The following is a 55,779-nucleotide window of genomic DNA, read 5'->3' as shown; positions in this document are numbered from 1 at the left end:
CGAAGACCGGGCGGCCCGGCAGGCACTGGCGGACGCGGCGGAACGCCATCGTGCGGCCCAGGGCCGGCTGGCGACGGCGTACACCCCGGCGCAGTACGCGCTGGTCACCCAGACCGCCGTCGAAGGCCTGCACCACGTACGGGCGGCCCGCACCGCCCTGGGCCTCGATCCGGGTCCGGCGCTGCCGCCGACGGGCGTGGCCGCGGCGGGCCGGCAGGTGACGGTGGGCGGCCGGACGTACACGTCCTCGGACCGCCTCGGCACGGGGACTCCGTACTACTACCCCGGCGGTACGGTCGGCGGCCGTACCGTCCCCGGCGGCTGGTACAGCGCCTGGTGGAAGACGGCCCTGGTCGCGGGCGCGGCGGGGGTTGGCGGCATGCTCCTGGCCGACGCGATCCTCGACGGCTTCCACCACCACGGCCCGCCCATGGGCGGGCCGGGCGGACCTGGCGGGTTCGGGGGCTTCGGAGGGCCGGGGGTCTTCCAGGCCCTGTCGGTCGCGTCAGCCGATCGCGGCGAACGCCTTCGAGAAGGCGTACTTGTCCTGGGCGATCGAGCTGCACGTGGCGTCGGCGGTGGGCTTGGCGCCGCCGTCGCACTGCTTGTCGCGGGTGGCCGACCACATCGACAGCCGGCCGAGGCCCTTGGACTTGGCGAAGTCGACGAGCTGGGTGGCGTCGGCCACCTTGAAGACCTCGGCGGAGACGTCGTTGACGCCGATCATCGGGGTGACGGCCACCGTCTTCCAGGCGGCGGCGTCGGAGAGGCCGAGCACGCTCTTGATCTGGGCCTGGGTGGCGGTGGCGGCCTGGGTGGCGTAGGTGCCCATGTCGCCGTTGTACGAGGCGCCGTAGTCCATCGCCATGATGTTGACGGTGCTGATCTTCACACCGTTGGCCTTGGCGTTGGACAGCAGGTTCACGCCGTCCTGGGTGAGGCCCTCCGGCATGACCGGGAGGGTGAAGGAGACGTCCAGGTCCGGGTGGCTCGCCTGGAGCTTGGCGATGGCCTTCGCGCGGTTGGTGTTCGCCGTGGTGTTGGGCAGCGCGCCGCCCTCCACGTCGAAGTCGACCTTGGTCAGTTTGTAGGCGTCCACGGCCTTGCCGTACGCCGTCGCCAGCGCGTCCGCCGAGGAGCAGGTGGTCGCGAGCTCCGAGCCGGAGGCGCCGCCGAAGGAGACCCGGACGTCACCGCCCTTGGCGCGCAGGGCGCCGATCTGGGAGGCGACACCGTCACTGGCCAGGTCCGTCACCCCGCCCCACTTCGGCGTGCAGCCGCCGCCGTCGGTGATGAAGGCGAGGTTGTAGTTCTTCACACCGGTCGCGTCGGCGGCCGCGAGAAGGTCGAACGCCGGGTAGAGGGAGGTGTCGACGTACGGGGCGAAGCCGGCGGAGGCGGTGGTGCCGGTGCCGCTGCTCTGGGTGGGCGACGCGGTGGGGGTGGCCGTCGCGGTGGGGGTGGAGGTGGCGGAGGCAGTGGCGGTCGGGGTCGCGGTCGGCGTGGTGGACTGCGTCGGGCGGCCGCTGGGCTCCGGGATCGCCGTGCCGTCCGCCGAACAGCTCGCGTTGTCGATACGGCAACCGGTCGGGTCCCCACTGCCGTTGACCACGAAGCCGACGGTGACCGACTCGTCGGCCGCGAGGCCGTCCGTGTCCCACTTCGCCGGCTTCACGGTCACGTGCTGACCGCTGACCGTGGACTCGGCGTTCCACAGCGAGCTGAGCTTCGCGCCGGCCGGCAGGTCGAACTCCAGGGTCCAGTCCTTCTCCGTCGCGCCGCTGTTGTTCGTCACGACGTACTGCGCGGTGTACCCGGTCGACCAGTCGCTGGTCTTGGTGTACGCGGCGCCGACCCCGGCCGCCTGCGCGATCCCGGTGAACAGGATCGCCCCGCCACCGACCACGGCCGCGGCGACCAGACCGCCTATCGCCTTGTTCCTGCCACTGATGCTGCGCCGGTGCGTGCTCATGCGCGTGCCTGCCTTCGCCTGCCGAAATGGGGGGTGCGGCAGCACGCTAGCGACCGGGAAACGGACAAACATCCTGATAGGGACGGGCGTTGGGGATCTTAGGGTGCGCTTAAGGAAGGGATCGGGACCGATTAAAGGTCGAGACCAATTTTCTTGGTCTCCCCGGTTCCTCTCCTGCCCGCCTCCCCCGGCTGCCTGCGCGAACGGCGCCTGCGCACCGACCCCCGATGCCCCTTCCGCTCCGGCTTCCTGCCGTCCAGCTGGATCCAGATCCGCACCTCGGTCCCGCCGAGCACCGACGAGCCGATCCGCACATCCCCGCCGGTCGACTCGGCGAGCCGGCGCACGATGTCCAGGCCGAGCCCGGTCGACCCGGCCGACCCCGAGCCCCGCCCCCGGGCCATCGCCGCCTCCGGGTCCCGGATGCCCTGCCCGGCGTCGGAGACCAGCACGATGACGGCGTCCTCCCCGTTGTGCACGTCCACCGCGAAGGCGGTGCCCTCGGCGGTGTGCCGGAAGACATTGCCGAGCAGCGCGTCGAGCCCGGCGGCCAGGTCGGCGCGGGCCACGGGTATGCGCACCGGCCGGTCGACACCGGCCACCCGCCACTTGCGGCCCTCGTCCTCCGCGAGCGCCGACCAGAACTCCATTCGCTCCCGCACCACCTCTGCCGCGTCGCATCCGGCGCCCGGCCCGGCGGCCGCCGTCTGCGGCTTGGCCTCCCGTGCGGTCCGGATGATGGTGTCGACCTCACGCTCCAACTGGGCGACGGCGGCCCGGGTCTGCTCGGCGGCCGGCCCGTCCCCGAGCGAGGCGGTGTTGAGCCGCAGCACGGTGAGCGGGGTCCGCAGTCGATGCGACAGATCGGCTGCCAGCTCCCTCTCGTTCGCCAGGAGTTGTACGACCTGGTCGGCCATCGAGTTGAACGCGACCGCCGCCAGCCGCAGTTCGGTCGGTCCCTCCTCGGGCACCCGCGACCCCAGCTTGCCCTCCCCCAGTTCATGTGCGCCCTCGACCAGCCGCTGGGCCGGCTGCACCATCCGTACGCCCAGCCGGTCGGCGACGGCCACCGAGCCGACGATCAGCGCCAGGCCGACGGCGGCGAGCACAGCCCAGGCCGTGGAGACGCCGTTGGTCACCTCGGACTCGGGGACGTACACCTCGACGACCGCGATGGCACCGGAGCTGAGCGCGACGGGCTGCAACAGGGTCGAGCCGCCCGCCACCCCGGTCGTGGAGGCACGCCCCAGCTTCCGTACGGTCGCGATGTCCCCGTCGGCGGCGCGCTGCCGGCCTATGTCGACGGCGGCACCGTCTCCCGACGCGGGTATGTGCACGGCCATGCCCCGGTCGGCGCCGGCCGAGGCCACCACCCGCTCCAGCTTGTCCCGGTCGGTGGTGATGGACAGGGCGGGGGCGACGGCGGCCGCCTCCCGCTCGGCGTTGGAGAAGGCGCGGTCCCGGGCCATCTCCTTGACGACCAGACCGAGCGGGACCGCGAAGGCGACCACGACCATCGCGGTGACCGCCAGACAGACCTTGACCAGTGCCCATCTCATCCGACCGGCCTCGCTTCCCCGCCCGGTGGCTCCAGCTTCACACCGACTCCCCGAAGTGTGTGCAGATAACGCGGCCGGGCCGCCGTCTCCCCCAACTTCCGCCGCAGCCAGGACAAATGCACGTCGATGGTCTGATCGTCCCCGTAGGACTGCTGCCACACCTCAGCCAGCAGTTCCTTGCGCGGTACGACGACCCCGGGCCGCCCGGCCAGAAACGCCAGCAGATCGAACTCGCGCCGGGTGAGATCCAGCCGTACCCCGTCCAACTCGGCCTGCCGGCGCAGCGGATCGACGGTCAGCCCGCCGACCCGCAGCACACTGGACGGCGCCGCCTCTCCCCCGCCCGACCGCGCCCGGCGCAGCACGGCGGACATCCGCGCCGACAGGTGCTCCACGGAGAAGGGCTTGGTCAGATAGTCGTCCGCACCGGCGTTGAGCAGCCGGACGATCTCCGTCTCGTCGTCCCGGGCGGTGGCGATGATCACCGGTACATCGGTGATCCCGCGCAGCATCTTCAGGGCCTCGGAGCCGTCCAGGTCCGGCAGTCCGAGGTCCAGGACGACCACGTCGAAACGGAAATGGGCGACCTCGCGCAGCGCCTCCAGTGCCGTACCGACGCTGCGCACGGTGTGCGAGGCGTCGGTGAGATGCCGGATCAGCGCCGAGCGTACGAACTGGTCGTCCTCGACCACGAGCACACTTGCCATGCGCCGCACCGTACGCCATGCGGCATGCGCCGGTCGGAGCCTGTGGATAACTCGGGACGAGTGCGCACGGCGGTACCCCTGAGGCAGTATGGCCCGCGATGCGCAGAGGACTCGTACACGTACTGGCCTGGCTGCTCGCCACGGGCGCGGCGGTCACGCTGTCGTGGTGGGGGGTCCACACGGTGATGGCGGGCACGGCCTACGACCCGCCGCGCGCCCTGCCCGTCATGGCGGTGGACGACGACCCGACGACGCAGGGTTCCAAGCCGCCGGCGTCGGCCACGTCCCGCCCGCCGAGCCCCTCGCCCACCGTCTCCCCCCGCCCGTCGGCGACTCCCACCCCGACGCCCTCCCGCACTCCCGCGGCCACCCCGACCCCGTCCGCCACCGCGTCCGGGGAGGTCAAGGCCTACGACACGGACGGTGGCCGAGCGGTCTTCGATCTGGGGAAGACCAGCGCGACCCTCGTCTCGGCGACACCGGGGACGGGCTGGTCGATGCAGGTGTGGAAGACGGAGTCCTGGATCCGCATCGAGTTCGCCAAGACCACGGACCGGGTGTCGGTGTTCTGCACATGGCACGACGGCCCGCCGCAAGTGCAGGTCGAGACCTACTGACCGCTCACCGAAACACCGAAGGCGGCGGAGAGGGCGAAGCCACAGCCACTTCATCCGTCACGGCGACCGCCCCACCGGTGAAGTCCCTCAACCCCCGCCCGTGTTCGACGCGCCCGGGGTGAGAGTCGGAAGCACAGCGCCGGGTCAGCTCCCCCACAGGCAGCTGGACGTCGGCCGCGACCAGCACCGCGTTGCCGAACCGCTTCCCCCGCCACACCCCCGCATCCGCCACCACCGCGACCTCCGCGAACCGCGCCACCGCCGTGGCGATCTGCCCCCTGAGGTGCGAGAGCGGCGGCCCGTCCGCGAGGTTCGCCGCGTAAACGCCCCCCGGCCGCAGCACCCTCCGTACCTCGTCGAGGAACTCCGTGGACGTCAAGTGCGCGGGCGTGCGTGCCCCGCTGAACACATCAGCTATGACCAGGTCCGCCCATCCCTCCGGCACCTTGCCCAGCCCTTCCCGGGCGTCCACGGACCGCACCCGTATCCGCGCGGTCGGATCCACCGGCAGCTCCCGCCGCACCAGTTGGACGAGGGTCGCGTCCCGCTCCACGATCTGCTGCGTGGACCGGGGCCGGGTCACCGCGACATACCGCGCCAGCGTGAACGCCCCGCCGCCGAGGTGCAGGACCTGCACCGGCTTGCCCGGCGGTGCCACCAGGTCGATCACATGGCCGAGGCGGCGCTGGTACTCGAAGGAGAGGTACGCGGGATCGTCGAGGTCGACGTGCGACTGCGGGGCACCGTCGATGAGCAGGGTCCAGGCGCGGCTGCGCTCGGGGTCGGGTATGAGCTGGGCGAGGCCGCCGTCGACGGCCTCGACCACGGCCTCGGCAGCGGCGGCCGACCGGCGCCGTGAGTTCCTGGACTTGCCCATCCAACCATTTTCGCAGGCAGCGGCCGTACGGGAAATTCAGCAGCAGCTGTCCGCGGCCTTGATCAGCCGTGCCGCCTCCCCGAGCGCCCGGCGCAGCAGCGCCGGGTCCGTCGCGAGGTCGGCCTCGTCGGGGGGCAGCAGCCAGTCGGAGCCCTCGACCGGCGGCTCGGGGTTGAGCCGCAGTCCGCGCCCGTCGGTCCCGGTACAGGTGCTGCCGGGTACGTCCCAGCCCGCCGCCGTACCGGCCGGCACCACGAAGCCGAGCGTGTCCGCCCCGTCGTCGTGAAGCACGGGCCCCACCGCGTCCCCGGCCCCCCGGCGCAGGATGTCGACCGCCTCCAGGCCCTGCCGGGCCGGCACCGTCACAAGGTCGCATCCCGCATCGTCTGCCGCCGAAGTCCTCGACGGCGTACAAGGGTCGTTGCTCTGGCTGGTCTCCATCCCGGCCTCCACCGCGCAGCCCTCTTGTGGTCCATGACGTCCAACGCGCCACCGCGTCAACGGCTACGGCGGAAGTCAGCCGCAAAGGATGGCAGTTCATGGCAGATCGTGCATGAGATATCCGGTTTGTAGCCAAACGCAGCGTCATGGGTCCGACACAGCAGGTACGTTCTTGCCCGCCGGAATCAAGGGTCCACTCGGACAACTCACCATGAGCCCGGCATGGTTCGACGGTTCGCACGAGAGGACCCGGCCATGGCGTCGTCAACCACGACCCCGTCTCAGCCCGATCGGCCGGTACGGCCGAACCTCGCCTTCCGGCAACTGCGCGGCCGGCACTCGCCGGCCGAGTTCGCCGCGCTGGTTCGGCGTGCCGCCCGCGAGATCGGCGAGCGGGTGAGCTGTGACGCGCGCTACATCGGCCGGGTCGAGGCGGGTGAGATCCGCTGCCCGAACTACGCGTACGAACGGGTGTTCCTGCACATGTTCCCCGGTCGCACGCTCGCCGACCTCGGCTTCGCGCCCCGCTCGTCCGTCCGCGGACGCGGGGCCCGGCCGCCCGAGGACGCGCCCCTCTCCCTCGCGCTCGCGAGAGGTGAGGCACAGGGCGCCATCGAGCCGTATGACCAGCAGGACAGGTTTCAACCGCACGACACGTATCACCCGCAGGACACGTACGAGACGCACGACAACTACGAGGAGAGCGACGTGCTGCGTCGCCTATTCATGACCGGCGGGGGCGCCGCGGTGGCCGCCGCCACGCTGGCCCCCCTGGGGTCCACCATCGACGCCGTGGCGGCGGACCGGCCGGTACACCGGGCCGGGTCCTCGCATGCGGCCGCCCTGGAAGAGGCCGTACGCCGGATCCGGCTGCTCGACGACCGGCACGGCGCGGACGGACTGTACCGGCGCGCGGCGGCTCCGCTGCGCGCGGCGTACGCGCTGCTGGACGCGGGCGCGACCCGGCAGACGACCGCCGACCGGCTGCACTCGGGCGCCGGTGAACTGGCCATCTCGGTGGGCTGGCTGGCCCATGACTCCGGCCGCTTCGACGACGCCCGCTCGCACTACGCGGAGGCACTGGCGACGGCGCGGATGACCGGGGACCCGGGGCTGGAGGCGCACGCCTTCTGCAACACGGCGTTCCTCGCGCGGGACGCGGGGCGGCCGAGGGAAGCGGTGCGCGCGGCCCAGGCCGCGCAGCGGGTCGGCCGGCCCCTGGGCTCGGCCCGCCTGATGTCCCTGCTCGCGCTGCGCGAGGCGGGCGGCTGGGCGGGGCTCGCCGACCGCACGGGCTGCGAGCAGGCCCTGGCCCGTGCGCAGGCCCTCTTCGAGCGGGGCCACTCGGACGCCGACCCCGAGTGGATGAGCTTCTACGGAGAGGCCGAGCTGGAGGGCCTGGAGGCGCAGTGCTGGTCCACGCTGGGCGACTGGCGGCGGGCCTCACGGCATGCGCGCAGGGCCGCCGAGCTGCAGAATCCGCACTTCACGAGGAACATCGCGCTGTACACGGCGGAGCTCGCGGACGACCTCGCCCGCGGGGGGCGCCCCGACGAGGCGGCAATGGCGGGGCTGCGGGTCCTGGACCTGCTGGACCAGGTCCAGTCGTCCCGTATCCAGGGGATGCTGGCGGGCACGGCGCGGGTGCTGCTGCCGCATCGGCGGGCGAGCGGGGTCCAGGAGTTCCTGGACCGGCATGCGTCTACACCCAGGGGGGTGTAGGGCCGAGACCGGTGGTGGGGGTCGGTGGGCGACTGCGGGCCGGTGGGGGCTGGTCGCGCAGTTCCCCGCGCCCCCAAGGGGGCGCTGTAGTCGCGTCCGCTACACATCTGCGGGCAGTCGTGCCGCTTGGGCGATGGGGGTCCCCCCGCTCGAGCGAAGCCGAGAGCGGGGGAGGGTGGGCGCAGCGGCACCGGCCGGCGCCGGTAAGCGGCACCCCGCCGTTCAGCCGGCCAGGTGCCCCAGGTCGTTCCAGCTCTCGATCGCAGGCTCCCCGTAAGCCCACCCCAGCACCGACAGCGACGTCGGGTTCAGCCGGATCCGCGCCGCGAAGTCCAGCCCCAGCCCCAGCCACCGCGCCCCGATCGACCGCAGTATGTGCCCGTGGGCGAAGACCAGTACGTCCCGGTCGGCGGCGCGCGCCCACGCCACCACCTCGTCCGCGCGCGCGGTGACCTCCGCGATCGTCTCGCCCTCGGGGACACCGTCGCGCCAGATCAGCCAGCCCGGCCGGAACGCCTGGATCTCGGCCGGGGTCAGGCCTTCGTACGCGCCGTAGTCCCACTCCATCAGCGTGTCCCAGTGGGTCGCGCGATCGCCGAACCCCGCCAGCTCGCAGGTCTCACGCGCGCGTGCCAGCGGACTGGTGCGTATCTCGGCGTCCGCGAGGCCGTCGAGCGGCGGCCGGTGCAGGCGCTCACCCAGCAGCTTGGCCCCACGCCGGCCCTCCTCCAGAAGCGGTACGTCGGTCCTGCCGGTGTGCTTGCCGGACAGCGACCACTCCGTCTGTCCGTGCCGGGCCAGCAGGATGCGCGGTGCCATGGAGAGTGAACCTTTCGGGAGAAATTCGGAAGCGGGACACCTCCATCATCACCCACGCCGGGAAGACGCAGGGAACGGGCAACCCGGCGGGCGGTCTCCGCGTCTTTGAGGGCTGAGCGCCCCGCATGGGCGGGAATGCGCGCAACGTAAAGTGTCACGGTCGGCCAGCCGGGCGCCGCGCAGACAGGGACGAGAAGGGGGAGGCAGTCGGATGCCGCAGACCGAGAAACCGGGCACCGAGGTGACTGCGCGAACCCCGCTGCGCTGGTGGACCGAACTGCCGCTGATCCTGCTGGTGTACGGCTGCTACACGGCCGGCCGCCTGCTCGCCCGTGGCGACAACGCCACCGCCATCGACCACGGCCTGGCCATCCTGCGCATCGAGAAGGCCCTGCACCTCAACGCCGAGCACCCGCTCAACCGCCTGTTCACGCGCGAGGCATGGCTCGGCATACCGGCCGACTTCTGGTACGCCTCACTGCACTACCTGGTCACCCCGGTGATCCTGGTCTTCCTGTTCCGCATGCGCGCCGAGGCCTACCGGCGGGCCCGCACCTGGCTGATGACGTCCACGTTCATCGGTCTGATCGGCTTCACCCTGCTGCCCACCTGCCCGCCCCGGCTGCTGGACACGAAGTACGGCTTCGTCGACTCGATGGCGCAGTACAGCTCGCACGGCTGGTGGGGCGGCGACGCCAGCGCCCCGCGCGGTCTCGGCGGCATGACCAACCAGTACGCGGCGATGCCGAGTCTGCACTGCGGCTGGGCGCTGTGGTGCGGGGTGATGCTGTGGCGCTACGGCGGCAACCGGCTGACCAAGGTGCTCGGCGTGGCCTACCCGCTGCTCACCGCGATCGTCGTGATGGGCACCGCCAACCACTACTTCCTGGACGCGGTCGCGGGCGTGTTCGTGATGGGCGTCGGCTACCTGATCTCGCCGTACGTGATGCGGGTCGCGGACCTCGTCCGGGTCCGGGTGACCCGGGGCACCTCGCTGGTCGCAGCACGCTCCGGCGGCGCAGTTTCCCCGATTGTCAGTGGTGGATGCCAGACTTCGGCGGGTGAGCGAATTCCATCGCAGCGCGAGTCCCGGCTCGCCTCCGGAGCCGAACCGGACGTCTCCCCCACCGACGCGGGGGACGGCGCTCCGGCACCGGCTCGCTGAGCTGCGCGGCCCCGACGTCCCCGCCAAGGCCCTCGACGCGCGTGCCCTCGCGGCGCTCGCCGCGAACCCTGGGTGCAGGCGGCGGGCGATCCTGGACGGGGCCGGGGTGGACAAGACCGCGCTGGCGAGCGCCCTCGGCTCACCGTCGGGCTTCGGCCAGTCGCAGTTCGCGCTGACCCGGGGCAACGCCTTCGAGGCGAGGGTGAAGGCGGACGGCGGGGCGGAGTTGCTGCGGCTGGTGCGCAAGCACCTCGATCCGGGCGCCGAGCCGGCCGAGCGGGCCGCTGTGCCCGACCTGTCCGCGATCGGCCCCGAGGGGCGTACGGCCCGTACGGCACTGGCGCTGCGCGAGGCCGCCGGGACGAGCGAGACGGACGGCGAGGCGGACGGGACACGCGGCTGGGTTCTCCTCGACCATCCGATGCTGGCCCTCCAGGTGGCCGGCTCCCCGGCGTTCCTGGAGCCGGACGCGGTGGTCGTGCACCCCGACGGCAGCTGGACGGTCGTGGAGATCAAGTCCTTCCCGGTGCTGGACGGTTCGGCGGACCCGGCGAAGGTGGGGGCGGCCGCCCGGCAGGCGGCGGTGTACGTGCTGGCCCTCGAGGAGGTCGCGGCCCGGCTCGACCCCGCCCCGCGGGTGCGGCACGACGTGCTGCTGGTCTGCCCCAAGGACTTCTCCAACCTGCCCACCGCCTCCGCCGTCGACGTCCGCAAGCAGCGCGCGGTCACCGCCCGCCAACTGACCCGGCTCACCCGCGTCCAGGACATCGCCGACACCCTTCCGGAGGGCACCTGCTTCGCCCCCGGCCTGCCCGCCGAGCAGCTGACGGCGGCCGTCGACGCGGTCCCGGCGGCCTACGCGCCCGAGTGCCTGTCCGCCTGCGAACTGGCCTTCCACTGCCGGCAGCGCTCCCGCGCGGCCGACGAGGTCACCACGCTCGGCCGCGCGGTCCGGGCCGAGCTGGGCGGGCTGACCACCGTCGAGGACGTCCTGTCGGCGGCACGCGGCGAGAGCGGCGACCCCGGCGATCCGGCGGTCGCGGCCCTGCGCCGTGCGGCGGCCCTGCGCGCCGAGGCCCTCCAGGGGGCCGCGTGTCCCTGATCACCACCCTCGCCCGTCTCGAAGCCGTGAGCACGGGCACCGCCCAGCCCGCCGCGACCGTCCGCCACCGGCACCTGTCCGAGCGCCCCCTCGTCTTCGTGCCGCTCACCACCTCGGGTGAGGCGGGAGCACCCCTCGGCGCCCTGGTCGGCACCGACCGGGACACCCCGCGCCTGCTGGTCGTACCGCAGCCGCGCGACCGTGATCTGCGGTTCGCGTTCCTCGCCGAGCTGGCCGACATCGTCCTGCCGTACCTGGACTCCTACGCCGACTCCGTCGAGGCCGCCGAGCGCACCGAGACCGATCCCGAGACCGGAAAGCGGGTCAAGGTCGAGGTGGAACTGTGCGCGGACGCCCCCCAGCTGATCGTCCCTGGCCGCACGGGCATCGAGTACGTACGGCTGCTGGGGCGGTCGATGCGCTTCAGGCGCACGGCGGAGCAGGACCCGGAGGCGCCCTACCCGGCCCCGCCCCGGGTGCCGTTGCTCGGCCGCTGGCTCACCCACTTCGGCGAGCGCGCCCGCGTCCCCGGCTCCTCCCTCCTCCTCGCCATGACGGACCTGCTCTCCCGGCACTGGGCGACCGGGCAGTCCGGCGTCGAGGACCAGCACCTGGGCGCGCTGCTCGCGTGGATCAGCCCGCCGGCCGGCACCTCGGGCGCGGAGGCGGCGCGCCACGCCGAGCTGGCGCGGGACGGCGAAGGGCAGCTGCTGTGCCCGCCGGCCGGCCCGGCCACCGACCCGGCGTTCGACAACAAGCTGCTGGCCCCCGCCTTCGAGCGCTACGACCGCGCCCGCACCGCCCTGGCCGGCGCCGAGGACGGCCTCCAGGCCGACAACCGGCTGGCCATCCTCACCGCCGCCGAGCGGGAGATCCGCGACCTCGTCGCAAGCCGGACCCGGCCCACCTGGGACGCGGTCTGGCGTGGGCTGGATCTGCTGCACCGGCTGCCGGAGGGCGCCCGGGTCGAGGAGCGGTGGACCCGCGACCGCTGGTCGTTCACCGGCCACCGCGACCGGGTGCTCGCCGGTGAGCCGCCGCAGCCGCGCCGCGACGACGCGGTCACCGCCGCCAACAAGCTGGCCACCCGCGAGCGCGAACAGGCCCGGCTGGACGCCCAGGAGGCACTGGACGATCCGCTGGTGATGGCGGGGCGGCGGCTGGCGGGGGAGGCGTTCGCGGGGGAGGTCCTCGATGTCGTCATGGCGTACAGCGAGGGCAAGCGGCCCAGCCCGCGCCCGCTGGTGACCGTGCGCACGGAGGACCGGCCGCATCTCGGGGAGCGTGCGAAGGCGTACCGCTCGCTGGGCGGCAAGCCGCAGTCGATGGAGTTCGTCGGGTACGAGGCCGAGGGGGTCCTGGTGCTCCGGGTCCTGGACAAGATGGGCCGGGGCAGGGAGCCGGAGAAGGGGTCCGTCCCGGAGAAGGGCGACCGGCTCACCTTCACCCTGTTCGAACACGAGCAGCGCGGCGGGGCGAAGCTGCCCGACCCGGAGGCGACCCCGTGGACCCACGGCGGCCCGCCGGGCGAGGCCGCACCGGAGGCGGCCGACACGGTGACCGAGGAGGATGTGCTGTGACGGCCGACGTCGATCTCGACCCGGGTGCGGCCGCCACCCGCGCCACCACCGCGATCCTCCACGACACCCTGCACGGCACCGACCGGGGCGTGGTCGTGGACTCCCCGCCGGGCGCCGGCAAGTCCACGCTGGTGGTCCGCGCCGCGCTCGAACTCGCCGACGCGGGGCGCCCGCTGATGGTGGTCGCGCAGACGAACGCGCAGGTCGACGACCTGGTCCTCAGGCTCGCCGAGAAGAACCCGGAGCTGCCCGTGGGCCGGCTGCACAGCAGTGACGCCGACCCGTACGACAAGGCGCTGGACGACCTGCCGAACGTCCGCAAGTCGGCGAAGGCGGCCGACCTCAAGGAGGCGCCGGTCGTGCTGTCCACCGCCGCGAAGTGGGCGCATGTCACCGTGGACGAGCCCTGGCGGCACGCGATCGTCGACGAGGCGTACCAGATGCGCTCGGACTCGCTGCTCGCGGTGGCCGGTCTGTTCGAACGGGCGCTGTTCGTGGGCGACCCCGGTCAGCTGGACCCGTTCGCGACCGTGGGCAGCGAACAGTGGGCGGGCCTGTCGTACGACCCCTCCGCCTCGGCGGTCTCCACTCTCCTCGCCCACAACCCGGGCCTCCCCCAGCACCGGCTCCCGGTCTCCTGGCGGCTGCCCGCGTCGGCGGCCCCACTCGTCTCCGGCGCCTTCTACCCGTACACCCCGTTCCGCAGCGGCACCGACCACGGCGACCGGCGGCTGACCTTCGCCGTCCCCTCCGACGGCTCCGGACCCGACCGGGTGATCGACGAGGCGGCGGAGTCCGGCTGGGGCCTGCTGGAGCTGCCCGCCCGGCACACCCCGCGCACCGACCCGGAGGCGGTCCGCGCGGTGGCGACGGTGGTACGACGGCTCCGCGACCGCGGCGGGGCGGCCGTCTCCGAGCGCTCGCCCGACCCTTCGCCCCTCACCGCCGACCGGATCGCCGTCGGCACGGCCCACCGGGACCAGGCGGCGGCGGTCCGGGCGGCGCTGGCGGAGCTGGGCGTGACGGACATCACCGTCGACACGGCGAATCGCCTCCAGGGCCGCGAGTACGACGTCACAGTCGTCCTCCACCCCCTCTCCGGCCGCCCCGACGCCACCGCCTTCCACCTGGAGACGGGCCGCCTGTGCGTCCTCGCCTCTCGGCACCGCCAGGCCTGCATCGTCGTCTGCCGCGCCGGCGTGACCGACCTCCTGGACGACTACCCGTCGACGGAACCCGTCCAGCTGGGCACGATCGTGAAGTTCCCGGACGGCTGGGAGGCGAACCACGCGGTCATGGCCCACCTGACCGAGCACCGAGTAACTTGGCGACCCTGACGGACACCCGGCTCACCGGCCCATCCGCCGGACGGAGTCCGGCACGCCGCCGGAGGCGGCCGATCAATGCAGCCCGGACGGCTGGGAGGCCAACCACGCGGTCATGGCCCACCTGACCGAGCACCGAGTGACCTGGCGACCCTGACGGACACCCGGCTCACCGGCCCATCCGCCGGACGGAGTCCGGCACGCCGCCGGAGGCGGCCGATGAATACAGCCCGGACGGCTGGGAGGCGAACCACGCGGTCATGGCCCACCTGGCCGAGCGCCGAGTGACCTGGCGACCCTGACGGACACCGTGCACAGAGTGAGCCGGCGGCCTTGGGGTGGGCTTGCGCGGGCGCGAGAGAATGGACGGTGGCCATCGAAACGTAGGCATCGAACCGTACGAGGAGGACCAGACATGGCGGAGCCCACGCCGCGTCGGAACGAACCGCGGCTACGCCCCGCGCCCCTGCTCTTCGAGCCAGTGGAAGCGGTCGCCGACCCTGAGCACTTCTTCGGCCTGGAGTCGATCGACGACCCCGGGGCGCTGCTGGCCCGTGCGACCGAGCTGACCCAGGCGTTCCGCGTGGCCACCGACCGGGCGGTGGAGTTCCAGGCCATGGCCGCCGCCCAGCTCGCCGACCCGCGCCGCTTCGACCGTCTGACCCCGGCCGACATCGCCGAGCAGGCCGAGTGGACCGAGGACTACGCGAAGAAGATGGTCGAGTTCGGCCGGGACCTGCTGACGGGCAGCGAGGACGCGGAGCCGGCAGAGCCCGTCTAGCGGACTCCTCGGCGCGGGCGACAGCGCGCGGCATATGCCAGGCGGGCAAGATACCCCTCTCCGCTCCGCCCCGTCCCGGTTTTTCGCAACTCACGGCAAGTGGCAGCTCACGGTAGGTATCAATGTCCTATGAGCCGCACACCGCACGAGACGCCCCTCCCCGGCCCCGGCGCCCGTTCCGACGCCGCCGGGGTCACCTCCGACGGAGCCGCCTGGCTCGCCTCCGCAGGAACGTATCCGCGGAGCACGCTCGCTCTCTGGGAGGAGCGGCCGGACGCCCCGGTCGTCCTGCCCTGCGGCTCCGTCTTCGACGTGGTGAACGCCCCGGCGCTCTTCGGCCGCCGCATGCTGGACCGGTTATGGGACGAGGGGCCGGGCTCCGGGCCGGTCGCGGTGTTCCGGGGCCGGATGCTCCTGTTCGCCGCTCCCGGCACCGCCGCCCGGCTGCCGTCGCTGCTGGACTGGGAGGAGTGGGGCGGCCGTGGCGGGACCGTACCGCCGCTGCTGTGCCACGGCACCGGCGACGCGGTGACCGTCCCGGCGCTGAACGGCGACCGCTCCCCCGCCCCGACCGGCACGCGCTGGCTGGTGGCCCCGGACACCCGGCACCCCTGGCTCCCCGGGCCGGAAATCCTGCTCTGGGCGGCGGTGCGGGCGGCCCGCGCTGCCGTGCGGATATCGATTTTTCCTCCCGCCGATCAGGATGCTAAGGTCTACGACGTCAGCAGGCGCCGCTAGCTCAGTTGGTTAGAGCAGCTGACTCTTAATCAGCGGGTCCGGGGTTCGAGTCCCTGGCGGCGCACGCGAAGTAGGCGAAGAGCCAAGCTCCTGTGAGCTTGGCTCTTCGTTTTTCCGGCCCTCCGTGTCCTTGACGCCCTTCGCCTCAGTGCCGTCAGGGTTCAGCCCAGACCGCCCGGTGTGATCTTCACATTCCAGGCGCCGGACGGCGTCCGCCCCTCCACCTCCACCTTCACACCGTCCCCCGGCACCGTGAAGCTCTCACCGACGGCGACCGGGGCGTCGGCCAGCGGCGGGTAGACGGAGCTCTCCCAGCAGGCCTCGGTGCGCGGGTGGGCGTCGATCACCTCGACCGGGCCGCCCCCGGAGGCCGTCTCGTCGCGGACCCGGTAGACGAGGATGCCCTGCCGGCAGGCCGCGCTGTCGTTGCCGGACGCCCCTCGCGCCTCGAAGGCCAGCACGCTGTCGGGCCCGGTGCGCACCACCGCCAGCTTGGTGCCGTCGCCGAGCCCGAAGGCCGGCGCTCCCGCGGCGCCCTTCTCCGGCACCCCGGGCCCGGCGGACAGCGGCTCCAGGGTCAGCCGGGTCGGCCCGGTCCCCCGTACGCACACCACCTGGCGCGGATCCAGCCACCCGAGCTTCCACTTGTGCCAGGCGAAGAGATCCGGCGCCAGCCCGAACTGGCTGCCCATCAGGTCCCAGTCGCCGACGTAGGTGTCCCAGTCGCCCTTGCCGTCCACCGGGCGGTGGTAGAGGTCGGGGAGGTCGAAGACATGCCCGGTCTCATGGGCGAGAACCAGCCGGTCCGGCGGATGCTTCTCGAAGACGGTGACGACCCGGCGGACGTCCGTGCCGTCCACGTGCACCGGGGTGTCCAGGTTGACCACCTTCGTGGCGTCGGAGTCGACGCCGGGTGCGTCCGGGTCGGCCACGAAGTACACGATGTCGTAGCGCGAGAAGTCGACCTCGGGATCGGCCACCGCGAACGCGTCCCGCAGGTAGGCGGCCCGCAGCACCAGGCTCCAGTCCCGCTTCATGCCGTAGGCGACCGAGGGCCGGGGCATCCGCAGCCAGTGCGTCAGCGGGTGCGGCCGGATGGCGAACTTCCCGTAGGAGGCCTGTTCGAAGTAGCGGCTGGTGGCCGGGAAGTGGTCGGCGGCGAGCTCCGCGGGGGTGGTGCGCGGGAGCGCGTCCGGGAAGGAGAGGAACACCATCGCGGCCGCGAGCGGGTGGGTGGGACGGGTGTAGTCGGCGTTCCAGGTGTCGACGCCCTCGGAGTGGTGCGCGTCGGTGCGGTGCAGGGCACAGGGGGCCGTGGAGAACGGCTCGGCGGCCGACGGTCCGGTCAGGATCGTCGTTGCGACGAGCGCCGACATCGTGGTGAACACGGCGGCGGTGCTGCGCAGCAGGAGACGCGGCACGGAAGGACCTCCGGGGGCGGTTCGCGGGACACCGCACCCAGCCTGTGTGAGTCTGTCTACTTATGACCTGTTTATCTGCACCAGAAGGGTGAGAAACCCAAACGGCCGACACCCCGAGAAACTCACGGAACGTCACAAGTGGCCGTGCGACTCAAGAACCCGTCCAGGTGCGGGCAGAAACGATCTGTCAGAAACGGTGCTTCATCGTGGACACTGGACAGTGGCTGGAAGGCCCTCGGGCCAGCCTCTATGATCGGCACACTTTCCTGCACGGACAGAGATCGAGTGCACTGCGGGAGCGAGCGGTGAGCGGAACGTCCGAAGGGCCGACGCCCGCGGCAGACCTCGACCGGTCCGCCGTCACAGAGAGTGACAAGAGCTGTCGGAAGTCGTACGACGAGACAACCGACCCGAAGACAGGCGAGACGACAGACGAGACGACAGATCCGAAGACCTACGCGTACGCCTTCGCGGCCGCCACGCTGCCCATGGCCGTCGTCGACCGCGAAGGCCTGGTCAGCACCGCCAACGAGGCGTTCGGCACCCTGATCGGCGCCGACCCGTCCGGCCTGACCGGGCGGATCGCCGCGGACCTGGTGGACCTGGCCTCCGACGCCCGTACCTGGCACGCCTATCGCGAGGTACTGCGCGGCCGGCAGGCCAAGTTGCGCTGCACCCGCCGGCTGAAGCACCCCGACGGGCACTCGCTGTGGGTCCAGGTCACCGTCTCGCCGCTGGCGAAGGGCACCCCGGGCCTGCTGCTGTCGGTCTCCGACATCAGCGCGCGCCGCGAACTGCAGGCCCGGCTGCGGCACTTGCAGATGCACGACCCGGTGACCCGGCTGCCCAACCGGACGTTGTTCTTCGAGCGGCTCTCGGCCGCCCTGGAGGCGGAGTCCTACGAGCAGAGCGGTACGGGCCGAATCGGCCTGTGCTACCTGGACCTTGACGGTTTCAAGGCGGTCAACGACACCCTCGGCCACCGGGTGGGCGACCGGCTGCTGGCCGCCGTCGCCGAACGGCTGACCCGGGTCGCCGACGAGGCCGGCTGCGCGCGGGCCGGGGCGCCGCTGGTGGCCCGGCTCGGCGGTGACGAGTTCGCCCTGCTGGTCGAGGACTCGACGGGCACGGAGCAGCTGGCCGATCTGGCCGAGTCGGCGCTGGCCGCCCTCCAGACGCCGTTCGACCTGGCCGGCCAGCGGCTCTCCCTGTCGGCGTCGATCGGGGTGGTGGAGCGCCATGCGGCGGGTACGACGGCCACCGGGCTGATGCAGGCCGCCGACACGACCCTCTACTGGGCGAAGGCCGACGGCAAGTCCCGCTGGACGCTCTTCGATCCGGAGCGCAACGCCCACCTGGTCACCCGTCAGGCGCTCTCCTCCACCCTTCGTCCGGCCATCGACCGCGGCGAATTCGTGCTCGAATACCAGCCGCTGGTGGGCATGGAGGACGGGCGGCTGAGCGGGGTCGAGGCGCTGGTCCGATGGAACCACCCTCAGTTCGGCACACTAGCGCCGAATCGGTTCATCGGATTGGCGGAGGAGGACGGCTCGATCGTCCCGCTCGGCCGCTGGGCCCTGCGGACCGCCTGCCGTCAGGCCCGCCGGTGGCAGCTGGACCACCCCGGCGAGCCGCCGATCTTCGTGAGCGTGAACGTGGCCGTGCGCCAGGTCTGGGACTCCGACCTGGTGGCGGACGTGGCGGAGACCCTCGCCGAGACCGGCCTGGCGCCGCACCTGCTCCAACTGGAGCTCACCGAATCCGCCGTGATGGGCTCGGCGGGCCGCCCGCTGCAGGCCCTTCAGGCCCTCAGCGACATGGGCGTCCGTATCGCCATCGACGACTTCGGCACCGGCTACTCCAACCTCGCCTACCTCAGCCGGCTCCCGGTCTCGGTCCTCAAGCTGGACGGCTCCTTCGTCCGGGGCTTCCAGTACGACGACCCGGGTGACCGCCCGAACCCCGCCGACGAGGTCGTGGTGGAGGCGATGATCCAGCTGGCCCACCGGCTCGGCCTCACCGTCACCGCGGAGTGCGTCGAGACCTCGGCGCAGGCCTCCCGGCTGCGGCACATCGGCTGCGACACCGGCCAGGGGTGGCTGTACTCGCGGCCGGTGACGCCGGATCGTATCTCCGAGCTGCTGGGCACCCGGACCTACGCGGACACCCCGGTCGGCAAACCGTAGGCGTCGGCGATCAGTTCGTAGGAGCGCAGGCGCAGCTCGCCTCGGTGGGCGTGCGTGGTGAGCATCAACTCGTCGGCGCCCGTGCGCTTCTGGAGGTCGTCGAGACCGGCGCGGACCTCGTCGGCGGTGCCGTGCACGATGTTGGCGGTCCAGGAGTGCACGAACTCCTCCTCCATCGGGGAGAATTCGTGCTTCTCGACGTCGTCGGGGTCGGGGAACAGACCGGGCCGCCCGGTGCGCAGCCGCAGCATGTTCACCGCGCCGGCCCGCACCTGGCGCCGGGCCTCGCGCTCCTCGTCCACGGCGAGCGCGGAGACGCCGATGAGGGCGTATGGCTCGTCGAGGACGGCGGACGGGCTGAAGGACTCGCGGTAGAGGTCGAGGGCCGGGATGGTGTTCTGAGCGGAGAAGTGGTGCGCGAAGGCGAACGGCAGCCCGAGCATGCCGGCGAGCCGGGCGCTGAAACCGGAGGAGCCGAGCAGCCAGACGACCGGGCGGTGCGGGGACTGCACACCGCCGGGGCTGGTGCTCTGGACGGGTCCGGGGATGGCATGGATCCGGCGGTACGGGTGCCCGTCCGGGAAGTCGTCGTCCAGGAACCGGGTGAGTTCGGCGAGCTGCTGGGGGAAGTCGTCGGCGCCCTCGTTGAGGGTCTGGGTACGGCGGAGGGCGGCAGCGGTGGCCCCGTCCGTGCCCGGCGCCCGGCCGAGACCCAGGTCGACCCGGCCCGGGGCCATGGCCTCCAGCGTGCCGAACTGCTCCGCGATGACGAGCGGGGCGTGGTTGGGCAGCATGACGCCGCCCGAACCCAGCCGGATCCGCTCCGTGTGGGCGGCGAGATGGGCGAGGATCACGGCCGGCGAGGAGGAGGCCACACCGGGCATGGAGTGGTGCTCGGCGACCCAGTACCGCTGGAATCCGCGCGCCTCGGTGAGCCGCGCGAGCTCCACGCTGGTGCGCAGGGCGTCGGTGGCGGTACTGCCGGTGCCGACGGTCACCAGGTCCAGTACGGAGAGGGGGACGGGGGCGGTCCTGTGCGTGATGCCCCGGATCTCGTCTGCCGACACGGTGAGAGCCTCCTGTTTACGACCGTGAGCTGTACACGGGGCGACAACAGGAGGAGGGCTCCGGTTATTCCATCCTCGCGTCAGTCAGCCCGGCCGACCGTGTCCTCAGGCCTGGACGATCGGTTCGCGGACGAACAACGTGCCCAGCCCCGGCGCGTTCACCCGGCGGTCCGCCAGCCTCAGCCCTTCCCACACGGTCACCTGGTTCGCCGTGAGCACCGGCTTGGACAGCGCCTTCTCCAGCAGGGACAGGTGGGCCGCCGTATGCAGTGCCGTGTCGGGGAGCAGCACGGCCTCCGCGCCGGAGTCGTCCGCGGCCCGCGCCAGGGTCAGCACCTCCTCCTCACCCCACGTCCCCACCTCGGCCGCCGTAATGATCCCCGACGGGCGGACCCCGGTGACCTCCAGGCCCCCGGCCCGCAGGAAGTCCGCGAAGAGCTGGGCCACGTCGTCCGGGTAGGTCGCGCCGACCGCCACCCGCCGTACCCCGATCTCCCGCGCCGCGTGCACGAACGCGAAGGACGTGGACGACGCCGGCAGCCCGGCCGCCTGGGCGAGGTCACGGATCTGCTGGTGGGCGCCCTTCCAGCCGTACACGAAGCTGCCGCTGGTGCACGCCCACACCACCGCGTCGGCGCCCGCGAGCCGTAGGTCGTCCACCCCGGCCGCCAGCCGCTGGGCCGATCCCATCTCCAGCAGCGCGTCCACCCGGTGCGCATCCTCGCCGATGTCGGTGTGGACGACGTCCACCCGGATGTCGCTGCCGAGGAGCTGCTCGATACGCGGGTAGTCGTCCTCCGCGGAGTGCCCCGGATAGAGGATTCCGAGCGCTGTCATGTCCACCCTTCCTGCTGTTCTTCCGGCAGTACGGGCCACTCAGGCGCCGCCGATGCGTCCGGATGACCGATCAGCGCCTGATAGGGCCCAACGGCTCGGGTACCCAGCCTGCGCAGCGCCGCCCACATCGTTACCTGGTTGGCCGAGAGGACGGGGACGCGCAGTTCGGCCTCCAGCTGGGGGATGACGTCGTAGGTGGGCAGGTTGGTGCAGGAGATGAACAGGGCGTCGGCCGCCCCGGGCCGTGCCGCCTGCCGGGCCATGGCCACCACGTCCCGGTACGGCACCTGCCAGATGTGCCGGGTCAGCCCCATGAACGCACAGCCGGCCACCTCGACGCCCGCCTCCGCGACGTACTCCTCGAGGACCCGCGTCACCGAGGCCGTGTACGGCGTGACCAGCGCGAGCCGCCGTACGCCCAGCTCGGTCAGCGCGTCCAGCAGCGCACCGGAGGTGGTCAGCGCGGGCACCGCACCGGACCGGGTCATCGCCTCGCACATCGCGCGCTCCCCGGCGATCCCGCCGACGAAGCTGCCGGAGGTGCACGCGTAGGCGACGACCTCGGGCGCGACGGCGGTCAGCGCGCGCACCGCCACGCCGAGTGTCTCGTGCTCGCTGACCAGCCGGGCCAGGTCGAGGCTGACCTCGACCGGCACGAACGGCGTCCTGGTCAGGTGCAGGGACACGTCGTCCGGCACCCAGCGCCACAGCTCTCGGTCCAGGGCGAAGTCGAAGGGCGCCACGACTCCGACACCGCGCTGGGGACGAGGTCCGCCCAGAAAGGAGACGTCCATGGGAAGTCACCGGCCTCACGCTGGAAGTCGAGGGGCAACGGTCGATGGTCACGCCCGTGTTGACGAAGGTAGGTTCGGGTGCGAGCGTGGTCAATCCGTGCATCTCAGACGTTCGATCCGCCCATGTCAGACGCTGCCGGACACCGGGAGACCGCCCCGAATGACGCCGCCCGTCCCCACCCTGCTGGTCCTCGACGCCGACCCGCCGCCGCGGCTGGGCCGGCTCACCGGCCACGCACGGATCCTGCACACGGACGCGGCGGGCCTGGCGGCCCGGCTGCCTTCGGCCGATGTCCTCCTCGTCTGGGACTTCACCTCGCACGCCGTCCGTGCGGCCTGGCCGGGCGAGGGGCCGCGGCCGCGCTGGGTGCACACCGCGAGCGCGGGCGTCGACCATCTGATGTGCCCCGAACTGGCCGCGTCCGACACGGTCGTCACCAACGCCCGCGGGGTCTTCGACCGGCCCATCGCCGAGTACGTGGCCGCGCTGGTCCTCGCGATCGCCAAGGATCTCCCACAGACCCTCGGCCTCCAGCGGGAGCGGGCCTGGCGGCACCGCGAGGCACGCCGGGTCGGCGGCACCCGCGCGTGCGTGGTGGGCTCCGGCCCGATCGGCCGGGCGATCGTCCGTACCCTCAAGGCGCTCGACATCACCACCGCCCTGGTCGGCCGCGCCCCGCGGACCGGCATCCACGGCCCCGACGACCTCGACCGGCTGATGTCCCGCGCGGACTGGGTGATCGCGGCCGCCCCGCTGACCGAGCAGACGTACGGCATGTTCGACGCGCACCGCTTCGGCGTGATGCAGCCGTCGGCCTGCTTCATCAACGTCGGCCGGGGCCAGCTGGTCGACGAGGACGCGCTCGTGCGGGCCCTGACCCGGCGCTGGATCGCCGCCGCGGCCCTGGACGTCTTCACCACCGAACCGTTGCCCGCGGACAGCCCGTTGTGGGACGCGCCCGGCCTCATCGTCTCGCCGCACATGAGCGGGGACACGATCGGCTGGCGGGACGAACTGGGCACTCAGTTCCTGGAGTTGTACGAGCGGTGGGCCGCGGGCAGATCCCTGGTGAACGTGGTCGACAAGAAACGCGGATACGTGCCAGGTCACTGACGCCGGGAGGCCCCACCCATGCAGCTCACCGACCTCACCGCCCGAATGCTTCTCGACGGTTACCGCAAGGGCGAGTTCGGCCCGGTGGAGGCCGTCCGGGCGGCCCTGGAACGGGCGGCCCGGATCCAGCCGGAGGTCAACGCCTTCGTCCGCCTCACCGACGAGGACGCCCTGGCGCAGGCGAGGGCATCGGAGGAACGGTGGCGCCGGGGCGAGCCGAAGGGCCTGGTCGACGGCGTCCCGGTGACGGTCAAGGACATCCTGCTGATGCGCGGCCATCCGACTCTGCGCGGCTCCAAGGCGATTTCAGCGGCGGGAAGCTGGGACGAGGACGCCCCCTCCGTCGCCCGGCTGCGCGAACACGGCGCGGTGTTCATCGGCAAGACGACCACCCCCGAGTACGGCTGGAAGGGCGTGACCGACTCTCCGCTCTCCGGCATCACCCGCAACCCGTACGACCCCTCCCGCACCGCCGGCGGCTCGAGCGGCGGCAGTGCGGCGGCCGTCGCCCTGGGTGCCGGGCCCCTGTCCCTGGGCACGGACGGCGGCGGCAGCGTGCGCATCCCGGCGGCCTTCTGCGGGATCTTCGGCCTGAAACCGACGTACGGGAGGGTGCCGTTGTACCCCGCGAGCGCCTTCGGCACGCTGTCGCACGTGGGCCCGATGACCCGGGACGCGGCCGACGCGGCACTGATGCTGGACGTGATCGGCACCCCGGACGCCCGCGACTGGTCCGCCCTCGGCACCGCCCCCGGCTCCTTCACGACGGGTCTCACCGGCGGCGTACGGGGCCTGCGAGTCGCCTTCTCGCCGACGCTGGGCGGCCAGGTGGCGGTACGCCCGGCGGTCGCGGCGGCGGTACGGCGGGCGGTGGCGGCGCTGGCCGAACTGGGGGCGTACGTCGAGGAGACCGACCCGGACTTCAGCGACCCGGTGGAGGCGTTCCATGTGCTCTGGTTCGCGGGCGCCGCTCGGGTGACCCAGCGTCTCTCCTCCGAGCAGCGGGAGTCGCTCGACCCGGGGCTGCGGGAGATCTGCGAGCAGGGGGCCCGGCTGAGCGCGCTGGAGTATCTGGCAGCGGTGGACGTTCGGATGGACCTGGGCCGGCGGATGGGTCTCTTCCACGAACGGTACGACCTGCTGGTGACACCGACCCTGCCGATCACGGCGTTCGAGGCGGGGGCGGAGGTGCCGAAGGGGGCGGGACACCGGAGGTGGACGGGGTGGACGCCGTTCACCTATCCCTTCAACCTGACCCAGCAGCCGGCGGCGACCGTTCCGGTGGGGACGGACGGGGACGGCCTTCCGGTGGGGATGCAGCTCGTCGCCGCCCGGCACCGGGACGACCTGGTGCTACGGGCGGCGCACGCGTTGTTCGAGGCCGGTCCGGCCATGCCACCGCCGGACCCCGGCGCGGTCGCGTGACAGCATCGCCGGACCGCCTGCGACAGCCATACCCGGAGCTTCCGGCCCGGCCTGGTGAGCGCGCATCGCCCGATCCTGGTGATATCTGCCGGCCGGTCCTCAGGCTCGCCGGAAGCTGAGCGTCTCCCCCGCCGCCCCGTTGCGCCACAGGTCGTTGCAGGCCTCGGCCAGGTCCGTCAGGCCCTCCACCACCTGGCCCCACACGATGCCGGGCACCCACCCCACATCGCCGTTGAGCAGCAGGTTGTTGCGTTCGTAGAAGAGGGCCAGGTCGACGACCGTCGTACCGGGGCGCACCTCGCGGTCGTAGCCGTAGGCCTTGGTGCCCAACTCCGTGCCGGCGAAGGCGAAGTAACAGAGGTCGCCGGGGATGGGAGTGACGGTCGGGTTCTCCAGGGGTGGTTCCGTCGCCGCGAATGGCGGGAAAAGGGCGTAGATCTCGTTGCGGGCGTACTTCGCGTGGTAGACGTCGCCGGAGAGCGGCAGGGCGTCCCAGACGGCGGCGCAGGTCACCGGGGCCCGGTCGTCCAGGAGCCGGGCCGTGGCGCTGACCCCGCGCTTGACCAGCGAGACTTCGATGTGTCGATCGGCCATGTAATCCATGGTGCATAAGTCGGTTGCGCTCGGGTAGCCGCGCCGCCATGGCTCCACCACTTGGGAACGAGACAAACACATCTGGGTACGAATCAAGACACACCCGGCGTGCGGTGCTCGCGGGTGCCGCCGCCGTCGGCGCCCTCGCCGCCGTCGGCTGCACGCGCGTGGCCACCGCCTCCGGCACCAACGGCGGTGACCTGCTGCAGCGATTGCGCGCCCAGGGGGTCGTACGGCTCGGGATCGCCGGTGAGATCCCCTTCGGGTACATCGACAAGGACGGCCATCTCACCGGTGAGGCACCGGAGCTGGCGAAGGCGATCTTCAAGCGGCTCGGGGTCGACAAGGTGCAGCCGGTGCCGACCGAGTTCGGTTCGCTGATCCCGGGGCTGAACTCGCAGCAGTTCGATGTCGTGGCCGCCGGGATGTACGTCAATCCCGACCGCTGCGCGCAGGTGATCTTCGCCGACCCCGACTACCAGATGCTCGACTCCTTCGTCGTGCGGAAGGGGAATCCCAAGGGGCTGCTCGACTACAAGGACATCGTGGCCAAGAAGGCCAAGTTCGCCACCGGGACCGGGTACGCGCAGATCCAGCACGCCGTCGAGGCCGGGTACAAGGAGAGCGACATCCTGATCGTGCCGGATCAGGTCGCCGGGCTGAACGCCGTGGAGGCCGGGCGGGTCGACGTCTTCGCCGGAACCGCGGTCACCGTCCGTGACGTCGTGAAGAAGTCGGCCAAGGCCGAGGCGACCAAGCCCTTCGCCCCGCTCCTCGGCGGCAAACCGCATGTGGACGGCGGCGCGTTCGCGTTCCGGTCGGCCGAGACCGAACTGCGCGACGCCTTCAATGTGGAGCTGCACAAGCTGAAGAAGAGCGGCGAACTGCTCCGGATCCTGAGCCCGTTCGGTTTCACCAAGGCCGAGATGACCGACCTGACGGCGAAGGAGCTGTGCGCCGGATGACCTCGGGACTGTGGGAACTCGTACTCAAGGGTGTGTGGACCACCCTCCAACTGCTGTTCTTCAGCGGGTTGCTGGCGACCGCCGCGTCCTTCGTGGCGGGTACGGCGCGCACGCATCGCAATGTGTTCGTCCGGTTCCTCGCCGGCCTGTACACCGAGGTGTTCCGTGGCACCTCGGCACTGGTGATGATCTTCTGGGTGTTCTTCGTGCTGCCGGTCGCCTTCGGCTGGCAGCTGGTGCCGCTGTGGGCGGGCACCCTCGCGCTCGGGCTGACGTACGGCGCGTACGGCGCGGAGATCGTGCGCGGGGCGCTGAACGCGGTCGACCCGGCGCAGAAGGAGGGCGGCATCGCGCTCAGCTTCACGCCCTGGCAGCGGCTGCGGCTGATCCTGCTGCCGCAGGCGGTGCCGGAGATGATCCCGTCCTTCTGCAACCTGCTCGTCGAGCTGCTCAAGGGCACCGCGCTGGTGTCGATCACCGGCATGGGTGACCTGGCGTTCAGCGGGAACCTGGTGCGGCTCGCGTTGCAGGAGAGCGCGCACATCTACACGTATCTGCTGCTGATCTACTTCGTGATCGCGTTCGTCATCACCCGGCTGATGCGCGGTCTGGAGAAGCGGCTGAAGGCAGGGATCGGCAAGGACCCGGGGACCGAGCGCCAGGCGCGTGAGCTCAAGCGCGCCGAGACGACCGGGGTCGGAGCGGCGGGCGGTGGTGTCGCGTGAAGTGGGACTGGAGTGCCGTCAGCGAGTTCATGCCGCACTTCTGGGACGGCCTGCTGGTCACCCTGCAGGCGCTGGTCCTCGGTTCGCTGATCTCGTTCTCGCTGGGGCTGGTGTGGACGCTGCTGCTGCGGACACCGACCAGGTGGGTGCGCTGGCCGGTGGGCGTGGTGACCGAGTTCGTACGGAACACCCCGCTGCTGGTGCAGCTGTTCTTCCTGTTCTACGTGCTGCCCGAGTGGGGGCTGACGTTCTCCGCGCTGACCACCGGTGTCTTCGCGATCGGCCTGCACTACTCGACGTACACCATGCAGGTCTACCGGGCCGGTATCGAGGCCGTGCCCGTCGGCCAGTGGGAGGCGGCGACGGCGCTCAGCCTGTCGGCGCGGCGGACCTGGTTCGCGGTCATCCTGCCGCAGGCGCTGCGCCGGGTCGTGCCGCCGCTGGGCAACTACGTGATCTCGATGCTCAAGGACACGCCGATCCTGATGTCGATCACCGTGCTGGAGATGCTCGGGCAGGCGCGGCTCTTCTCCCAGCAGCACTTCCAGTTCACCGAGCCGGTGACGGTGATCGGCGTCGCCTTCATCGTCATCTCCTACCTCGCCTCCCTTCTTCTGCGCACCCTGGAGCGTCGCCTTGTCCGTTGACACCAGCAAGCAGCCGAGTACCACCGGTACGACGTCCGACGAGCTGATCCGCATCGAGGGGGTGACCAAGCGGTTCGGGGACAACACCGTCCTCGACGGCCTCGACCTCACCGTGCAGGCGGGCCGGCACGTCACCCTGATCGGGCCCTCCGGCTCCGGCAAGACCACGATCCTGCGGCTGCTGATGACCCTCACCAAGCCGGACGCGGGCACCATCACCGTCGACGGGCAGCGGCTCTTCCCTGCGCCGGAGAAGGAGCTGCGGGAGGTCCGCAAGCAGATCGGGATGGTGTTCCAGCAGTTCAACCTGTTCCCGAACATGACGGTACTGCGCAACCTCACCGAGGCCCCGGTGACCGTGCTCGGCCTGTCGAAGGACGAGGCGGAGGCGCGGGCCCGGGAGCTGCTCGACCTGGTGGGCCTCGCCGACAAGTGCGACGCCCGGCCGACCCAGCTCTCCGGCGGCCAGCAGCAGCGGGTGGCCATCGCGCGGGCGCTGGCCATGCGGCCGAAGGTGCTGCTCCTCGACGAGGTGACCTCGGCGCTCGACCCCGAGCTGGTCGCGGGCGTCCTCGACCTGCTCAGGGACATCGCCCGCACCACCGACATCACGATGCTCTGTGTGACCCACGAGATGAACTTCGCCCGGGACATCTCCGACCAGGTCCTGATGTTCGACGCGGGCCGGATCATCGAGGCCGGCCCGCCGGAGCGGATCTTCAGCGAGCCCGAGCAGGAGCGGACCCGGGAGTTCCTCAGCGCGGTGCTGTAAGCGTCTCCCCATGAACCGTCGTAAAAGATTCCCTGTGCGGTGTCATGATTACGGGAAGTGAACGCTCGAACACCCGAGGTCCGGCGGTCAGCTCATTCCGCTGACATATGCCAACGGGTCTTTGCCGCAGCTGGGAGGGCCGGAAACTCGCCAACACCCCCTCCGTTTGCGGCTGCTGCCCGTTATCGTGGAGGGGATCCGCTGTCCGGATCGCGGCCCAAGCAGTGCTGCCGAGGCAGCATCGCCGAGCGAGCGCAGGGGGACCCACCGTGGCGCTGAAGCACGAGCCGACCGCCCCGTACCACTCCGCCCAGGACGCGCTGCGCGTCCTGGAGACGGTGGCAGGGCACGCCGACGGCGTCACCGACACCGAGCTGGCCCGCCGGACCGGCCTCGACCCCGAGCGGCTGGCCGCGCTGCTGCGCATGCTGCGTCGCGAGGGCTATGTCGAGCAGGTCGCCGACGGTACCTATGTCACCGGTGAGACCCTGCGCCGCCTCGGCTCCGCGCACGACCGGGAGCGCGCGCTCGGCGAGCAGCTCCAGCTGATCCTCGACCGGCTGCGCGACTCGGTCGGCGCCGCGGTCTATCTCAGCCGGTACGTCGACGGCGAGGTGCGGATCGGTCCGTACGCGGCCGGCCCGGCCACCCCCGCGGTCAACGAGTGGGTGGACTTCCGCTCCTCCGCGCACGCCACCGCGATCGGCAAGAGCCTGCTCACCCAGCTCGACCACAACGGCCGCCGCGACCACCTCTCCCGGCACAAGATGGCCCGCCTCACCTCACGCACGATCACCAGCGACAAGCTGCTGCTCTCCCGTCTGGAGGCACAGCCGCCGACGGTGCCGGTCCTGGACCTCCAGGAGTACGCGATCGGCACGGTGTGCGCGGCGGTGCCGATCACGGCCGGCTCGTCCGTGGGCTGCCTGGCCCTGTCCCTGCCGGTCGAACACGCCCACCGGCTCCGCCAGGCCGCCGACGCCCTGAACCGCAGCGCGGCCCCGGTGCTGCTGTCCCTCGCGATCTGACGCCGGTCACAAGCACCCCTGCGGACCAGGTAGTATTTTCTTCGTCGCCAGCCGCGAGACTCAGATCGGACGGTTCGGCGGGAGTCATGCGCCGCTAGCTCAGTTGGTTAGAGCAGCTGACTCTTAATCAGCGGGTCCGGGGTTCGAGTCCCTGGCGGCGCACGATGACGAGGGCGAGCTTTGTCCGCAGAAGACGCGGACCTGGCTCGCCCTCTCTGTTATTGCGCGGCTGCGCCGCGCGCGGTGGGGCCTCCGCCACCCACACCCCCCTCCGAAGGGCCTCTCGTGGATACGAGGGGCCCTTCGGTGTCCTCGGAGGTCAGTCTGCGGTAGGTCTGCTCGCCCGGTGGCCGCCACCACACGGGGTCGGCGCATCGCACCCCTTCCCTCCGCAGTGCGGCCCGCTGGATCTTGTTGGTCGCCGTCACCGGCATCCGCTCCACCACCCGCACGAACCGGGGCGCCATCTTCGTCCCCAGATCGGGCTGGGCCAGCAGAAACTCGGCGAAGTCCAGGGGCTCGAACCGCCCGGCGACGGTCGCCATCACCTGGTCCCCGGTCACCGGATCCGGCACCCCGTACACGGCGACCGCATCCGCGCCCTCGTACCGCGCCACGATGTTCTCGATCATCGCGGCGGCCAGGTTCTCCCCGTCCACCCGTATCCGGTCATCGGTACGCCCCGCGAAGTACAGAAAGCCGTCCCCGTCCCGGTAGAAGAGATCCCCGGTCCAGTACCACCCTCCCCGCCGCCGCTCGGCCTCCGCCTCGGGGTTGCGCCAGTAGCCCTCGAAGGGGTTCGGCGCCCGGTTGACCAGCTCTCCTATCGCCTGCTCCCCGTTGAGCAGCCGGCCACCCGAGTCGAAGACGGCGGCCGGACACTCCTCCCCCGTCTCCTCGTCCAGAACGACGAGACCGGGCGCCGCCCGCCCCACCGCACCGTCGGGTGTCCCCGGCGACCACTGGATCGCGGCCCCGCCCTCCGACGACCCGTACCCCTCGACCAGCCGCACCCCGAACCGCTCCTCGAAGGCGGCCGCGTCCACGGCCCCGGCCTCCGTACCGAAGCCGAGCCGCAGCGGATTGTCCCGGTCGTCGGCGCGCGGCTCGGTGGCGAGGATGTACTGCACCGCACGGCCGACGTAGGTGAAGTAGGTGGCGCGATACCGCCGTACGTCGGCCAGGAACCCCGACGCCGAGAACCGCCGCCGTAACGCCACCCCGGCGCCCGCCGTCAGCGCGGGTGCCCAGTCGGCGATCACGGCGTTGCCGTGGAACATCGGCATGCAGATGTAGTGCACGTCGTCGGGCCCGACCCCGAACTGCCCGGCGAGCGACCGTCCGGCCGCCGCGAGCCTGCCCTGGGAGCAGAGGGCGGCCTTGGGGGCGCCGGTGGAACCGGAGGTGAAGTAGAGCAGGATCCGGTCGCCGGGGGTGGCCCGCGAGGCGTCCGGGAAGGCGCCGAGATAGGGCGCGAGGAGTGCGCCGTAGGCCGGATCGTCGGTGACGAGGAGACGGATGCCGGGCAGTTCGAGCCCGCTGAGCAGCGGGAGACGGGCCCGCTCGGTGACCAGCACCGGGCACTCGGTGTGCAGGATGTCCCGCGCGAGTTCGGCCCCACGCCGGGTGGGATTGACCCCGGCGACAGCCGCCCCGGTGAGAGCGGCGGCTCCCAGCCAGAGCGGGAACTCAGGGGTGTTGTCGAGCAGCACACCCACGTGGGGGACGGCACCGGGCGGCAGCAGATCCCTCAGCAGGGCCGCGCGGGCGGCGGCACCGCCTGCCACCTCGTGATGCGTCAGCACCTGCTCCTCGAACCACAGCCCCGGCCGGTGGTCGCCCCACCGCGCGGCCACCGCCTCAGCGATCGTGCGCCCTTGGAAGGCCATGGAGAAGCAGCGTAATTGACGCTCCGTCAGATCAACACCCCGCGGCCTGATCCGTCACGCACGGAGGCCAATCGTCGGTCCCCGTCCCCGTCCCCATCTGCGAGAAGCCCCAATGCACACTGATCATGAAGGCCAGCGCAAACCCGATGAACACCGCGAAGAACACCACCGCGCACCCGGTACTCGCGGCCAGCCTCCCCCGCGCGGGCGGCTGCGCCGTGGCCTTCTCCGGGCTCTCCGGCAGGTAGTACACCGTCACGAAGTCACCCTCGACGACGGTCGACAGCCCACCCCTCTCGTCGATGCGGACAGCCCGCCCCTCGGCCGTGGTGAACTCGAGCACGTGATGCAGCGTGGTGCTCACGGCCGTCTCCCCGCCACCGCTGGTCGTCGTGTACGCCCGCAGGCAGCGCGCCTCGGCCGTACGGCCGTGCCGCCACGTCCGGCTGATCCGGCGCGACCGCCTCAGCGTCTTGACCATCCCCAAAACCCCGAGGACGACGAAGATGCCGGGAAGGACGTAGAAGAACGCTTGCAGCAGGCCCATGGCAGTCCCCCGATTCCGAACACCGGTCCGACTGACCGTGTGGCGGGAACGTACCCCTGCGACCTGCGGCAGGTCCTCAAGCGAAGCTCAGATCAGCCGGATGTTACCCAGTCGTCGAACGACACCGGTCAGAACGTGACGTCCGAGCAGGCGTAGAACGCGTTGCCCGTGTCGGCGATCGTCCAGACCGCAAGGATCACGTGGTGGCCGCTCAGCCCCGACGGCAGGGTGCCGCTGTGGCTGATGGTGCTCGGCGGACGCTGGCCGTTGTAGGGGACGGTGAGGAACGGGGTGGTGTTGAGGTCCGAACGGGCGAGGGCGTGGTTCTGGTTCCAGCCCTGCTTGGTGACGTAGTACTTGAAGTCGGTCGTGGCGTGCATCGCCGTGAACTGCCAGCGGAAGGTGTACGACTGACTGCCCGTCACCTTGGTCGTGGGCCAGGCGCCACCCGACGGTGTGGTGGGCGAGCTGAGCTGGGCGAACCGGCTCAGCCCGCCGTTGCAGAGCTGGCCGTCGGCGGGGCCGGCCGCCGGGAAGCCCTTGGGGCCCTCGACGCTCTGCGGCTCCCACTGGATGTCACCGCAGTTGGTCACGGTGCCGTTGGCGCAGAGCTTCTGCCTGCTGATGGGGAGGTCGGTGTAGCCGTGCCCGCTGGCGCCGCCGGTGGAGAGCGCGAAGGCTCCGGCGGTCGCCACACCGAGCACGACGGCCGAGATCTTGGTCCGTTTACGCATGCTGCCGCTCCTGAAGAACGTGGGGGAGGTTCCTTGAGCCGTGCAGGTCTAGACCAAGTCTCAGATTATTGCCATCAGTTGACCGTGTCCATATCAAATACATCTCCTCTCAGGGCGCGGAGTCGGAGCGCCCCGAGCAGAACGCCACCGTCAGGTCCCGCACCAGCACCTTGCGCTCGTAGTCGTCGAGTTCGACCAGACCGCGCACGGTCAGCCGGGTCACCGTGTCCTCCACGGAGTCCACGACGGAGGCGAGCATCCCCGCCCGCTGCTGGGCGTCCAGCGCGGCGATCCGGCGGCGGTGCATGGCGGCGGCGACCTCCGGGGCGTACTCCATCCGGACCGGCTGCACGGAGAACACCTCCAGGCCGATCCCGGCCGCGTCCGTCGCCACCAGCCGGGTCAGCGCGTCCGCGGCCATCTCCACCGAACCCCGCATCCGGCCCGGCATCTCCACCGGAACCCGGGCCAGCGCGGCCTCCACGCACTCGCGCAGATACGTCTCGTGGTCGTCGACGCCGAGGACCGCCCGCGCGGTGTCCCGCATCCGCCACACCACCAGGACGACGACCCGCAACGCGACCCCGTTGCCGTCCGCGGCCGGCATCTCCTCGCTGCGCCAGTGCCGCAGCCGGACGTCGACGCGGCGGCGCAGCAGCAGCGGGTTGACCCAGAGCAGGCCGGTGCGCCGTACGGTCCCCCGGTAGCGGCCGAACAGGCCGAGCACCCAGGCCCGTCCGGTCGCCCCGCGCGCGAGACCGGCGAAGCCGAACAGGCCGAGCGCACCGGCTCCCGCGTACGCGGCCCACTGCGCCTGACCGAGCCCCGCGCCCGCGTACGCCGGAAGGTGCAGCGCGTGCACCGCGAGCGGGGACAGCACGCCGGCCCACCAGGAGGTGGCGAGCCCCCCGGCCACCCCGCCGAACCCGGCGGCCACCCCGGCCGCGCCGGGCAGCACCCGGGCGGGGCGCTCGACCAGTTCGGGGTCGACGGCGGCGACGGGCCGGGGCTTGGCCGGGGCCGGGCGGCGCAGCCGGGGCTGTTCGCCGGTGCCCTGCCGGCGGCCGACCACGGCGGGCCGCAGCGGGACCGACACCGGGTCGGGGTCGTCGCGGAACAGCAGGTGGACGGGGATCTCGGTGGTGGCCTCGTTCTGGATCAGCCGGGGCACCGGACGGGTGGGCGTCCCGCTGTCCCCGCGATCCAGGGGGTCGTCCGATTCAGGGGTGTGTGCGGTCGTCGTACTCATGCCTGCCTCCAGCCTCCGCGCCAGATGCGTCACGTGATCGTCGGGTCGTTACAGGAACAGGCGGCGCCAGGTCTCCGGCCCCGGATAGCCGTCGGCCGCGCCGCCGCGCCAGCCCTGGGTGCGCTGGAACGCCTCGACGGCCCTGCGGTCCGCCTCGCCCCAGGCCGGACCGGGGCCGTCGGTGTAGAAACGGCCGAAGCCCTTCTTGACCAGCTGTCTGCCGAGGCGGGTGACGTAGTCGTTGGTGGCGCCCGGACGGAAGTAGTTCTTGCCGGGGTAGCCGGGCACTCCGTGCGAGGCGGGGGCGGCCGGGGCCGCGACGGCGGGCTTGATGTCGTTGCCCCTTCCGGTGGCGAGGAGTTCCCAGGTGCGCGGTCCCGGCAGGCCGTCGGCTGCGGCGCCGGACCAGCCCTGGGCGAGCTGGAAGGCCCGGGTGGCCCGCTGGTCCGAGGCGCCCCAGACCGGACCCGGGCCCTTGGGGTAGTGGCTGCCGCCGCCCCGGGCGACCAGCAGCCGGCCGAGCAGGGTGACGTACTTGTTGTCGGCGCCGGGACCGAAGTAGGCCGCGCCGGGGAACGGCACCGCCGTCCTCGCGGCCTGGGCGCCCGCCGCGCCAGGGTCCGCGATCAGACCCTTGTAGCGGTAGGGGACGTATTTGGCGGAGTCGCTCCAGTAGGCGTACGGCGTGGACTGGCGGCGGGCGCGCGGGGGTGTCTGCTCGTACGCCGTGTAATAGGTGTGCGTGTAGTCCGTCCAGCCGCCGAAGATCACGACGTGGGAGCTCTTCCCGGGGTTGTCCGGGTTGTGGAAGAGCAGGATGTCGCCGGGCTGGAGCTCCGCCTTGGTGATCTTCGTGCCGAACTGGTCGAGGCTGCCCGTCCACTCGTTCCCGGTCAGTTTCCAGGCCATCGAGACATAGCCCGAACAGTCCTGCCGGTATCCGTCCGTCCAGTAGAGGGACATGCTGTACGGCACCTGGGCGGCGACCCAGGTCTTGGCCCGGTTGATGATCTCCGTTCGGGTGATGGGGGGTGTCGTGACCGGGCCGGGAGCGGGCTTGCCGCCGGGGCCGTGCAGGGGGGCCTTGGTGCCCTGCGGGGTGTCGGGCTCGCCGTCCGCGGGGGCGGCGGGCCGGTGAGGGGCGGGCGGGGTGCTGTGGGCCGCGGCCGTCGGGGCGCTCGCGGCGAGGGCGGCGGACGCGGCGGCGGCCACGACGAGGACCCCCCGGGCGGCCGGGTGGCCGCCGAAGCGCCCGGGCAGCGGGTACGGGCCGACCCGCCGCCAGTGGACGCATCCGGGGCATTCGCAGTCGTTCGCGGGGTCGAATTCCTCGAATACCGGGGCCGGCATGCGATTCCCCTCACACTTCGGGTGGATATGTCCGAGACTGTGCACATTGATCAGTTTCCCAACTGTCTTCCCGGTGCGCATGCTGACGGTCCGAATGATGTACAACAGGGGGCGGACGGGGGTCCCCCTGGTGGCCGGTGGTCAGGAGCACCATCCCTGGTCCGGTACAGTTGTCGGCGTCAGCACGCGCCGCTAGCTCAGTTGGTTAGAGCAGCTGACTCTTAATCAGCGGGTCCGGGGTTCGAGTCCCTGGCGGCGCACAGACACCCAGAAGGCCCTCCGCAGCAGCGGGGGGCCTTCTGGCGTACGCCCCGCTGATCATGCGAGGCCACTTCGGTACCATGCGCCCCCTTGTGTCAACAACCGACACGGTTGATCCACACAATCACCACACATTCCTCAATGAGCGCCCATGGCCGGTAAACAGCGTGTTTCGCTCTTGCGATCATGCTGAGCACCGTAGAACCCTGGATGTCCAAAGTGCCGATGATTCGCGGCACTTGGGGGGTAGGTAACCGGTTGCCAGATCTGCGGGGCTGAGGGGCCCCGGTCATGAATCGGTGCCGAGGGGGGCACCATGCAACCGGACGGTCACGGTCCGTGTCCATATCTGTGGAACGACTGTGCCCCGCCATTGACGCGCCCGACCGGGTCGAGGGGGACCTGACCGGGCGGTGGGACCGACAGACACGCGCTGACCTGCGCGTGTGGGGGGATGACTCATGACGTCGACGCCGACCGGCGCCCGGCAGGAACAGGACTACGACCCGTCACAGACGACACAGCTCCGGCTACCCGCACACCGAAGCACCACCGGCGCCCTGCACCGGATCAAGAAGACACTGCCGAGATACGACTACGAGCACTACAGCAGGCTCGCGGGCCCCCTCACCCAGCCCGACCCGAGCACGCCGTACAAAGTGCAGTACCGCTCACTGCTCTCCCAGGAACCGCACCGCCTGCGCGCCGCCCTGATGCTGGGCGCGGCCCCGCTGCTGTCACTGGTGCTGCTGACCTGGCTGCTGCAGCCCGAGCACTGGACCCAACGCGACTACCCGGCCTACGACTTCCTGCCGGCCCTCGACATCGTGATGCTGGTGTCGATCGGCCTGATCGAGTTCTTCCGCTGTATGAACGTACTGTCCAACGCACACGCCACCCTGGTGGCCCGCGACCCGGTCCCGGTGGTCCCGGAGACCGGCACCCGGGTCGCGTTCATCACCACGTTCGTGCCCGGCAAGGAACCGCTGGACATGGTCACCCGGACCCTGGAGGCGGCGGTCCGGCTACGCCACCGTGGCCTGCTGCACATCTGGCTGCTCGACGAGGGCGACGATCCCGAGGTGAAGCAGGTCTGCGCGCGCCTGGGCGTGCACCACTTCACCCGCAAGGGCGTCGAGAAGTGGAACCAGCCCAAGGGCCCGCACCGCGCCAGGACCAAGCACGGCAACTACAACGCCTGGCTGGAGGCGCACGGCGACGAGTACGACTTCTTCGCCTCCGTCGACACCGACCACGTCCCGCTGCCCAACTACCTGGAGCGGATGCTGGGTTACTTCCGTGACCCGGACGTCGGCTTCGTCATCGGCCCCCAGGTGTACGGCAACTACGACACGTTCGTCACCAAGGCCGCCGAGTCCCAGCAGTTCCTCTTCCACGCCCTGATCCAGCGCGCCGGCAACCGGTACGGCGCCCCCATGTTCGTCGGCACCTCCAACGCCGTACGGATCAGGGCGATCAAGCAGGTCGGCGGGCTGTACGACTCGATCACCGAGGACATGGCCACCGGCTTCGAGATCCACCGCACCAAGAACCCGGCCACGGGCAGGAAATGGCGCTCGGTGTACACCCCGGACGTGCTCGCGGTCGGCGAGGGCCCCAACGCCTGGACCGACTTCTTCACCCAGCAGCTCCGCTGGTCCCGGGGGACGTACGAGACGATCCTCAAGCAGTACTGGAAGGGTCTGTTCACGCTGTCGCCGGGCAAGCTCTTCAACTACACGATGATGATCATCTTCTATCCGATGTCGGCCCTCAACTGGATCCTCGCGGCGCTGAGTTGCGCGCTGTTCCTGGGCCTGGGCGCCTCGGGTGTGAACATCGACCCGACCGTGTGGCTGATGCTCTACGGCAACGCCTCCGCGCTCCAGATCGGCCTGTACATATGGAACCGGCGGCACAACGTCTCCCCGCACGAACCGGAGGGCTCCGGCGGTGTGGCCGGCATGGTGATGTCGGCGCTGTCCGCGCCGGTCTACGCCCGGTCGCTGATGGACGCCGTGCTGCGCCGCAAGAGCAGGTTCGTGGTCACGCCCAAGGGCGAGTCGGCCAGCCCGGACACGCTGTTCGGGACGTTCCGGATCCACTGGTTCTTCATCCTGGTCTTCGGCGGCTCGCTCGCCGCCGGCTTCGTCGGCGGCCACTCGCACCCGGCGATGCTCACCTGGGCGACGCTGGCGCTGCTCATCACGGCGGCCCCGATCTTCGCCTGGCAGTACACGCTGCGCAAGGAGAAGAGGACACCCGCGGTCGCCGCCGAGCCGGAGGACGCCGTGCCGCCCGGCTACACCCGCGCGGCGCACGCCCCGCAGCAGCGGCCCAACTGGGCGCCCGCGGGCAGCGGCGGGAACACGGAGGAGACGATGCGGATCGCGCTCGGCGGGCTGGGGGGACGTAAGGAATGAACGACAGTGCCGGCCGCCGCCGGGCTCGTCGTCTAGCGATCGGCACGGCGGTGGTTCTCGCCCTGGCCGGGATGAACGGGCCGTGGGTGTACCGCTTCGGGACCGAGGAATACCACCAGTACAAGATCAACAGACCGGAGTACAAGGCCGAGAACGGCCACTGGGACGTCATCGAGTTCCCGAAGGAGTACCGCCAGGACACCATCCACGCGGTACTCCTGCACACCGGGAAGGTGCTGCTGGTCGCGGGCTCGGGCAACAACCAGGACAACTTCGACGCGAAGATCTACGACAGCCGGATCTGGGACCCGGTCAAGGGCACGATCAAGAAGGTGCCCACCCCGGCCGACCTGTTCTGCACCGGGCACACCCAGCTCGCCAACGGCAACATCCTCATCGCCGGCGGCACCAAGCAGTACGAGAAACTCAAGGGCGACGTCAAGAAGGCCGGCGGCGTCATGATCCTCTACAACGAGAACCCCGACAAACCGATGACCCTGCCCAAGGGCACCAGGTTCACCGGCAAACGGAACGGCAAGACGTTCCTGTCCGACGACTCGGCGCTGATCCCGCGCGCGACGAAGGTCTTCGACAGGAAGACCGGCAGGTTCCTGCGGAACAACCCCGGCTACGCGCGGGTCGTCGTCGAGGCACCGAAAGAGGGCACCCGGTACGAGACCGGCACCCAGGACAACTACGGCATCGAGGGACTGACCGGCGCCGACGCACGTAACACCTACGGCATCGCCAACAAACTCGGCATGGACAAGCGGGACTTCGAAGGCATCAAGAACGCCTACGAATTCGATCCGGTCGCCGAGAAGTACATCAAGGTCGACCCGATGAACGAGGCCCGCTGGTATCCGACGCTCACCACGCTGTCGGACGGGAAGGTCCTCAGTGTCTCCGGGCTCGACGACATCGGGCAGCTGGTGCCGGGCAAGAACGAGGTCTTCGACCCGGCCACGAAGAAATGGACGTACACCAAGTACAAGCGCCAGTTCCCGACCTATCCCGCGCTGTTCCTGCTGCAGAACGGGAAGCTCTTCTACTCGGGCTCCAACGCCGGTTACGGACCGGACGACGTCGGGCGCGACCCCGGGATCTGGGACGTGGACACCAACGAGTTCACCAAACTCTCCGGGCTCAGCGATCCGAACATGCTGGAGACGTCCGGGACCGTGCTGCTGCCTCCGGCGCAGGACGAGAGGTACATGGTGGTCGGGGGCGGTGGGGTCGGGGAGTCCAAGCTGTCCACGAACAGGACACGGCTGATCGACCTGAAGGACGCCGACCCCGAGTTCGTGGACGGTCCCTCGCTGGAGAAGGGCACGCGATATCCGCAGATCTCGGTGCTGCCGGACGACTCCGTGCTGGTGTCGGGCGGCTCCGAGGACTACCGGGGGCGCGGCGACTCCGACATCAAGCAGGCGCGGATCTACAACCCTTCCGCCAACACGTTCAAGAGGGTGGCCGACCCGGAGGTGGGGCGGAACTACCACTCCGGGTCCATACTGCTGCCCGACGGACGCGTGATGTTCTTCGGCTCCAACCCGTTGTACGGGGACAAGGCGAACACCAAGCCGGGGTATTTCGAGCAGCGGATCGAGATCTACACACCGCCGTATCTCTACCGGGACTCACGGCCGTCGTTGAGCGGCGGGCCGCAGACCATCGCCCGGGGCGGGTCGGGAACGTTCACGTCCCGGCATGCTTCGACCATCAAGAAGGTGCGGTTGATTCGGCCGAGTGCCACCACGCATGTGACGGATGTCGATCAACGGAGCATCGCGCTGGATTTCACGGCGTCGGGGAACCGGATCACGGTGACTGTGCCGAGGAATCGGAACCTGGTGCCGTCGGGGTGGTACATGGTGTTCGTGGACGACGATCAGGGGACGCCCAGTGAAGCGCAGTGGGTGAAGGTGCCGTAGGTTTTTCCGCCGTGGCGCTCCCGCGGCCCGGACTTCGGGTGCGGGAGCGCTTCGGCTGGTCGCGCCCACGCGGCGGAGCCGCATGTTGACAGCGCCCCGCGCCCCTAGGGGGTCGATGCCTGCGCCAGCTTCAAGGCGTAGGTCGGCCACCAATTGCCTGCCTGGGGGCCGCCCTTGCAGGTGCCGTCCGATTCGCCCGGGCGTTTGACCCACAGGTAGGCGTCGGCCAAGGGGTCGGCCGTCTTCGTGGTCGGTGTTTCCCCCAGGGCCCGGCCCGGTGGGTTGCACCACCGTTCGTTCGGGTTGCCGCCCGCGTAGGGGCCGTTGCCGTTCCTGCTCGTGTCGATGACGAAGTGTTTGCCGCCGACCTTCTGCGAGAGCTGCTTGCCGTAGGCGATGGAGTCCTGGGTGGAGTAGAAGTTGGAGACGTTGACCGCGAAACCGTCCGCGTCGGTGATGCCCGCCTGTTCGAGGGGCTGGTAGATCTGGTCGGGGTGGCCCCAGCCGGCGTTACCGGCGTCCAGGTAGACCTTTGTGTTCTTCAGTGACTTGAGCTTGGTGATCGCGTCGCGCAGCAGGTCATAGCGTTCCTCGGCGAACCGGGCCTGGGTGCAGCCGTCGACGAGGTGCAGTACGGCGTCCGGTTCCAGGATCACCGTGGCGGAGCGGTCCTGGATGCCCCGGGCGACACCGTCGATCCACGCCCGGTACGCGTCGCCGTCGGCCGCGCCGCCCTGGCTGTACTGGTCGCAGTCGCGGTGCGGGATGTTGTAGAGGACCAACAGGGCCGTGCGGTCGGACTTCTGCGCGGCCTCGGTGAAGCCGCGCGCCTCCTGCTCCGGGTTCTCCGGGCCGATCCACTCCCCGGTCGGCTGTTCCGCGATCTTGCGGATCTGTTCGGCGTCGGTGTCCTTGCCTGCCTTCGCGTAGGCCTTCACCTGGCGGGCCGCGTTGGAGTCGGGGTTCACCCAGAACGGGTCCGCCTCCTTGGGCTGTTGGGTGATCGTCGCACCCGGATCCGCGGTGTCCGGCCGGTCGTCGCCGCCTCCGCCCGAGGAGCAGCCGGCGAGCAGCAGCGCCGCTCCCAGTGCCCACGCCCAGGCCGGCGGCCGGGCCCCCCTGCTGTCGTACATCCAATTCCCCCCTGGGTGCACTTGGCCAGGCCCCAATCGTGACATACCCACCGCACTCATCACGAGATCGCCCAGCCTTGTCGGTGAGCTGTTACAGCCCGGGTTGACGGGCGGACGGCAGGCTTGGCGCGCCCGGCAGGGCGCCGTCACGGCTCTATACGGCGGTCCCGGTGAGGTACGCGGAGACGACCACGTTCGCCGTGTAGCTGTGGGTCGTCCGGTCGAAGGTGCCGCCGCAGGTGATCAGCCGGAGTTCGGCGCGGCCCGATTCACGGGTGCCGTAGGCCGCTTGGGCGTCGAAGTGGTCGCGGGGCAGGACCCGTACGTCGTCGATGGTGAACTCGGCGACCGTGCCGTCGGCGCGGACCACGCGGATCGTCTCGCCGGGGCGCAGGGCGCTGATCTTGTAGAAGACCGCGGGCCGGGTCTCGGTGTCGACGTGCCCGACCAGGAGCGCGGTGCCGGCCGCCCCGGGCCGGGTCCCGGAGCCGTACCAGCCGACCACACCGGGCTGGTCGAAGGGCGGTGGGTCGATCCCGCCCTGCCCGTCCAGGCCGCGCGCGACCACGGGGGCCTGCACACCCAGCTCCGGGATGTCGATGCGCTCGGGCGTGGCCGAGCCCAGCGGCTTGGCGGGGGGCGGCAGTTCGGCGCCCGCCGGGCGGCCGACGGCGGCCACGTCGCCCGTGGTGGGGCCGGATATGCCGTCGGGTACCTCGGTCACCCCGCGGCCCCACAGCCACAGCCCGAGCAGCAGGATCGCCCAGGCCACGCCGGTCAGCAGCCGTCCGGTGCCGGCGGATCGTTCGGTGTCGTCGGACATTGTCGTGCCGTCTCCTCAGCGTGAGCCCCGGCTCCGTCGGGCGCCCAGCAGCCCGACGGCGGCCGCGGCGAACCCGGCGAGAACGAGACCGGTGACCGCCTGCGCGGTGTCGGGGCCGGTCGAACGGGGGTCCACGGAGGCGAACGGAGCGGTACCGCCGCCGCCCGCGTGCACAGGCGCCATCGGCGTGGCCGGCAGGACGGCGGATCCGTCCGACTGCCCGGCCTGCGCCTGGGACGACTGTCCTACGACGGTGACGCTGCCGCTGACGACAGCGCCGGCGCAGGTGACCTTCACCGCGTAGGTGCCGGGGCCGATCGTGGAGCGGACCTGGCTCTCGCCGGTCAGGGTGCCGTCGTAGCCGCTGAGGCGTGCGTCCGCGACGAAGGCCGCCGAGGAGGCGGCGCCGGTCGTACCGGAACAGCCGCTCGCCCGCAGCGCCACGACGGAGCCCGGGGCCGGGGAGGCCGGGGTCACGGTGACTCCCTGGCCGTCCGCCGCATGGGCGGCCGCCGGGGAGAGACCGGCGGCACAGGCCAGGAATCCGGTACAGAGAGTGAGGCGAAGAGAGCCCATCGTGAACCTCCAGATATCTGGAGGCTCCCCCGCACCGGGCGCCCCCGCATCCTCGGGGGGCGCCGTATTGCTCCGTACGGGTGAGGACAGGTTTGGTGCCGGTCCGGTCAGACCCGGTCGACGAGGTCCGCGATCGAGTTCACGACCTCGGAAGGACGGAACGGATAGCGGTCGACGTCGTCCGGCTGGGTGACGCCGGACAGCACCAGGAAGGTGCGCATCCCGGCCTCCAGGCCCGCGAGGACGTCGGTGTCCATCCGGTCGCCGATCATCGCGGAGGTCTCCGAGTGGGCGCCGATCGCGTTGAGCCCCGCCCGCATCATCAGCGGGTTGGGCTTGCCGACGAAGTACGGCTCCTTGCCGGTCGCTGCGGTGATCAGCGCGGCGACCGAGCCGGTGGCGGGCAGGTCGCCCTCGGCGGACGGGCCGACGTTGTCGGGGTTGGTGGCGATGAACCGGGCGCCGTTGTTGATCAGGCGCACGGCCTTGGTGAGCGCCTCGAACGAGTAGGTGCGGGTCTCGCCGAGGATCACGAAGTCGGGTTCGTGGTCGGTGAGGATGTACCCGATGTCGTGCAGCGCGGTGGTCAGGCCGGCCTCGCCGATGACATAGGCGCTGCCGCCGGGCCGCTGGTCGTCAAGGAACTGGGCGGTGGCCAGGGCGGAGGTCCAGATGTTGTCCACCGGCACGTCCAGGCCCATCCGGCGCAGCCGCGCGTGCAGGTCGCGGGCGGTGTAGATGGAGTTGTTGGTGAGGACCAGGAAGGGCTTCTCGGAGTCCCGCAGCTTCTTCATGAAGGCGTCCGCTCCGGGGATCGGGACGCCCTCGTGGATGAGGACGCCGTCCATGTCGGTGAGCCATGACTCGATGGGCTTGCGGTCTGCCATGTGGTGCGTCTCCTGGCGTGCGGATGGCGTACATGCGGTCATACGTGAGCTGGGGGCGCCGGAACCACGGCGTACCGACGCCCCCAGCCTAGTCAGGACTGCGTGAACGCGACCCCGCCGATGCGGGTCAGCTGCCGGTGGCGGACTTCCAGTCGTCGACGTACGACGTGAGGTTCTTGTCGATGTCTTTCCAGTCCGGCGTGAAGATGTCGACGCCGTCCATCAGCTTGGTCAGCGCGATGGCGTTGGCGTCGACGGCCTTGACGTCGGTACGGACGCTGAAGCCGCCGCCGACCGAGCTGACCTCCTGCTGCTGCTTCTGCGCGAGCATGAAGTCGAGGAGCTTCTTGCCGTTCTCGGTGTGCGGGGCGCCCGTGAGCAGGCCGGCCGCGTAGGGCAGCGCGAAGGTGGTGGGCTTGCCGCCCTTGGCCGCCGGGAACCAGATGCCGAGGTCGGGCATGGTCTTGGACTGGGCGTAGTTCATCTGGACGTCGCCGTTGGCGACCAGCAGTTCGCCCTTGTCGACCTTGGGGGCGAGCTTGCCGGTGGAGGAGGACGGGCCCACGTTGTTGGCCTGGAGCTTCTTCAGGTAGTCCAGCGCCTGCTGCTTTCCACCGAAGTCGTGGATCGCCTTGATCAGTACGGCGGTTCCGTCACCGGCGACACCGGGCGTGGAGTACTGCAGCTTGTTCTTGTACGTGCCGTCGAGCAGCTCCTCCCAGGTGGTCGGGGCCTGCTTCAGCTCCTTCTTGTCGTAGACGAAGCCGAAGTAGTTGTTGACGACGGAGGTCCAGGTGCCGTCGGCGGCCTTGTCGGCACCGCTGACCTGCGCCGAGTCCTTCGGCTCGTACTTCTGCAGCAGGCCCTTGCTGTCGGCCTGCTGGACGAACGGCGGGAGGGTGACCAGGACGTCGGCCTGCGTGTTGCTCTTCTCCCTCAGGGCGCGCTGCACCACCTCGCCGGAGCCGCCCTCGACGTACTTGACCTTGATACCGGTCTGCTTCTGGAAGTCGGCGAAGACCTTGTCGTACCAGCCGTCGTTGTTCTCGCCCTTGAGGCCGTCGGCGCTGTAGACGGTGACGACCTTCTCGTCGGAGGCGGCCGAGGAGCCGCCGCAGGCGGAGAGCAGCGGGGTGGCGAGGAGGGAGACGGCTACGGCGATCTTGAGTGTGTTTCTGGGCATGGCGAGGCTAACTCCTTGCGTGGGTAAGGGCTTTGGATCAGCGGTACGAAGCTCGGTTGCGGACGCGGGAGACGGCGAACAGGGCGATGAGGGTCGCCGTCATCAGGACCACCGCGACGGCGGAGCCGGCGAACAGGGCGCCTCGGTCGGTGGCCGAGTAGATCAGGACGGGAAGCGGGGTCCAGTCGGGCGGATAGAGCATCATCGTGGCGCTCAGCTCGCCCATGGAGAGGGCGAAGCAGAGCCCCGCGGCCGCGGTGAGGGAGGGCAGGAGGAGGGGGAGCCGCACGCGCCAGAGCACGTAGGCGGGGCGGGCGCCCAGGGAGGCGGCGGCCTGCTCGTACGCCGGGTCGAGACGGGTGATGGCGGCCGACACCGACTGGTGGGCGAAGGCGGTCACCAGCACGGTGTGGGCGAGGATCACGATCCACCGGGTGCCGTTGAGCAGCATCGGGGGCTTGGAGAAGGCCACCAGCAGCGACAGCCCGACCACGACCGACGGCACGGCGACCGGCAGCACGAACAGGGCGTCGACCAGGGCCTTTCGGCGCCTGCCGAGGGCATGGGCGGCGAGCGCGGCCCAGGTGCCGACGGCCAGCGCGAGCAGACTCGCGGTGACGGCCGTGACGAGGCTGGTGGTGAGCGCCTGGAGGGCGTCACCGCGGGTGGCGGAACGGAAGTTGCCGACGGTCATCCCCGAGGGCAGGACGCCGGACCAGTGGGTGGCGAACGAGGCGCCGAGAACGACGAGCAGAGGGAGGGCGAAGAGCGGCAGGAAGAGGACGAGGAACACCGCCCACACCGCCCACCTGGCCTTGCGGCTATGCACCAGCACGACGGCTCACCACCCGGTAGAGGCCGTAGAGACCCACGGAGATCAGGACGTTGACGACGGCGACGACACAGGCGCCCGGGTAGTCGGACTCCAGGATCGCCTTGCTGTAGACGAGCATCGGGAGGGTGGTGACCCCCTTGGCGCCGGTGAACAGCACGATCCCGAACTCGTTGAGGCACAGCACCAGCACCAGGCTCCCGCCGGCCGCGAGGGCGGGCAGCGCCTCGGGGAGGATCACCTGCCGCACGATCCGGGGCGCCCGCGCCCCCAGGCTCGACGCCGCCTCCAGCTGCGCCGTGTCGAGCTGCGAGAAGGCGGCGAGCAGCGGCCGCATCACGAACGGCGTGAAGTAGGTGACCTCGGCCAGCAGCACCCCCCAGGGGGTGGTCAGGAACTGGAAGGACCCGATGATCCCGGTCGTGCCGTAGATGAAGAGCAGGGCGAGGGTGATGAGGAAGGAGGGGAAGGAGAGATAGACGTCGATGAACCGGGCGACCGCCTTGGCACCCGGGAAGGGCACGAAAGCAATGATCGACGCGAGCACGAAGCCGAGGACCATACAGCCGACGGTGGAGGAGACGGCGATCCAGACAGTGGTCCAGAGAGCGTTGCGGAACGACTCCGAGGCGAACACATCGGCGTACGGCTGGAAGGACGTGCCCCCGGTGTCGGGGTGCACGGACTGCTGGACGACGAGGGCGAGCGGGTAAAGGAAGAAGAGGGCGAGCAAGGCAACCGGCGGCAGGAGCAGCGCGCCCCGAAAGGGGCACGGGGCTGTACTCGATGTGCGGCTACCGCCGCGTGGGCGCGACCAGCCGCGAACCACCCGCGGCCGACGTACGACCTCAGTCATGGCCAACCCCCGCGGGCAGCAGAACCGCATCGTCCGCGGCGAAATGCAACGCCACCTCGTCCCCGAACCCCGGCGGATCCCGCAACTCCCGCAGGTCGGCCATCACCACATGCCCGCCCACCTCGACATACAGCCGATGCGTGGCCCCCCGCCACTGGATCTCCCTCACGACACCGGCGAGCTGGTTGGGCCCCTGGCCCAGCCCCACCAGATGCGGCCGCACACACAACGTGGCCCGCGCCCCCGAAACCGCACCCCCCGTCTCGACCTTGACCGCGGCCCCCGCGAAGTCCACTCCCCCCGACCCCACGGTCACCGGCAACAAGTTCGCCCCGCCGACGAACGACGCCGTGAACTCGTCGGCAGGCGCCCGGTACAGCTCGGTCGGCGTCCCGCACGCCCGCAGCCTCGCCTTGTCCATCACCGCGATCCGGTCGGCGAGGGTGAGCGCCTCGACCTGGTCATGGGTGACGTAGAGGATCGAGACGTCGGGCAACTCGCGGTGCAGCCGGGCCAGTTCGGCGAGCATCCCGGAGCGCAGCTGCGCGTCGAGCGCGGACAGCGGCTCGTCGAGGAGCAGCACCTGCGGCCGGATGGCGAGCGCCCGCGCGATGGCGACCCGCTGCTGCTGACCGCCGGACAGCTCCCGCGGATACCGCCGCGCACAGGCCGCCATGCCGGTCATCTCCAGCGCCTCGGCGACCCGCTCGCGGACCTCGCTCCTCCCCACCCGGCGGGCCCTGAGCCCGAAGGCCACGTTGTCGGCGACCCGCATGTGCGGGAACAGCGCGTACTGCTGGACGACCATCCCGATCCCCCGCCGGTACGGCGGCAGGTCGGTGACGTCCCGGTCGCCGAGGAACACCCGCCCGGAGACGGGCCGTACGAACCCGGCGACCGCCCGCAGCGCGGTGGTCTTGCCGGAGCCGGACGGCCCGAGCAGGGCCATCACCTCGCCGGGCCCGACGGTGAGGTCGAGGGAGTCGAGGACGACGTTCCCGTCGTAGGCGACCGTGACGGAGTCGAAGCGGATGCCGCTGGTCATGCGAGCACTCCCGGCAACTGCGCGACCGAGTCCAGCACATGGGTCGCCCCGGCCGCCCGCAGCGCGTCCGCGTCGTGCGCCCCGGTCAGCACCCCGGCGACCAGGCCCGCGCCGGCGCGGACGCCGGTGAGCATGTCGTAGGAGGTGTCACCGACGACGGCGACCTGACGGACGCCGTCCGCGGCGGCCGTGCGCAGCAGCGCGGTGAGGACCATGTCGGGGTACGGCCGCCCCCGGCCCCCTGCGTCGGCGGGGCACAGGGTGAGCGGCACCAGGCCCTGCCAGCCGAGGGCGGCGAGGATCGCGTCCTGGGTGGCGCGGGCGAACCCGGTGGTGAGGACGACGGTACGGCCGTCCGACTGGAGCTTCTCGATGGTCTCGCGCGCGCCGGGCAGGGCGTGCACCCTGCCGCCGTCGACGAGTTCGGCGTACGCCGCCTCGAAGGCCCGGTTGGCCTCCTGGGCCTTGCTCTCGTCCCCGAACAGATGCCGGAAGACGGAGATCTTGGACTCGCCCATGGTGGCGCGGACGTGGTCGATCATCTGGTCGGGGTCCGCGCCCAGGTGGCGGGCCGCCGCCGTGAACGCCTGCTCGACGAGCCCGCCGTCCGCGACGGTCGTACCGGCCATGTCGAGCACGACGAGCCGGATGTCGTCGGTCATGGAGGTCATCTCTCTCACCAGCCCAGTTCGTTCGCGGTTGTCTCGGCTATCGCGGGCGAGCAGGTCATACCGCGCCCGCCCGGCCCGGTGACCAGCCACACCCCGTCCCCGACCTGCTGCCGGTGCACGACCCGGGTCGTGTCGGTGCACTGCGCGTACACCCCGGCCCAGCGGTGCCGGACGCGCGGCAGCGGCCGGCCGAGGAGGGACTCGACCACGCCGGTGAGGTGCTCGTAGGGCTCCTCGACGGTGTCGAAGGCGAAGGGGTGCTCGTACTCGTGGGTGTCGCCGATGGTCAGTCCGCCGTCGGCGCGCTGCACCATGAGCAGCTGCATCCGGTGTTCCCGTGCCGTGGGCTGCTGCGGCCGCTCGGCGTTGAGGGCGTCAAGGGCCGGGGAGGCGTACGCCGGGTAGTAGCGGAAGCTGTCGGCGTCCGCGACCGAGGTGGGGAGGGGTTCGCCCAGCGGGTCGGTCTGCATCATCTGGAGGCGGACCCGGCGCACGGGCAGGTCGGGTCCGGCCAGCTCACGGACCAGGCCGCCGAGCCAGGCGCCGGTGCACAGGACGACGACGTCGGCGTGGTGGACGTCGCCGTGGTCGTCGCGGACCGTCCCGGGGCCGGTCACCTCGCGGACCTCACGGCCCGGCAGGAAGGTGTAGTCCGGGGACTTCAGCAGCTCGGCGCGGAGGGCGAGCTGGGCGGTGCGGGGCTCGACGGCCGCGTCGCGCTCGCAGTAGAGGGCGGCGTCGAAGGCCCCGCGCAGGGCGGGGTTCAGGGCGCGGGCCTCGGCGGGCGTGAGCAGCTTGTGGCCGCGGGCGGCCGCGTCCTCACGGGCCACGGCGGCCTCGGCGACGGCGAGTTCGTACGCGCCCCGTACCGGGGTCAGCGACCCGTTGGCGCGGAAGCCGAGCGCCGGCACCCGGCCGCCGATCTCCTCCCACAGCTCCCGGGCCCGCAGGGCGGTTTCGAGCTCCTCTCCGCCCGCGCGCCCGCTCACCCAGATCTGCCCGAAGTTGCGCAGCGAGGCACCGCGGGCCTCGGCCTCGCGCTCGATCTGCACGACCTCGTGGCCGCGTTCCACTGCCTGCCAGGCGTGCATGGTGCCCACCACGCCTGCTCCAACGACTGTCACTCTCACGACCGCCACGCTCCTCGCGACTTGGGAACCGGAAGGGTCCGGCTGACAACGAGAGCGTGAACTGGTCATCACGTTTGGGCTAGACCCGTTATCTTTTCGTGATATCCAGAGGTGGTCGAAACCGGCATTTCTCCGGCGCCTCAGCCGCTTCAGCCGCGCAGATGGGCCGTGAACGAGAACCGGTCCCCCCGGTACAGCGACCGCACCCGCTCCAGCGGCCGCCCCTCGGTGTCCCGCGACACCCGGTGGATCAGCAGCATCGGCAGGGCCGGCGGGGTGCCGATGAGGAGGGCCTCGCGCGGGGTGGCCAGCACGGTCTCGATGCGCTCGTCGGCGTCCCCGAAGGCGATGCCCTTCTCGTGCAGATAGCCGTAGAAGGAGGAGTCGGGGTGGAAGTCGGTGTCGAGGTGCGGAACCCGGGCCACGGCGACATAGGTGCTCTCCAGGCCGACCCGCTCGTCGTCGGCGAGCAGCACCCGCTCCAGGTGCCAGACGGGCTCGCCGCGTTCGAGGCCGGTCTCGGTGGCGAGGGCGGCCGGACAGGGGAAGCGGTCGAGGGTGACCAGGCCACGGCCGGGGGTGCGCCCCTGCCGTCGTACGCCCTCGGTGTAGCTGGCGAGGGAGAGCGGCTGCTCCAGCTTGGGCCCGGCGACGACCGTGCCACGCCCCTGCCGGCGCAGCTTGCCCTCGAGGACCAGCTCGCGCAGCGCCTGCCGGACGGTCTCGCGGGCGACCCCGTACTCCTCCGAGAGATCGCGTTCGGTGGGGATGACACTGCCCTCCCCCAGATCGCCGACGAGATGATCGATCCGCGCCTTCACCGCGTAGTACTTCGGGATGCGGCCGTGCTCCGGGATGCCGGAGCGGACGGGGGCGCCGGGGGCCTGGTCGTTCGGGTAGTCCACGCAGGGATGGTCGCAGACGGCGCCTTCCACTTCCGAAACGGGTCTTCGGACATGCTCACCGTCGCCTGCGGGCCAGCAGGAACACGCTTCCTCCCACGGCGAGCAGGGCGACGGTGGCCGCGAGCAGCCCGTGGGCCACGCCGAGGCCGGTGCCGGCCAGTTCACGGGCGCGTTCCCCGGCCTCCTCGGCGAAGGTCAGGGCACCGCTCGGGGACGCGCTGGGGGTGCCCTCAGGGGTGGTGCCCTCAGGGGTGGCCCCCGGGCTTGCGTGGGGGCTGATGCCGGGGCTGGCGTCCGGGCTGCTGTCCGGGGAGGTCTGCGGACCGACCTCCGTACCGATGGAGGGCACGGCGGGGGCGACGCTCGCGGGCGGCGGTTCGCCGCCGATGCCGAAGCGGTAGTCGTTCGACTCCCCCACCCAGTCTCCGTCGTCGCCCCGCCGCTGCACGGCGGCCGCGTTGGCCGTGACCGCGTTCGGTACGGCGTCGGAGGCGACGGCGAGTCTGACCTTGACCGAGACGGTCGCCCCGGGCGCCACGGTGAGCCCCGGGAAGCCGTCCGCGTCGAACACGCCGACCAACTCGGACTCGTCGGTCTCCGTCAGCTTGACCGGGCGGGTGCGCGGGCCGTCGTAGAACTCCAGCTCGGTCTGGGACGGCTTGAGGACCCGTTTGTCGTCGACGAGGACGACGACCGGGTGGATGTCGGTGCAGGTGCGGCCGGTGGTGTTGGTGAGGTCGAGGTACCAGGTGCCGTAACCGCCGCCGGCCTGGTAGGACGAGGGGCCGTCGTGGATTCGGGTGCTGAGGGGGAAGCCCTGCTCGTCGGCGCCCGCGCAGGACGCGTCGGCGACGGCGGGAGCGGCGAGGGCGGCGGTCGCCGACGGCACGGGGGCGAGAACGGCGGCTGCGGCCACGCAGAGGGACAGGGTCGTGCTCAGTCGCATGATCATGTGATCATGCCGGGCAGTGCCGGGACCGCACCGGTGCCACTCCGCGAGAGCGCACCAACACCGCTCGATCAGCCCCCTGCCGTCAGCCGAACGCCGTCAGCCGCCTGCCCCTGCCGTCAGCCGTCCGCGCGGCCGAACAGCGGGGCGAGCAGCAGTTGGGCCGCGCCCTCCGCGACCCGCCGGTCACTGCCGGGGGCGAGCCGGACCGGGACGGTCGTACCGAGGCTGCCCTCCCGCCGGGCACGGGCGTCGAGGACGGCGGCGACCCCGCGGACGAAGGTGTCCGGGGCGGCCGCGATCGTACGGCCGCCGAGCAGCACGAGGTCGATGTCGAGCAGCGCGGCCAGGTTCGCGGCCCCGGCGCCCAGGACCCGCGCCGCCTCACCCGGGTCCGCGCGGCCCACCGCCGCCAGGCACAGCGCCTCGATACAGCCCCGGTTGCCGCAGTGACACGGGGGGCCGTCCAGCTGGATGACCTGGTGCCCGAACTCTCCCGCCCCGGTCCGCGCCCCCCGGTGCACGCTGTCGCCGATCACCAGTCCGGCGCCGAGCCCGGTACCGAGGTGCAGATAGGCGAAGGAGCCGCTCTCGCCGCCGACGGCGAGTCCGAGGGCGGCCGCGTTGCTGTCCTTGTCGACGACGACCGGCACCCCGAGCCGCTCCGCGAGCGCGTCCCGCAGCGGAAAGCCGTCCCATTCGGGGAACCCGGTGACCCGGTGCAGCACACCGTGGATGTGGTCGAGCGGCCCGGGCGCCGCGACCCCGACCCCGAGGACCTCTTCGGGCACCTCCTCGCGCAGCTCGCCGACCAGCTCGGCGGCCGCGCCCAGTACGGCCGCCGCCCCCGCCCCCAGGTCCAGCTCGCCGTGCCGTTCGCCGACGACCGTGCCGTCGAGATCGACCAGCACGGCACGCAGCTCGTCCCGGTCGAGCTGCAGTCCCACCGCGTGCCCGGCCTCCGGCACCAGCCGCAGTACGGTGGCCGGCTTGCCCCCGGTGGAGGCGCGCCGCCCGGCCTCTGCCGCGAGGCCCTCCTCGCGCAGCCGGGCGGTGATCTTGCTGACCGCCTGCGGGGTGAGCCCGGTCCGGTCGGCCAGTTCGAGCCGGCTGATGCCGTCCGCCCCCGCCGTGCGCAGCAGATCCAGCACCAGCGCGGTGTTGTGACTGCGCACGGCGAGCAGATTGGCGCCGGCCGTGCCCGGTCCGCTCTTCGTCCTGTTCACGCCACCCATTCTCCCTCCCACTTGCACTTTGGCAACAGCGTTGCGAAAGTGGGAAGCATGACAGCTGCCACTCACCTCCGCGTCGGCCTCATCGGCTACGGCCTCGCCGGATCCGTCTTCCACGCCCCCCTGATAGCCGCCACCGAGGGTCTCGCCCTGGACACGGTGGTCACCTCGAACCCCGAGCGGCAGGCGCAGGCGAAGGCCGAGTTCCCCGAGGTCCGGACCGTCGCCGCCCCCGACGAGCTGTTCGACCGGGCCGACGGCCTGGACCTGGTCGTCATCGCCTCCCCGAACAGGACGCATGTCCCGCTGGCGACGACCGCGCTCAAGGCGGGCCTGCCCGTCGTGGTCGACAAGCCGGTGGCCGGCACCGCGGCCGAGGCGCGCGAGCTGGCCGCCCTCGCCGAGGAGCGCGGTCTGCTGCTCTCGGTCTTCCAGAACCGCCGCTGGGACAACGACTTCCTCACCCTCCGCAAGCTCCTCGAGGAGGGCGAACTCGGCGACGCCTGGCGGTTCGAGTCCCGCTTCGAACGCTGGCGGCCGCAGCCCAAGGGCGGCTGGCGCGAGTCCGGTGACCCGGCAGAGATCGGAGGTCTCCTCTACGACCTCGGCAGCCATCTCGTCGACCAGGCCCTGGTCCTCTTCGGCCCGGCCACCGGGGTGTACGCCGAGTCGGTGATCCGCCGGACCGGCGCCGAGACCGACGACGACACCTTCATCGCCGTCACCCACGCCAACGGCGTCCGCTCCCACCTCTACGCCTCGGCGACGGCGGCCCAACTCGGCCCGCGTTTCCGGGTGCTGGGCTCGAAGACGGGTTACGTCAAGTACGGCCTGGACCCGCAGGAGGCGGCACTGCGCGAGGGCAAGCGCCCGGGCCCCGGATGGGGCGTCGAGCCGGAGTCCCTGTACGGCAGGATCGGCGCCGGGGAGTCCCCGGTGACCGGCGGCGGCCGTGCCGTCCCGACCCTGCCCGGCGACTACCCCGCGTACTACGCGGCCGTGGCCGAGGCCCTGCGGGGCGAGGGCCCCAACCCGGTGACCGCGCTGGAGGCGGCCGCCGCCCTGGACGTACTGGAAGCAGCCCGCCGCTCGGCGGGAGACAAGGTGACGGTGACCCTCTGATGCACCACCCGCAGATCACCCCCAGGTCCACCCCTGAACTCACCCCGTCGGTGGAGGAGTTGGAGAAGCAGGAACGCCTCCTGGTCTTCCGCCGGTTCACCCACGACGACGCGTGGGCCCTCGGCTCCCTGCTGGTGGAGATGGCACGGGAACGCCAGGCCCCGGTAGCCATCGACATCCACCGCGCCGGCCAGCAGCTCTTCCACGCGGCCCTGCCCGGCTCGACCCCGGACAACGACGCCTGGATCACCCGCAAGCGCCGGGTGGTGGAGCGCTACGGCTCCGCGTCCTACCTGGTGGGAGCCCGCTTCCGGGCAAAGGGCACGACGTTCGAGGAGTCCTCCCGCCTGGACCCGGACGCCTACGCGGCACACGGGGGTTCCTTCCCGATCACGGTGGAGAACGTGGGCGTGATCGGCTCGGTGACGGTGTCGGGCCTGCCACAGCTCCAGGACCACCGCTTGGTGGTGGATGCGCTGGAAGAATTCCTGAAGCCGTAACGCCCCTTCAGGAGCGCCGTACGAGGGCGAGCACCCCGTCGCGCAGGGCGTCGACGGCCGCCGGGACGGGCGCCTCGACGTTCAGCCGCAGCAGGGGCTCGGTGTTCGACGGCCGCAGGTTGAACCAGCGGCCGTCGCTCAGGTCCACCGTCAGCCCGTCCAGCCGGTCGGTGGTGACCCCTTCCCCGCGGTAGGCGGCTTCGACCCGGTCGAGGGTGCCGGGCACGTCGGCGACCACGGAGTTGATCTCACCGGAGGCCGCGTAGCGGGAGTAGCCGGCGACGAGCTCGGACAGCGGGCGGCCCTGCTCGCCGAGGGCGGCCAGCACGTGCAGGGCGGTGAGCATCCCGGTGTCGGCACGCCAGAAGTCCCGGAAGTAGTAGTGGCCGGAGTGCTCGCCGCCGAAGACCGCGTCGTGCTCGGCCATCGCGGCCTTCATGAACGAGTGGCCGACCCGGGAGCGGACCGGCGTGCCGCCGAGCTCACGGATGATCTCGACGGCGGCCGCGGAGGTGATCACGTTGTGCACGACGGCCGAGCCGGGGTGACGGGCCAGCTCGCGGGCGGCGACCAGGCCGACGACGGCCGAGGGGGACACCGCCTCGCCGCGCTCGTCGACGAAGAAGCACCGGTCGGCGTCGCCGTCGAAGGCGAGGCCGATGTCGGCGCCGACGGCGCGGACCCGGGCCTGCAGGTCGACGAGGTTCTTCGGGTCCAGGGGATTGGCCTCGTGGTGGGGGAAGCTGCCGTCGAGTTCGAAGTACAGGGCGTCGACGTCGACGGGCAGGCCGTCGAGGACGGCCGGGACGGTGTGGCCGGCCATGCCGTTGCCAGCGTCCACGACCGCGGTCAGGCGGCGGTTGCCCTTGAGGGGGACGAGGGCGTTGAGGTGGGCGGCGTAGTCGCCGAGCAGGTTCCGGGAGGTGGTGGTGCCGGGGCGGGCCGCAGGCGCCGGAATGTCGCCGGCCTCCAGCCAGGACCGGATCCGCCCCAGCCCGGAGCTCTCGCCGATGGGCGCCGCTCCGGCACGGCACAGCTTGATGCCGTTGTCCTTGGCCGGGTTGTGGCTGGCGGTGATCATCGCACCGGGCAGGTCGAGGCTGCCGGAGGCGTAGTACAGGTAGTCGGTCGAGCCGAGCCCGGCGTCGACGACGTCCGCCCCCACCGTGTTCGCGCCCGCGGCGAACGCGGCGGCCAGCTCCGGGCTGCTGTCGCGCATGTCGCGGGCGACCACGATCCGCGGTGCGCCGGTGAGCCGGACGAAGAGGGCGCCGGTCCTGCGGGCGAGGTCGGAGTTCAGCTGTGCGGGGACCTCGCCACGGATGTCGTAGGCCTTGACCAGGTGGGAGTAGTCGGGCACGGGAAAGCCTTTCGTTGTCGGGGCGGTCCGGGACGGTCCGTCGGGGCGGCTAGGCGGTGACCGTCCGGACCCAGCCGAACCCCGTGATCTCCTTCGTCGCCGTCTTCAGGTCCTTGGCGTTGTCCACGCCGCGCCAGTACCCGTTGATCCGGTACGCCGACAGCCGGTCCTCCCGCGCCAGCTCGGGGAACGTGGTGTCCTCGTGGTCGCCCAGGTCCGGCAGGAGCGCGGTGACCTCCGGCTCGAACAGATACACCCCCGCGTTGATCCAGTGCGGCAGCACCGGTGCCTCGGTGAAGCTCGTCACCCGGTCGGAGTGGGCCATCTCCACGATCCCGTACGGCGACTTGAGCGGCGTCACCGCCAGCGTGGCGAGCGCGTTCCGCTCGACGTGGGCCCGCGCCAGGTCGCGCAGCGAGAAGCGGGTGAGGATGTCGCCGTTGAGGCCGGCCCACCGCTCCGCGGGGAACGGGAGGCGGGTGGCGGCGTACTTCAGGCCGCCGCCACGGCCGAGCGGCTCGTCCTCGACGACGACCCGTACGTGCAGCGGAAGCCGGTTGGCGGCCACGTACTCGCGCAGCACGTCGGCCTTGTAGCCGCAGGAGATGACCACCTCCTCGATGCCCTCGGCCGCCAGCCAGTGCGCCTGGTGCTCGAAGATGGGCCGTCCGGCCACCTCCACCAGGGCCTTGGGGATGTGGTCGGTGTAGGGGCGCAGTCTGCTGGCCTGCCCTCCGGCGAGGATGACGGCCTGTCGGACATGCGCTCCGCCCCAGCCGGTGATGGCGAGAGCCGTGTCATGGGTGATGGTCATGGGTGGGGTCCCTCCTAGGACGGGATGTTCAGACGCCTGGCAGCGGGTCGATCGGCCGGTCGGCCACGGCGAACGCCGCGAAGTCGGCGTACTGGGAACGCGGCGTCGCCCATGTCGGGTCGCTGCCGCCGAAAAAGGTCGAGAAGAGCACTCCGTCGATGCCGAGCCGATCGGTGGTACGGAACTCCAGCCCGCCCCGGCTCAGCACCTGCCGCCCGTCGACGTGGACGGTCACGTTTCCGTCGAAGTGGCCCGGCTTGTTGAGGCGTACGGCCTGTTCGACGCAGACCCAGCGGCCGAGCGGCCAGTCCCAGGAGCCACGACCGAGCGAGGTGCCGTGGGCGACCGACGTCGGCAGATACGCGTAGACCTCGGCGGCGCCGTGTGCGCGCCA

52 protein-coding genes and 3 tRNA genes (1 of these 55 running past the window's edge) are annotated in these 55,779 nt (G+C 71.4%); 23 read left to right on the top strand and 32 right to left on the bottom strand.

Annotated features, from left to right (window positions below; all coding sequences use genetic code 11):
* Nucleotides 1–505 precede the first annotated feature (505 nt).
* The 3 genes from ABTY98_RS13430 to ABTY98_RS13420 form a co-directional block, all read right to left on the bottom strand.
* On the bottom strand, nucleotides 506–1,972 hold the full coding sequence (locus tag ABTY98_RS13430; RefSeq protein ID WP_352221018.1) for a glycoside hydrolase family 18 protein: 1,467 nt from the start codon (nucleotides 1,970–1,972) through the stop codon (nucleotides 506–508).
* Nucleotides 1,973–2,103: 131 nt separating this feature from the next.
* A complete protein-coding gene (locus tag ABTY98_RS13425) occupies nucleotides 2,104–3,531 on the bottom strand; it encodes a sensor histidine kinase (RefSeq protein WP_352221017.1) in 1,428 nt (475 codons plus the stop codon).
* Nucleotides 3,528–4,238: a response regulator transcription factor gene (locus tag ABTY98_RS13420; RefSeq protein WP_352221016.1), complete on the bottom strand. Its 711-nt coding sequence runs from the start codon at nucleotides 4,236–4,238 to the stop codon at nucleotides 3,528–3,530. Before ABTY98_RS13420 ends, ABTY98_RS13425 begins: the two co-directional genes overlap by 4 nt.
* Before the next feature lie 98 nt (nucleotides 4,239–4,336).
* Between ABTY98_RS13420 and ABTY98_RS13415 the strand changes: the two genes are divergently transcribed.
* Nucleotides 4,337–4,855, top strand: a complete 519-nt coding sequence (locus ABTY98_RS13415; protein ID WP_352221015.1) for a hypothetical protein — start codon at nucleotides 4,337–4,339, stop codon at nucleotides 4,853–4,855.
* Nucleotides 4,856–4,859: 4 nt separating this feature from the next.
* Here the strand turns inward: ABTY98_RS13415 and ABTY98_RS13410 are convergent, their stop codons facing one another.
* Both ABTY98_RS13410 and ABTY98_RS13405 read right to left on the bottom strand, forming a co-directional pair.
* Nucleotides 4,860–5,732: a spermidine synthase gene (locus ABTY98_RS13410; RefSeq protein WP_352221014.1), complete on the bottom strand. Its 873-nt coding sequence runs from the start codon at nucleotides 5,730–5,732 to the stop codon at nucleotides 4,860–4,862.
* A 36-nt stretch (nucleotides 5,733–5,768) separates the two neighbouring features.
* The gene (locus tag ABTY98_RS13405) at nucleotides 5,769–6,173 is read right to left on the bottom strand and encodes a hypothetical protein (RefSeq protein WP_352221013.1); all 405 of its coding nucleotides are present in this window, start codon (nucleotides 6,171–6,173) and stop codon (nucleotides 5,769–5,771) included.
* Between the two features lie 255 nt (nucleotides 6,174–6,428).
* Between ABTY98_RS13405 and ABTY98_RS13400 the strand changes: the two genes are divergently transcribed.
* Nucleotides 6,429–7,895: an NsdA family TPR-like regulatory protein gene (locus ABTY98_RS13400; protein WP_352221012.1), complete on the top strand. Its 1,467-nt coding sequence runs from the start codon at nucleotides 6,429–6,431 to the stop codon at nucleotides 7,893–7,895.
* Between the two features lie 222 nt (nucleotides 7,896–8,117).
* Here ABTY98_RS13400 and ABTY98_RS13395 read toward each other — a convergent pair whose 3' ends face one another.
* Entirely contained in the window at nucleotides 8,118–8,714 is a 597-nt protein-coding gene (locus ABTY98_RS13395) for a histidine phosphatase family protein (RefSeq protein WP_352221011.1), read from the bottom strand.
* Between the two features lie 211 nt (nucleotides 8,715–8,925).
* On the opposite strand from ABTY98_RS13395, the gene ABTY98_RS13390 reads away from it, so the two are divergent.
* The 7 genes from ABTY98_RS13390 to ABTY98_RS13360 all read left to right on the top strand — a co-directional run bounded on the left by ABTY98_RS13390 (nucleotide 8,926) and on the right by ABTY98_RS13360 (nucleotide 15,469).
* Nucleotides 8,926–9,879, top strand: a complete 954-nt coding sequence (locus ABTY98_RS13390) for a phosphatase PAP2 family protein (RefSeq protein WP_352221010.1) — start codon at nucleotides 8,926–8,928, stop codon at nucleotides 9,877–9,879.
* Nucleotides 9,776–10,981, top strand: a complete 1,206-nt coding sequence (locus tag ABTY98_RS13385; protein ID WP_502994214.1) for a hypothetical protein — start codon at nucleotides 9,776–9,778, stop codon at nucleotides 10,979–10,981. The genes ABTY98_RS13390 and ABTY98_RS13385 overlap by 104 nt, the downstream gene beginning before the upstream one ends.
* Nucleotides 10,972–12,561, top strand: coding sequence for a hypothetical protein (locus ABTY98_RS13380; RefSeq protein ID WP_352221009.1), 1,590 nt, complete (start codon nucleotides 10,972–10,974; stop codon nucleotides 12,559–12,561). The genes ABTY98_RS13385 and ABTY98_RS13380 overlap by 10 nt, the downstream gene beginning before the upstream one ends.
* Nucleotides 12,558–13,898 (top strand): AAA family ATPase, encoded by a 1,341-nt coding sequence (locus ABTY98_RS13375; protein WP_352221008.1) that lies wholly within the window; start codon nucleotides 12,558–12,560, stop codon nucleotides 13,896–13,898. The genes ABTY98_RS13380 and ABTY98_RS13375 overlap by 4 nt, the downstream gene beginning before the upstream one ends.
* 403 nt (nucleotides 13,899–14,301) lie before the next feature.
* Nucleotides 14,302–14,667: a DUF8844 domain-containing protein gene (locus tag ABTY98_RS13370; RefSeq protein ID WP_352221007.1), complete on the top strand. Its 366-nt coding sequence runs from the start codon at nucleotides 14,302–14,304 to the stop codon at nucleotides 14,665–14,667.
* A 129-nt stretch (nucleotides 14,668–14,796) separates the two neighbouring features.
* On the top strand, nucleotides 14,797–15,405 hold the full coding sequence (locus tag ABTY98_RS13365) for a bifunctional DNA primase/polymerase (RefSeq protein WP_352221006.1): 609 nt from the start codon (nucleotides 14,797–14,799) through the stop codon (nucleotides 15,403–15,405).
* Nucleotides 15,396–15,469: transfer RNA gene (locus ABTY98_RS13360), tRNA-Lys, on the top strand. Before ABTY98_RS13365 ends, ABTY98_RS13360 begins: the two co-directional genes overlap by 10 nt.
* A 97-nt stretch (nucleotides 15,470–15,566) precedes the next feature.
* Here the strand turns inward: ABTY98_RS13360 and ABTY98_RS13355 are convergent.
* Nucleotides 15,567–16,781, bottom strand: a complete 1,215-nt coding sequence (locus tag ABTY98_RS13355; protein ID WP_352221057.1) for a M6 family metalloprotease domain-containing protein — start codon at nucleotides 16,779–16,781, stop codon at nucleotides 15,567–15,569.
* 350 nt (nucleotides 16,782–17,131) lie between these two features.
* On the opposite strand from ABTY98_RS13355, the gene ABTY98_RS13350 reads away from it, so the two are divergent.
* The gene (locus tag ABTY98_RS13350) at nucleotides 17,132–19,012 is read left to right on the top strand and encodes a putative bifunctional diguanylate cyclase/phosphodiesterase (RefSeq protein WP_352221005.1); all 1,881 of its coding nucleotides are present in this window, start codon (nucleotides 17,132–17,134) and stop codon (nucleotides 19,010–19,012) included.
* Here the strand turns inward: ABTY98_RS13350 and ABTY98_RS13345 are convergent.
* The 3 genes from ABTY98_RS13345 to ABTY98_RS13335 all read right to left on the bottom strand — a co-directional run bounded on the left by ABTY98_RS13345 (nucleotide 18,982) and on the right by ABTY98_RS13335 (nucleotide 21,710).
* Nucleotides 18,982–20,079, bottom strand: a complete 1,098-nt coding sequence (locus ABTY98_RS13345; protein ID WP_352221004.1) for an LLM class flavin-dependent oxidoreductase — start codon at nucleotides 20,077–20,079, stop codon at nucleotides 18,982–18,984. The two genes, ABTY98_RS13350 and ABTY98_RS13345, sit on opposite strands and share 31 nt — an antisense overlap.
* 105 nt (nucleotides 20,080–20,184) lie before the next feature.
* Nucleotides 20,185–20,916, bottom strand: a complete 732-nt coding sequence (locus ABTY98_RS13340) for a maleate cis-trans isomerase family protein (RefSeq protein WP_352221003.1) — start codon at nucleotides 20,914–20,916, stop codon at nucleotides 20,185–20,187.
* Nucleotides 20,913–21,710 carry a maleate cis-trans isomerase family protein gene (locus ABTY98_RS13335; RefSeq protein ID WP_352221002.1) on the bottom strand — a complete coding sequence of 266 codons (798 nt, stop codon included), beginning with the start codon at nucleotides 21,708–21,710 and terminating at the stop codon, nucleotides 20,913–20,915. The genes ABTY98_RS13340 and ABTY98_RS13335 overlap by 4 nt, the downstream gene beginning before the upstream one ends.
* Before the next feature lie 160 nt (nucleotides 21,711–21,870).
* On the opposite strand from ABTY98_RS13335, the gene ABTY98_RS13330 reads away from it, so the two are divergent.
* A complete protein-coding gene (locus ABTY98_RS13330; RefSeq protein ID WP_352221001.1) occupies nucleotides 21,871–22,824 on the top strand; it encodes a D-2-hydroxyacid dehydrogenase in 954 nt (317 codons plus the stop codon).
* Between the two features lie 18 nt (nucleotides 22,825–22,842).
* On the top strand, nucleotides 22,843–24,249 hold the full coding sequence (locus ABTY98_RS13325; RefSeq protein ID WP_352221000.1) for an amidase: 1,407 nt from the start codon (nucleotides 22,843–22,845) through the stop codon (nucleotides 24,247–24,249).
* A gap of 99 nt (nucleotides 24,250–24,348) precedes the next feature.
* On the opposite strand, the gene ABTY98_RS13320 is transcribed toward ABTY98_RS13325, so the two are convergent.
* Nucleotides 24,349–24,843, bottom strand: a complete 495-nt coding sequence (locus ABTY98_RS13320; protein WP_352220999.1) for a DUF3830 family protein — start codon at nucleotides 24,841–24,843, stop codon at nucleotides 24,349–24,351.
* 47 nt (nucleotides 24,844–24,890) lie between these two features.
* On the opposite strand from ABTY98_RS13320, the gene ehuB reads away from it, so the two are divergent.
* From ehuB to ABTY98_RS13290, 6 genes are all read left to right on the top strand, one after another.
* Nucleotides 24,891–25,808 carry an ectoine/hydroxyectoine ABC transporter substrate-binding protein EhuB gene (ehuB, locus tag ABTY98_RS13315; RefSeq protein ID WP_352220998.1) on the top strand — a complete coding sequence of 306 codons (918 nt, stop codon included), beginning with the start codon at nucleotides 24,891–24,893 and terminating at the stop codon, nucleotides 25,806–25,808.
* Entirely contained in the window at nucleotides 25,805–26,533 is a 729-nt protein-coding gene (gene ehuC / locus ABTY98_RS13310; protein ID WP_352220997.1) for an ectoine/hydroxyectoine ABC transporter permease subunit EhuC, read from the top strand. Before ehuB ends, ehuC begins: the two co-directional genes overlap by 4 nt.
* Nucleotides 26,530–27,180 (top strand): ectoine/hydroxyectoine ABC transporter permease subunit EhuD, encoded by a 651-nt coding sequence (gene ehuD, locus ABTY98_RS13305; protein ID WP_352220996.1) that lies wholly within the window; start codon nucleotides 26,530–26,532, stop codon nucleotides 27,178–27,180. The genes ehuC and ehuD overlap by 4 nt, the downstream gene beginning before the upstream one ends.
* Entirely contained in the window at nucleotides 27,170–27,952 is a 783-nt protein-coding gene (gene ehuA / locus ABTY98_RS13300; protein ID WP_352220995.1) for an ectoine/hydroxyectoine ABC transporter ATP-binding protein EhuA, read from the top strand. The genes ehuD and ehuA overlap by 11 nt, the downstream gene beginning before the upstream one ends.
* Nucleotides 27,953–28,221: 269 nt before the next feature.
* Nucleotides 28,222–28,980, top strand: a complete 759-nt coding sequence (locus ABTY98_RS13295) for an IclR family transcriptional regulator (protein WP_352220994.1) — start codon at nucleotides 28,222–28,224, stop codon at nucleotides 28,978–28,980.
* An 88-nt stretch (nucleotides 28,981–29,068) separates the two neighbouring features.
* Nucleotides 29,069–29,142 (top strand) — tRNA-Lys (locus ABTY98_RS13290).
* Nucleotides 29,143–29,198: 56 nt separating this feature from the next.
* On the opposite strand, the gene ABTY98_RS13285 is transcribed toward ABTY98_RS13290, so the two are convergent.
* The 5 genes from ABTY98_RS13285 to ABTY98_RS13265 form a co-directional block, all read right to left on the bottom strand.
* Nucleotides 29,199–30,869, bottom strand: a complete 1,671-nt coding sequence (locus ABTY98_RS13285) for a long-chain-fatty-acid--CoA ligase (RefSeq protein ID WP_352220993.1) — start codon at nucleotides 30,867–30,869, stop codon at nucleotides 29,199–29,201.
* A 31-nt stretch (nucleotides 30,870–30,900) separates the two neighbouring features.
* Entirely contained in the window at nucleotides 30,901–31,416 is a 516-nt protein-coding gene (locus ABTY98_RS13280) for a DUF3592 domain-containing protein (protein ID WP_502994213.1), read from the bottom strand.
* 128 nt (nucleotides 31,417–31,544) lie between these two features.
* Nucleotides 31,545–32,150: a lytic polysaccharide monooxygenase auxiliary activity family 9 protein gene (locus ABTY98_RS13275; protein WP_352220992.1), complete on the bottom strand. Its 606-nt coding sequence runs from the start codon at nucleotides 32,148–32,150 to the stop codon at nucleotides 31,545–31,547.
* A 109-nt stretch (nucleotides 32,151–32,259) separates the two neighbouring features.
* A complete protein-coding gene (locus ABTY98_RS13270; RefSeq protein ID WP_352220991.1) occupies nucleotides 32,260–33,399 on the bottom strand; it encodes an SPFH domain-containing protein in 1,140 nt (379 codons plus the stop codon).
* Between the two features lie 48 nt (nucleotides 33,400–33,447).
* The gene (locus tag ABTY98_RS13265; protein ID WP_352220990.1) at nucleotides 33,448–34,749 is read right to left on the bottom strand and encodes a peptidoglycan-binding protein; all 1,302 of its coding nucleotides are present in this window, start codon (nucleotides 34,747–34,749) and stop codon (nucleotides 33,448–33,450) included.
* Between the two features lie 186 nt (nucleotides 34,750–34,935).
* Here ABTY98_RS13265 and ABTY98_RS13260 point away from each other — a divergent pair.
* The 3 genes from ABTY98_RS13260 to glxA all read left to right on the top strand — a co-directional run bounded on the left by ABTY98_RS13260 (nucleotide 34,936) and on the right by glxA (nucleotide 39,367).
* Nucleotides 34,936–35,009: transfer RNA gene (locus ABTY98_RS13260), tRNA-Lys, on the top strand.
* 462 nt (nucleotides 35,010–35,471) lie between these two features.
* Entirely contained in the window at nucleotides 35,472–37,433 is a 1,962-nt protein-coding gene (locus ABTY98_RS13255; RefSeq protein WP_352220989.1) for a glycosyltransferase family 2 protein, read from the top strand.
* Nucleotides 37,430–39,367 (top strand): radical copper oxidase GlxA, encoded by a 1,938-nt coding sequence (gene glxA / locus ABTY98_RS13250; protein WP_352220988.1) that lies wholly within the window; start codon nucleotides 37,430–37,432, stop codon nucleotides 39,365–39,367. Before ABTY98_RS13255 ends, glxA begins: the two co-directional genes overlap by 4 nt.
* Before the next feature lie 104 nt (nucleotides 39,368–39,471).
* On the opposite strand, the gene ABTY98_RS13245 is transcribed toward glxA, so the two are convergent.
* From ABTY98_RS13245 to ABTY98_RS13185, 13 genes are all read right to left on the bottom strand, one after another.
* Nucleotides 39,472–40,500 (bottom strand): glycoside hydrolase family 6 protein, encoded by a 1,029-nt coding sequence (locus ABTY98_RS13245; protein ID WP_352220987.1) that lies wholly within the window; start codon nucleotides 40,498–40,500, stop codon nucleotides 39,472–39,474.
* Nucleotides 40,501–40,654: 154 nt separating this feature from the next.
* The gene (locus ABTY98_RS13240) at nucleotides 40,655–41,323 is read right to left on the bottom strand and encodes a class F sortase (RefSeq protein ID WP_352220986.1); all 669 of its coding nucleotides are present in this window, start codon (nucleotides 41,321–41,323) and stop codon (nucleotides 40,655–40,657) included.
* Nucleotides 41,324–41,338: 15 nt separating this feature from the next.
* Nucleotides 41,339–41,899: a hypothetical protein gene (locus ABTY98_RS13235; RefSeq protein WP_352220985.1), complete on the bottom strand. Its 561-nt coding sequence runs from the start codon at nucleotides 41,897–41,899 to the stop codon at nucleotides 41,339–41,341.
* Nucleotides 41,900–42,006: 107 nt separating this feature from the next.
* Nucleotides 42,007–42,786: an HAD-IIA family hydrolase gene (locus ABTY98_RS13230; protein ID WP_352220984.1), complete on the bottom strand. Its 780-nt coding sequence runs from the start codon at nucleotides 42,784–42,786 to the stop codon at nucleotides 42,007–42,009.
* Nucleotides 42,787–42,913: 127 nt separating this feature from the next.
* Complete coding sequence (locus tag ABTY98_RS13225; protein WP_352220983.1) at nucleotides 42,914–43,969, bottom strand: 2-aminoethylphosphonate ABC transporter substrate-binding protein; 1,056 nt, start codon at nucleotides 43,967–43,969, stop codon at nucleotides 42,914–42,916.
* A 37-nt stretch (nucleotides 43,970–44,006) separates the two neighbouring features.
* Nucleotides 44,007–44,804 (bottom strand): ABC transporter permease, encoded by a 798-nt coding sequence (locus tag ABTY98_RS13220; RefSeq protein WP_352220982.1) that lies wholly within the window; start codon nucleotides 44,802–44,804, stop codon nucleotides 44,007–44,009.
* Nucleotides 44,791–45,657, bottom strand: coding sequence for a 2-aminoethylphosphonate ABC transporter permease subunit (locus ABTY98_RS13215; RefSeq protein ID WP_352220981.1), 867 nt, complete (start codon nucleotides 45,655–45,657; stop codon nucleotides 44,791–44,793). The genes ABTY98_RS13220 and ABTY98_RS13215 overlap by 14 nt, the downstream gene beginning before the upstream one ends.
* Nucleotides 45,650–46,702, bottom strand: coding sequence for an ABC transporter ATP-binding protein (locus ABTY98_RS13210; RefSeq protein WP_352220980.1), 1,053 nt, complete (start codon nucleotides 46,700–46,702; stop codon nucleotides 45,650–45,652). Before ABTY98_RS13210 ends, ABTY98_RS13215 begins: the two co-directional genes overlap by 8 nt.
* Nucleotides 46,699–47,373, bottom strand: coding sequence for a phosphonatase-like hydrolase (locus ABTY98_RS13205; protein WP_352220979.1), 675 nt, complete (start codon nucleotides 47,371–47,373; stop codon nucleotides 46,699–46,701). The genes ABTY98_RS13210 and ABTY98_RS13205 overlap by 4 nt, the downstream gene beginning before the upstream one ends.
* 5 nt (nucleotides 47,374–47,378) lie before the next feature.
* Nucleotides 47,379–48,503 (bottom strand): TIGR03364 family FAD-dependent oxidoreductase, encoded by a 1,125-nt coding sequence (locus ABTY98_RS13200; protein ID WP_352220978.1) that lies wholly within the window; start codon nucleotides 48,501–48,503, stop codon nucleotides 47,379–47,381.
* A 149-nt stretch (nucleotides 48,504–48,652) separates the two neighbouring features.
* Entirely contained in the window at nucleotides 48,653–49,408 is a 756-nt protein-coding gene (locus tag ABTY98_RS13195; protein ID WP_352220977.1) for a GntR family transcriptional regulator, read from the bottom strand.
* A 55-nt stretch (nucleotides 49,409–49,463) separates the two neighbouring features.
* Nucleotides 49,464–50,354, bottom strand: coding sequence for a hypothetical protein (locus ABTY98_RS13190; protein WP_502994212.1), 891 nt, complete (start codon nucleotides 50,352–50,354; stop codon nucleotides 49,464–49,466).
* Between the two features lie 122 nt (nucleotides 50,355–50,476).
* A complete protein-coding gene (locus ABTY98_RS13185) occupies nucleotides 50,477–51,592 on the bottom strand; it encodes an ROK family transcriptional regulator (RefSeq protein ID WP_352220975.1) in 1,116 nt (371 codons plus the stop codon).
* Nucleotides 51,593–51,640: 48 nt separating this feature from the next.
* On the opposite strand from ABTY98_RS13185, the gene ABTY98_RS13180 reads away from it, so the two are divergent.
* Both ABTY98_RS13180 and ABTY98_RS13175 read left to right on the top strand, forming a co-directional pair.
* Nucleotides 51,641–52,711, top strand: coding sequence for a Gfo/Idh/MocA family protein (locus tag ABTY98_RS13180; protein WP_352220974.1), 1,071 nt, complete (start codon nucleotides 51,641–51,643; stop codon nucleotides 52,709–52,711).
* Nucleotides 52,711–53,211 (top strand): heme-degrading domain-containing protein, encoded by a 501-nt coding sequence (locus ABTY98_RS13175; protein WP_352220973.1) that lies wholly within the window; start codon nucleotides 52,711–52,713, stop codon nucleotides 53,209–53,211. Before ABTY98_RS13180 ends, ABTY98_RS13175 begins: the two co-directional genes overlap by 1 nt.
* Nucleotides 53,212–53,218: 7 nt before the next feature.
* Here ABTY98_RS13175 and ABTY98_RS13170 read toward each other — a convergent pair whose 3' ends face one another.
* The 3 genes in view from ABTY98_RS13170 to ABTY98_RS13160 are tightly spaced (at most 49 nt apart) and all read right to left on the bottom strand, a layout consistent with a single transcriptional unit that may run on beyond the window.
* Nucleotides 53,219–54,571, bottom strand: coding sequence for a phosphomannomutase/phosphoglucomutase (locus tag ABTY98_RS13170; protein ID WP_352220972.1), 1,353 nt, complete (start codon nucleotides 54,569–54,571; stop codon nucleotides 53,219–53,221).
* A gap of 49 nt (nucleotides 54,572–54,620) precedes the next feature.
* Nucleotides 54,621–55,385: a nucleotidyltransferase family protein gene (locus ABTY98_RS13165; protein WP_352220971.1), complete on the bottom strand. Its 765-nt coding sequence runs from the start codon at nucleotides 55,383–55,385 to the stop codon at nucleotides 54,621–54,623.
* Nucleotides 55,386–55,413: 28 nt separating this feature from the next.
* Nucleotides 55,414–55,779, bottom strand: the final stretch of a protein-coding gene (locus tag ABTY98_RS13160) for a polysaccharide lyase (RefSeq protein ID WP_352220970.1). It continues 513 nt past the right edge of the window; only the last 366 of its 879 coding nucleotides appear in the window; its start codon lies off the right edge, out of view — the gene reads right to left on this strand; its stop codon occupies nucleotides 55,414–55,416.

This window comes from Streptomyces sp. NPDC096040, from assembly GCF_040303265.1.
Taxonomy (GTDB): Bacteria; Actinomycetota; Actinomycetes; order Streptomycetales; family Streptomycetaceae; genus Streptomyces.
This window is presented reverse-complemented; position numbering and strand designations above follow the sequence as displayed.

Coding starts and splice junctions, on each gene's coding strand:
- ABTY98_RS13205 (WP_352220979.1), bottom strand. CDS start 47,373: ATGACCTCCATGACCGACGACATCCGGCTCGTCGTGCTCGACATGGCC.
- ABTY98_RS13355 (WP_352221057.1), bottom strand. CDS start 16,781: ATGTCGGCGCTCGTCGCAACGACGATCCTGACCGGACCGTCGGCCGCC.
- ABTY98_RS13400 (WP_352221012.1), top strand. CDS start 6,429: ATGGCGTCGTCAACCACGACCCCGTCTCAGCCCGATCGGCCGGTACGG.
- ABTY98_RS13405 (WP_352221013.1), bottom strand. CDS start 6,173: ATGGAGACCAGCCAGAGCAACGACCCTTGTACGCCGTCGAGGACTTCG.
- ABTY98_RS13370 (WP_352221007.1), top strand. CDS start 14,302: ATGGCGGAGCCCACGCCGCGTCGGAACGAACCGCGGCTACGCCCCGCG.
- ABTY98_RS13225 (WP_352220983.1), bottom strand. CDS start 43,969: ATGCCCAGAAACACACTCAAGATCGCCGTAGCCGTCTCCCTCCTCGCC.
- ABTY98_RS13265 (WP_352220990.1), bottom strand. CDS start 34,749: ATGCCGGCCCCGGTATTCGAGGAATTCGACCCCGCGAACGACTGCGAA.
- ABTY98_RS13230 (WP_352220984.1), bottom strand. CDS start 42,786: ATGGCAGACCGCAAGCCCATCGAGTCATGGCTCACCGACATGGACGGC.
- ABTY98_RS13235 (WP_352220985.1), bottom strand. CDS start 41,899: ATGGGCTCTCTTCGCCTCACTCTCTGTACCGGATTCCTGGCCTGTGCC.
- ABTY98_RS13165 (WP_352220971.1), bottom strand. CDS start 55,385: ATGACCATCACCCATGACACGGCTCTCGCCATCACCGGCTGGGGCGGA.
- ABTY98_RS13325 (WP_352221000.1), top strand. CDS start 22,843: ATGCAGCTCACCGACCTCACCGCCCGAATGCTTCTCGACGGTTACCGC.
- ABTY98_RS13410 (WP_352221014.1), bottom strand. CDS start 5,732: ATGGGCAAGTCCAGGAACTCACGGCGCCGGTCGGCCGCCGCTGCCGAG.
- ABTY98_RS13415 (WP_352221015.1), top strand. CDS start 4,337: ATGCGCAGAGGACTCGTACACGTACTGGCCTGGCTGCTCGCCACGGGC.
- ehuC (WP_352220997.1), top strand. CDS start 25,805: ATGACCTCGGGACTGTGGGAACTCGTACTCAAGGGTGTGTGGACCACC.
- ABTY98_RS13190 (WP_502994212.1), bottom strand. CDS start 50,354: ATGCGACTGAGCACGACCCTGTCCCTCTGCGTGGCCGCAGCCGCCGTT.
- ABTY98_RS13245 (WP_352220987.1), bottom strand. CDS start 40,500: ATGTACGACAGCAGGGGGGCCCGGCCGCCGGCCTGGGCGTGGGCACTG.
- ABTY98_RS13240 (WP_352220986.1), bottom strand. CDS start 41,323: ATGTCCGACGACACCGAACGATCCGCCGGCACCGGACGGCTGCTGACC.
- ABTY98_RS13330 (WP_352221001.1), top strand. CDS start 21,871: ATGACGCCGCCCGTCCCCACCCTGCTGGTCCTCGACGCCGACCCGCCG.
- ABTY98_RS13185 (WP_352220975.1), bottom strand. CDS start 51,592: ATGGGTGGCGTGAACAGGACGAAGAGCGGACCGGGCACGGCCGGCGCC.
- glxA (WP_352220988.1), top strand. CDS start 37,430: ATGAACGACAGTGCCGGCCGCCGCCGGGCTCGTCGTCTAGCGATCGGC.
- ABTY98_RS13365 (WP_352221006.1), top strand. CDS start 14,797: ATGAGCCGCACACCGCACGAGACGCCCCTCCCCGGCCCCGGCGCCCGT.
- ABTY98_RS13280 (WP_502994213.1), bottom strand. CDS start 31,416: ATGGGCCTGCTGCAAGCGTTCTTCTACGTCCTTCCCGGCATCTTCGTC.
- ABTY98_RS13175 (WP_352220973.1), top strand. CDS start 52,711: ATGCACCACCCGCAGATCACCCCCAGGTCCACCCCTGAACTCACCCCG.
- ABTY98_RS13210 (WP_352220980.1), bottom strand. CDS start 46,702: ATGACCAGCGGCATCCGCTTCGACTCCGTCACGGTCGCCTACGACGGG.
- ABTY98_RS13255 (WP_352220989.1), top strand. CDS start 35,472: ATGACGTCGACGCCGACCGGCGCCCGGCAGGAACAGGACTACGACCCG.
- ABTY98_RS13340 (WP_352221003.1), bottom strand. CDS start 20,916: ATGACAGCGCTCGGAATCCTCTATCCGGGGCACTCCGCGGAGGACGAC.
- ABTY98_RS13320 (WP_352220999.1), bottom strand. CDS start 24,843: ATGGCCGATCGACACATCGAAGTCTCGCTGGTCAAGCGCGGGGTCAGC.
- ABTY98_RS13275 (WP_352220992.1), bottom strand. CDS start 32,150: ATGCGTAAACGGACCAAGATCTCGGCCGTCGTGCTCGGTGTGGCGACC.
- ABTY98_RS13420 (WP_352221016.1), bottom strand. CDS start 4,238: ATGGCAAGTGTGCTCGTGGTCGAGGACGACCAGTTCGTACGCTCGGCG.
- ABTY98_RS13335 (WP_352221002.1), bottom strand. CDS start 21,710: ATGGACGTCTCCTTTCTGGGCGGACCTCGTCCCCAGCGCGGTGTCGGA.
- ABTY98_RS13270 (WP_352220991.1), bottom strand. CDS start 33,399: ATGAGTACGACGACCGCACACACCCCTGAATCGGACGACCCCCTGGAT.
- ABTY98_RS13285 (WP_352220993.1), bottom strand. CDS start 30,869: ATGGCCTTCCAAGGGCGCACGATCGCTGAGGCGGTGGCCGCGCGGTGG.
- ABTY98_RS13390 (WP_352221010.1), top strand. CDS start 8,926: ATGCCGCAGACCGAGAAACCGGGCACCGAGGTGACTGCGCGAACCCCG.
- ABTY98_RS13395 (WP_352221011.1), bottom strand. CDS start 8,714: ATGGCACCGCGCATCCTGCTGGCCCGGCACGGACAGACGGAGTGGTCG.
- ABTY98_RS13430 (WP_352221018.1), bottom strand. CDS start 1,972: ATGAGCACGCACCGGCGCAGCATCAGTGGCAGGAACAAGGCGATAGGC.
- ehuB (WP_352220998.1), top strand. CDS start 24,891: ATGGCTCCACCACTTGGGAACGAGACAAACACATCTGGGTACGAATCA.
- ABTY98_RS13425 (WP_352221017.1), bottom strand. CDS start 3,531: ATGAGATGGGCACTGGTCAAGGTCTGTCTGGCGGTCACCGCGATGGTC.
- ABTY98_RS13180 (WP_352220974.1), top strand. CDS start 51,641: ATGACAGCTGCCACTCACCTCCGCGTCGGCCTCATCGGCTACGGCCTC.
- ABTY98_RS13215 (WP_352220981.1), bottom strand. CDS start 45,657: ATGACTGAGGTCGTACGTCGGCCGCGGGTGGTTCGCGGCTGGTCGCGC.